Annotated in this window: 57 protein-coding genes and 1 other RNA gene (1 of these 58 running past the window's edge); 16 read left to right on the top strand and 42 right to left on the bottom strand. The window is 51.2% G+C overall.

The window, feature by feature from the left end; all coding sequences use genetic code 11:
* The 11 genes from FC49_RS00290 to FC49_RS00240 all read right to left on the bottom strand — a co-directional run.
* Window positions 1-638: the 5' portion of a lactonase family protein gene (locus tag FC49_RS00290; RefSeq protein ID WP_056983684.1), read on the bottom strand. 397 nt of this gene lie to the left of the window's left edge; the window shows 638 of its 1,035 coding nt (coding positions 1-638); it begins with the start codon at window positions 636-638; its stop codon lies beyond the left edge, outside the window.
* Window positions 639-659: 21 nt separating this feature from the next.
* Complete coding sequence (locus tag FC49_RS00285; RefSeq protein WP_056983682.1) at window positions 660-1,601, bottom strand: YczE/YyaS/YitT family protein; 942 nt, start codon at window positions 1,599-1,601, stop codon at window positions 660-662.
* A 98-nt stretch (window positions 1,602-1,699) separates the two neighbouring features.
* A complete protein-coding gene (locus FC49_RS00280) occupies window positions 1,700-2,485 on the bottom strand; it encodes a glucose-1-dehydrogenase (protein WP_164477253.1) in 786 nt (261 codons plus the stop codon).
* 332 nt (window positions 2,486-2,817) lie between these two features.
* Window positions 2,818-3,741: a cysteine synthase A gene (gene cysK / locus FC49_RS00275; RefSeq protein WP_056983678.1), complete on the bottom strand. Its 924-nt coding sequence runs from the start codon at window positions 3,739-3,741 to the stop codon at window positions 2,818-2,820.
* Between the two features lie 5 nt (window positions 3,742-3,746).
* On the bottom strand, window positions 3,747-4,574 hold the full coding sequence (locus FC49_RS00270; protein ID WP_056983677.1) for a homoserine O-acetyltransferase/O-succinyltransferase family protein: 828 nt from the start codon (window positions 4,572-4,574) through the stop codon (window positions 3,747-3,749).
* A 243-nt stretch (window positions 4,575-4,817) separates the two neighbouring features.
* On the bottom strand, window positions 4,818-5,357 hold the full coding sequence (locus FC49_RS00265; RefSeq protein ID WP_056983675.1) for a flavodoxin family protein: 540 nt from the start codon (window positions 5,355-5,357) through the stop codon (window positions 4,818-4,820).
* A gap of 387 nt (window positions 5,358-5,744) precedes the next feature.
* Window positions 5,745-6,065, bottom strand: a complete 321-nt coding sequence (locus FC49_RS00260; protein WP_003713309.1) for an ArsR/SmtB family transcription factor — start codon at window positions 6,063-6,065, stop codon at window positions 5,745-5,747.
* A gap of 72 nt (window positions 6,066-6,137) precedes the next feature.
* The gene (locus FC49_RS00255) at window positions 6,138-7,247 is read right to left on the bottom strand and encodes a low temperature requirement protein A (protein ID WP_056983673.1); all 1,110 of its coding nucleotides are present in this window, start codon (window positions 7,245-7,247) and stop codon (window positions 6,138-6,140) included.
* 17 nt (window positions 7,248-7,264) lie between these two features.
* Window positions 7,265-8,089 carry a glycosyltransferase family 8 protein gene (locus tag FC49_RS00250; protein ID WP_056983671.1) on the bottom strand — a complete coding sequence of 275 codons (825 nt, stop codon included), beginning with the start codon at window positions 8,087-8,089 and terminating at the stop codon, window positions 7,265-7,267.
* Between the two features lie 141 nt (window positions 8,090-8,230).
* The gene (locus FC49_RS00245) at window positions 8,231-8,647 is read right to left on the bottom strand and encodes a cupin domain-containing protein (protein ID WP_056983669.1); all 417 of its coding nucleotides are present in this window, start codon (window positions 8,645-8,647) and stop codon (window positions 8,231-8,233) included.
* 96 nt (window positions 8,648-8,743) lie between these two features.
* On the bottom strand, window positions 8,744-9,217 hold the full coding sequence (locus FC49_RS00240) for a flavodoxin family protein (protein ID WP_056983667.1): 474 nt from the start codon (window positions 9,215-9,217) through the stop codon (window positions 8,744-8,746).
* A gap of 56 nt (window positions 9,218-9,273) precedes the next feature.
* Between FC49_RS00240 and FC49_RS00235 the strand changes: the two genes are divergently transcribed.
* Window positions 9,274-10,176, top strand: coding sequence for a LysR family transcriptional regulator (locus FC49_RS00235; protein WP_056983665.1), 903 nt, complete (start codon window positions 9,274-9,276; stop codon window positions 10,174-10,176).
* 8 nt (window positions 10,177-10,184) lie between these two features.
* Here the strand turns inward: FC49_RS00235 and FC49_RS00230 are convergent, their stop codons facing one another.
* Window positions 10,185-10,721, bottom strand: a complete 537-nt coding sequence (locus FC49_RS00230; RefSeq protein ID WP_056983662.1) for a GNAT family N-acetyltransferase — start codon at window positions 10,719-10,721, stop codon at window positions 10,185-10,187.
* A 150-nt stretch (window positions 10,722-10,871) separates the two neighbouring features.
* Between FC49_RS00230 and FC49_RS00225 the strand changes: the two genes are divergently transcribed.
* The 3 genes from FC49_RS00225 to FC49_RS00215 all read left to right on the top strand — a co-directional run bounded on the left by FC49_RS00225 (window position 10,872) and on the right by FC49_RS00215 (window position 13,110).
* Entirely contained in the window at window positions 10,872-11,723 is an 852-nt protein-coding gene (locus FC49_RS00225) for an alpha/beta hydrolase (protein WP_056983661.1), read from the top strand.
* Between the two features lie 12 nt (window positions 11,724-11,735).
* Window positions 11,736-12,380, top strand: a complete 645-nt coding sequence (locus FC49_RS00220; RefSeq protein WP_056983659.1) for an endonuclease III domain-containing protein — start codon at window positions 11,736-11,738, stop codon at window positions 12,378-12,380.
* Between the two features lie 73 nt (window positions 12,381-12,453).
* Window positions 12,454-13,110, top strand: coding sequence for an HD domain-containing protein (locus FC49_RS00215; RefSeq protein ID WP_191976057.1), 657 nt, complete (start codon window positions 12,454-12,456; stop codon window positions 13,108-13,110).
* A 53-nt stretch (window positions 13,111-13,163) separates the two neighbouring features.
* On the opposite strand, the gene FC49_RS00210 is transcribed toward FC49_RS00215, so the two are convergent.
* From FC49_RS00210 to FC49_RS00200, 3 genes are read right to left on the bottom strand one after another with little or no spacing between them, the layout of a single operon-like run.
* Window positions 13,164-13,619 carry a DUF441 domain-containing protein gene (locus tag FC49_RS00210; protein ID WP_003714923.1) on the bottom strand — a complete coding sequence of 152 codons (456 nt, stop codon included), beginning with the start codon at window positions 13,617-13,619 and terminating at the stop codon, window positions 13,164-13,166.
* 10 nt (window positions 13,620-13,629) lie between these two features.
* Window positions 13,630-14,250 (bottom strand): hypothetical protein, encoded by a 621-nt coding sequence (locus tag FC49_RS00205; protein ID WP_056983657.1) that lies wholly within the window; start codon window positions 14,248-14,250, stop codon window positions 13,630-13,632.
* The gene (locus FC49_RS00200) at window positions 14,250-15,125 is read right to left on the bottom strand and encodes a DegV family protein (protein WP_056983655.1); all 876 of its coding nucleotides are present in this window, start codon (window positions 15,123-15,125) and stop codon (window positions 14,250-14,252) included. Before FC49_RS00200 ends, FC49_RS00205 begins: the two co-directional genes overlap by 1 nt.
* Window positions 15,126-15,328: 203 nt before the next feature.
* Between FC49_RS00200 and FC49_RS00195 the strand changes: the two genes are divergently transcribed.
* Complete coding sequence (locus FC49_RS00195) at window positions 15,329-17,008, top strand: NFACT RNA binding domain-containing protein (RefSeq protein WP_056983653.1); 1,680 nt, start codon at window positions 15,329-15,331, stop codon at window positions 17,006-17,008.
* Between the two features lie 370 nt (window positions 17,009-17,378).
* Here FC49_RS00195 and FC49_RS00190 read toward each other — a convergent pair whose 3' ends face one another.
* From FC49_RS00190 to FC49_RS00165, 6 genes are all read right to left on the bottom strand, one after another.
* Window positions 17,379-19,151, bottom strand: a complete 1,773-nt coding sequence (locus FC49_RS00190) for an oleate hydratase (protein WP_056983650.1) — start codon at window positions 19,149-19,151, stop codon at window positions 17,379-17,381.
* 250 nt (window positions 19,152-19,401) lie between these two features.
* Complete coding sequence (locus FC49_RS00185) at window positions 19,402-21,900, bottom strand: carbamoyl phosphate synthase preATP-grasp domain-containing protein (protein ID WP_056983648.1); 2,499 nt, start codon at window positions 21,898-21,900, stop codon at window positions 19,402-19,404.
* Complete coding sequence (locus tag FC49_RS00180) at window positions 21,900-22,982, bottom strand: carbamoyl phosphate synthase small subunit (protein WP_056983645.1); 1,083 nt, start codon at window positions 22,980-22,982, stop codon at window positions 21,900-21,902. The genes FC49_RS00185 and FC49_RS00180 overlap by 1 nt, the downstream gene beginning before the upstream one ends.
* Window positions 22,983-23,053: 71 nt before the next feature.
* Window positions 23,054-23,968, bottom strand: coding sequence for an RluA family pseudouridine synthase (locus FC49_RS00175; protein ID WP_056983644.1), 915 nt, complete (start codon window positions 23,966-23,968; stop codon window positions 23,054-23,056).
* On the bottom strand, window positions 23,969-24,415 hold the full coding sequence (gene lspA / locus FC49_RS00170; RefSeq protein ID WP_003713510.1) for a signal peptidase II: 447 nt from the start codon (window positions 24,413-24,415) through the stop codon (window positions 23,969-23,971).
* 2 nt (window positions 24,416-24,417) lie between these two features.
* On the bottom strand, window positions 24,418-24,813 hold the full coding sequence (locus FC49_RS00165) for an EbsA family protein (RefSeq protein WP_003713471.1): 396 nt from the start codon (window positions 24,811-24,813) through the stop codon (window positions 24,418-24,420).
* Window positions 24,814-24,851: 38 nt separating this feature from the next.
* Between FC49_RS00165 and FC49_RS00160 the strand changes: the two genes are divergently transcribed.
* Together FC49_RS00160 and FC49_RS00155 are read left to right on the top strand one after the other, a co-directional pair.
* Window positions 24,852-25,241 (top strand): ribonuclease HI family protein, encoded by a 390-nt coding sequence (locus FC49_RS00160; protein WP_003713328.1) that lies wholly within the window; start codon window positions 24,852-24,854, stop codon window positions 25,239-25,241.
* Window positions 25,242-25,335: 94 nt separating this feature from the next.
* Window positions 25,336-25,704: a LapA family protein gene (locus tag FC49_RS00155; protein WP_003713337.1), complete on the top strand. Its 369-nt coding sequence runs from the start codon at window positions 25,336-25,338 to the stop codon at window positions 25,702-25,704.
* 156 nt (window positions 25,705-25,860) lie between these two features.
* Here FC49_RS00155 and FC49_RS00150 read toward each other — a convergent pair whose 3' ends face one another.
* From FC49_RS00150 to FC49_RS00105, 11 genes are all read right to left on the bottom strand, one after another.
* On the bottom strand, window positions 25,861-26,994 hold the full coding sequence (locus tag FC49_RS00150) for a THUMP domain-containing class I SAM-dependent RNA methyltransferase (protein WP_003713536.1): 1,134 nt from the start codon (window positions 26,992-26,994) through the stop codon (window positions 25,861-25,863).
* A gap of 66 nt (window positions 26,995-27,060) precedes the next feature.
* Window positions 27,061-27,879, bottom strand: coding sequence for an aldo/keto reductase (locus FC49_RS00145; protein WP_003713410.1), 819 nt, complete (start codon window positions 27,877-27,879; stop codon window positions 27,061-27,063).
* A gap of 15 nt (window positions 27,880-27,894) precedes the next feature.
* A complete protein-coding gene (locus FC49_RS00140) occupies window positions 27,895-28,263 on the bottom strand; it encodes a hypothetical protein (protein WP_003713280.1) in 369 nt (122 codons plus the stop codon).
* A gap of 162 nt (window positions 28,264-28,425) precedes the next feature.
* On the bottom strand, window positions 28,426-31,608 hold the full coding sequence (gene carB / locus FC49_RS00135; RefSeq protein WP_056983642.1) for a carbamoyl-phosphate synthase large subunit: 3,183 nt from the start codon (window positions 31,606-31,608) through the stop codon (window positions 28,426-28,428).
* A complete protein-coding gene (gene carA / locus FC49_RS00130; protein WP_176605828.1) occupies window positions 31,601-32,689 on the bottom strand; it encodes a glutamine-hydrolyzing carbamoyl-phosphate synthase small subunit in 1,089 nt (362 codons plus the stop codon). The genes carB and carA overlap by 8 nt, the downstream gene beginning before the upstream one ends.
* Window positions 32,690-32,691: 2 nt before the next feature.
* Window positions 32,692-33,978 (bottom strand): dihydroorotase, encoded by a 1,287-nt coding sequence (locus tag FC49_RS00125; RefSeq protein ID WP_056983640.1) that lies wholly within the window; start codon window positions 33,976-33,978, stop codon window positions 32,692-32,694.
* Window positions 33,978-34,928 (bottom strand): aspartate carbamoyltransferase catalytic subunit, encoded by a 951-nt coding sequence (locus tag FC49_RS00120; RefSeq protein ID WP_056983638.1) that lies wholly within the window; start codon window positions 34,926-34,928, stop codon window positions 33,978-33,980. Before FC49_RS00120 ends, FC49_RS00125 begins: the two co-directional genes overlap by 1 nt.
* 115 nt (window positions 34,929-35,043) lie before the next feature.
* Entirely contained in the window at window positions 35,044-35,574 is a 531-nt protein-coding gene (pyrR, locus tag FC49_RS00115; protein ID WP_003713340.1) for a bifunctional pyr operon transcriptional regulator/uracil phosphoribosyltransferase PyrR, read from the bottom strand.
* A 271-nt stretch (window positions 35,575-35,845) separates the two neighbouring features.
* An RNA gene (gene rnpB / locus FC49_RS09675) (RNase P RNA component class B) lies at window positions 35,846-36,219 on the bottom strand.
* A 32-nt stretch (window positions 36,220-36,251) separates the two neighbouring features.
* Complete coding sequence (gpsB, locus tag FC49_RS00110; RefSeq protein WP_056983636.1) at window positions 36,252-36,620, bottom strand: cell division regulator GpsB; 369 nt, start codon at window positions 36,618-36,620, stop codon at window positions 36,252-36,254.
* Window positions 36,621-36,696: 76 nt separating this feature from the next.
* Window positions 36,697-37,281 (bottom strand): SLOG family protein, encoded by a 585-nt coding sequence (locus FC49_RS00105; protein ID WP_056983634.1) that lies wholly within the window; start codon window positions 37,279-37,281, stop codon window positions 36,697-36,699.
* Window positions 37,282-37,364: 83 nt separating this feature from the next.
* Here FC49_RS00105 and recU point away from each other — a divergent pair, with 83 nt between their 5' ends.
* Both recU and FC49_RS00095 read left to right on the top strand, forming a co-directional pair.
* A complete protein-coding gene (recU, locus tag FC49_RS00100) occupies window positions 37,365-38,000 on the top strand; it encodes a Holliday junction resolvase RecU (protein WP_003713537.1) in 636 nt (211 codons plus the stop codon).
* Entirely contained in the window at window positions 37,990-40,239 is a 2,250-nt protein-coding gene (locus FC49_RS00095; RefSeq protein ID WP_056983632.1) for a PBP1A family penicillin-binding protein, read from the top strand. Before recU ends, FC49_RS00095 begins: the two co-directional genes overlap by 11 nt.
* A 362-nt stretch (window positions 40,240-40,601) precedes the next feature.
* Here the strand turns inward: FC49_RS00095 and FC49_RS00085 are convergent, their stop codons facing one another.
* From FC49_RS00085 to FC49_RS00070, 4 genes are all read right to left on the bottom strand, one after another.
* Window positions 40,602-41,525 carry a DMT family transporter gene (locus FC49_RS00085; RefSeq protein ID WP_156402447.1) on the bottom strand — a complete coding sequence of 308 codons (924 nt, stop codon included), beginning with the start codon at window positions 41,523-41,525 and terminating at the stop codon, window positions 40,602-40,604.
* Window positions 41,526-41,542: 17 nt separating this feature from the next.
* Window positions 41,543-42,250, bottom strand: a complete 708-nt coding sequence (locus FC49_RS00080) for a DnaD domain-containing protein (RefSeq protein WP_056983628.1) — start codon at window positions 42,248-42,250, stop codon at window positions 41,543-41,545.
* Between the two features lie 64 nt (window positions 42,251-42,314).
* Window positions 42,315-42,833, bottom strand: a complete 519-nt coding sequence (locus tag FC49_RS00075) for a cell wall elongation regulator TseB-like domain-containing protein (RefSeq protein ID WP_056983626.1) — start codon at window positions 42,831-42,833, stop codon at window positions 42,315-42,317.
* Between the two features lie 72 nt (window positions 42,834-42,905).
* Complete coding sequence (locus FC49_RS00070) at window positions 42,906-45,755, bottom strand: helicase C-terminal domain-containing protein (protein ID WP_056983624.1); 2,850 nt, start codon at window positions 45,753-45,755, stop codon at window positions 42,906-42,908.
* Between the two features lie 181 nt (window positions 45,756-45,936).
* Between FC49_RS00070 and mvk the strand changes: the two genes are divergently transcribed.
* Genes mvk through fni form a run of 4 tightly spaced genes read left to right on the top strand, consistent with a single transcriptional unit; the run spans window position 45,937 to window position 50,093 of the window.
* A complete protein-coding gene (gene mvk / locus FC49_RS00065; protein WP_056983621.1) occupies window positions 45,937-46,887 on the top strand; it encodes a mevalonate kinase in 951 nt (316 codons plus the stop codon).
* Window positions 46,887-47,858 carry a diphosphomevalonate decarboxylase gene (gene mvaD / locus FC49_RS00060; protein WP_056983619.1) on the top strand — a complete coding sequence of 324 codons (972 nt, stop codon included), beginning with the start codon at window positions 46,887-46,889 and terminating at the stop codon, window positions 47,856-47,858. The genes mvk and mvaD overlap by 1 nt, the downstream gene beginning before the upstream one ends.
* A gap of 26 nt (window positions 47,859-47,884) precedes the next feature.
* A complete protein-coding gene (locus FC49_RS00055; protein ID WP_056983617.1) occupies window positions 47,885-48,997 on the top strand; it encodes a phosphomevalonate kinase in 1,113 nt (370 codons plus the stop codon).
* 52 nt (window positions 48,998-49,049) lie between these two features.
* Window positions 49,050-50,093 (top strand): type 2 isopentenyl-diphosphate Delta-isomerase, encoded by a 1,044-nt coding sequence (fni, locus tag FC49_RS00050; RefSeq protein ID WP_056983615.1) that lies wholly within the window; start codon window positions 49,050-49,052, stop codon window positions 50,091-50,093.
* Window positions 50,094-50,161: 68 nt separating this feature from the next.
* Here fni and FC49_RS00045 read toward each other — a convergent pair whose 3' ends face one another.
* Together FC49_RS00045 and FC49_RS00040 are read right to left on the bottom strand one after the other, a co-directional pair.
* Window positions 50,162-51,028 (bottom strand): SPFH domain-containing protein, encoded by an 867-nt coding sequence (locus FC49_RS00045; protein WP_003713374.1) that lies wholly within the window; start codon window positions 51,026-51,028, stop codon window positions 50,162-50,164.
* A 15-nt stretch (window positions 51,029-51,043) separates the two neighbouring features.
* On the bottom strand, window positions 51,044-52,420 hold the full coding sequence (locus tag FC49_RS00040; RefSeq protein ID WP_056983614.1) for an RsmB/NOP family class I SAM-dependent RNA methyltransferase: 1,377 nt from the start codon (window positions 52,418-52,420) through the stop codon (window positions 51,044-51,046).
* A 126-nt stretch (window positions 52,421-52,546) separates the two neighbouring features.
* On the opposite strand from FC49_RS00040, the gene FC49_RS00035 reads away from it, so the two are divergent.
* Entirely contained in the window at window positions 52,547-53,359 is an 813-nt protein-coding gene (locus FC49_RS00035; protein WP_056983612.1) for a Cof-type HAD-IIB family hydrolase, read from the top strand.
* Here FC49_RS00035 and FC49_RS00030 read toward each other — a convergent pair.
* The 4 genes from FC49_RS00030 to FC49_RS00015 form a co-directional block, all read right to left on the bottom strand.
* Window positions 53,356-53,595, bottom strand: a complete 240-nt coding sequence (locus tag FC49_RS00030; RefSeq protein ID WP_003713282.1) for a hypothetical protein — start codon at window positions 53,593-53,595, stop codon at window positions 53,356-53,358. The genes FC49_RS00035 and FC49_RS00030 overlap by 4 nt on opposite strands.
* Before the next feature lie 580 nt (window positions 53,596-54,175).
* Window positions 54,176-54,436: a hypothetical protein gene (locus tag FC49_RS00025; protein ID WP_003713288.1), complete on the bottom strand. Its 261-nt coding sequence runs from the start codon at window positions 54,434-54,436 to the stop codon at window positions 54,176-54,178.
* A gap of 27 nt (window positions 54,437-54,463) precedes the next feature.
* Complete coding sequence (locus tag FC49_RS00020) at window positions 54,464-54,865, bottom strand: winged helix-turn-helix transcriptional regulator (RefSeq protein WP_003714879.1); 402 nt, start codon at window positions 54,863-54,865, stop codon at window positions 54,464-54,466.
* Window positions 54,866-54,949: 84 nt separating this feature from the next.
* The gene (locus FC49_RS00015) at window positions 54,950-55,696 is read right to left on the bottom strand and encodes a hypothetical protein (protein WP_235804857.1); all 747 of its coding nucleotides are present in this window, start codon (window positions 55,694-55,696) and stop codon (window positions 54,950-54,952) included.
* Window positions 55,697-55,919: 223 nt separating this feature from the next.
* Here FC49_RS00015 and FC49_RS00010 point away from each other — a divergent pair, with 223 nt between their 5' ends.
* The gene (locus FC49_RS00010) at window positions 55,920-56,483 is read left to right on the top strand and encodes a sigma-70 family RNA polymerase sigma factor (RefSeq protein WP_003713300.1); all 564 of its coding nucleotides are present in this window, start codon (window positions 55,920-55,922) and stop codon (window positions 56,481-56,483) included.
* Window positions 56,480-56,719 carry a hypothetical protein gene (locus tag FC49_RS00005; protein ID WP_003713399.1) on the top strand — a complete coding sequence of 80 codons (240 nt, stop codon included), beginning with the start codon at window positions 56,480-56,482 and terminating at the stop codon, window positions 56,717-56,719. Before FC49_RS00010 ends, FC49_RS00005 begins: the two co-directional genes overlap by 4 nt.
* Window positions 56,720-56,849: the final 130 nt, after the last annotated feature.

The following is a 56,849-nucleotide window of genomic DNA, read 5'->3' as shown; positions in this document are numbered from 1 at the left end:
CTGCTAAGTTCTCCCAAAATATAAGCATACCGACCATTCGGATGGAAAGCTAAGTGGCGCGGACCGAATCCCGGCTCTTCATGATAGCAACTGACTTCCGCTAGTTTACCACCAGGCAAAATATCATAAATAGTCACTAGGTCTAAACCCAAGTCGCAGGTTACCAGTCGGCCATCAGGAGTTAAATCTGCATAGTGAATATGCGGAATATCTTGTTCTGGAGCAGGACCAGTTACCCCCGTATGAGTTACAACGTCAGTACGCTCTAACCGATCATTATCCGGACCTAAAGCAAACACATCAACCCGGCTGCCATGGTAATTAGCTGCAAATAATAAGTGTCTTTGTTCATCTAACCCGATGTAGGCAGGAGAAGGTGCAGCAAATAATTGCTCGTCCACCAGCTTAGCATCCTCAGGATTATCACCAGCCAGTTTGTAGATAGCGACCCCTTTTTGACCATCTTGTCCCTTTTTAATTGTATAAATTAGATGATTAGTCCCTACTTGGAGATAGGACGGTTTTTGCACCTTAACCGCTAACCGCACCTTTTCCAGTTTACCAGCGTTCAAGGTGACCCGGTAAATTCCCTGACTATCCTTATTTGTGTAAGTACCAATAATGAAATTCTCTGCCATCAGTAGTCATCCCCTAATTTACTATTTGTTATCTTGAGTCTTAACTGCCAGCGGACCACTACCCTGCTGAGCAGCTGCATTTTTCCGCCGTTGCAATTCCCCTCTTAACATATCATAACGGCGTTCAGAACTTTGATACGAGGCTTTGGCAATTTCCATGTTCCGTCGGGTAATTTTGAGCTGATCCTCGATATCCTTAGGCGAATATTGTGACAGCCGGCGCTGCATCAGGTTAGTTAACTCATATGATTGGGTTACTAAGTTATAGCTGCTTTTCCCGAAACGCGTCAATAGGTTTGCTACCCGGCGACCGGCCGACAAGTCTTCAACGCCGTCAATTGCCCGGCGCATCGGAAGACTGACGTGATTATCCCAGTAGGTAATCAGCGGCCCGGTAAAGAAGGCTACGATAACGGTCCCGACACCTACTGGTCCGCCAATCAAGAAGGCTACTAGCATGAAGAGAATATCCTGAACAATCCGAATGGTCCGATACTGCGTATGGAAATGATCCGATAAAATCGGTGCAATGGCATCGTAAGGGGCAACGCCAAGTTCAGCCCCCATGTACATTGATGCCCCGAGTGTGAAAAGAATTAAGCCGATAATCAAGTTGGAAATAATAACAATGATATTGAGGTGGTTACCAAATAGCTGTTGGTAGAGTGCAATAAACCACTGCACTTCAAAACCGACTAAGACCATGTTAAGCAAGGTCCCAATACCAATTTTATGCCGGTCTAGCACCAGAATAAAAATGAAAATAACTGCATTTACCAGCATTTGGTATACCCCAAGGCTCAAATTTAAGTACCCTGAAATCCCGGTATTAGTAGCCGTAAAGGGATCTAACCCCACTTGGCCACCCCGCAAAAAAGCAGTTCCTAGTGATAAGATGGTAATCCCAAGAAATGACATTACCGTTCGCCAGGCAATGTTAAAAACTGAATGGTTCTTTTTCATCCACAAGCACGTCCTTTCAAATCAAATTACATCTATGTATTAAAAATGCGGCACCAAAATATGTACCGCTTTTTTTACACCGTTAATTAAAAATTTTATTAACCGCGGCCACCTTCAAAGGAAGGGTACAGTGTCATCCCACCATCGACAAACATGGTAATCCCGGTCACATAGCTTGATTCATCGGATGCCAGCCAAGCAGCCGCAGCCGCAACCTCAGCTGGTTTACCAACCCGCTTCATTGGAATCATTGAAGTCGTGGTAGCCAATTGTTTTGGATCTGCGAATTTCTTAGCATTGATTGGGGTGTTGATGGCACCAGGACCGATTGCGTTGACCCGAATTCCCTTATCGGCATATTCCATCGCGATTGTTTCCGTAAAGAGCTTAACACCACCCTTGCTGGCCGCGTAGTGAGCAAATGTTGGCCACGGAATTTGCTCATGCACAGACGACATGTTAATGATGTTACCCTTCTTATTATTCTTCAAGAAGTAGTTCAACGCAGCCTTAGAGCCCAGAAAAACACCAGTTAGATTAACATTGATGACCCGCTGCCAATCTTTAAGGCTTAATTCTGTGGTTGGGTGTTGGTTTTCCATGCCAGCATTGTTAATCCAAATATCCAAGTCACCAAATGAATCAACAGCGGTATTAAGAAGTTTTTGCACGCCTTCTTCATTAGAAATATCCGCTTGAACTGCCACTGCCTTACCGCCGGCATTTTCAATTAGTTCAACTGCTTTGGCCGCACCTGCCTGATCAGAATTATAGTTAATAACTACATTCATGTGCTCTTGACCAAACCGTTCGGCAATTGCATTCCCGATTCCTTTAGAGCCACCAGTAATTACTGCTACTTTACCTGCTAAATCTTTGTATATCATCTGTTTCACTCTTCTTTCCCTTAATGATTGACAATAGTTTAATCCTTGCAGTCGACTTTAAGGCAAGTAATTTTTACAAAAAATGTGAGTGGGAAATAACCTTCTCGACAGGCCGTATGGCTAACCTAGAACGATAGTTGGCACAGCACGGGCCGGCTAGCGTTCGTCGGCAAATAGCCTTGCTTCGCGGCGTTAGCCACTAGCCCTGTGGTTACGACACGCAGTTAGCCTATTGTTTTCGCACGTTATCTTTATAATAGTTAAGAACTAGCAAGAGGCTGGTGAGAAAACCATCGTTTTCTCCCAGCCTCTTGTGCGCTGCTAATCGTTTAGTTATCGAATAATTCAGTTGATAAGTAACGGTCGCCACCATCCGCAGCAACAGTGACAACCTTCTTGCCTTTGCCCAGCTTCTTAGCGACTTCAATGGCTCCCTTGATATTAGCACCCGCAGAAATCCCCACGAGGACGCCTTCTCGGTGACCAACCTCACGAGCCATAGCAATCGCATCATCACTCTTGACTTCCAGAATTCCGTCATAAATATCAGTGTCTAACACATCCGGGATAAAGCCAGCACTGATTCCCTGAATCTTGTGCTTGCCGCCCTTGCCATCCTTTAGCAACGGTGATTCAGCGGGCTCCAAGGCGTATACCTGAACCGCCTTACCAGCACTCTTTAGCGCCCGGCCAACACCGGTCAAGGTTCCCCCAGTGCCAACTCCAGCGACAAAGGCATCTGGGGTCACATCTCCAAACGCTGCTAAAATTTCCTGCCCAGTTGTTTTTTCGTGAATTGCCGGGTTAGCAGGATTAGCAAATTGCATTGGCATGAAGTAACCCTTTTCCTTCACTAATTCTTTAGCCTTCGCAATCGACCCCTTCATTCCATCAGCTCCGGGTGTCAGGATCAGTTTGGCACCATAGCCTTGCATTAACTTCCGCCGTTCAACACTCATCGTTTCCGGCATGGTAATTACCAGGTGGTAGCCCTTTGCCGCGGCAACCATTGCCAGACCAACACCAGTATTCCCCGACGTCGGTTCAACAATGGTTCCCCCAGCCTGCAGCTTTCCCGCCTTTTCCGCATCCTCAATCATTGCTAAGGCGATCCGGTCCTTAATTGAACCCGCGGGATTAAGAAATTCAAGTTTAACGTATACGTCAGCAGCATCTTCAGGCACCACCCGGTTCAGCTTTACAAGCGGGGTGTTCCCTACCAAGTCAACGATTGAATTAACGATTTTAGTCATAGTTATTACTCCTTTACTAATTGATTAACGGTCATTTGTTCAGCAACCGATCGCAGCCAGTTGTCAAAGAAAGTGCGCTGGGTTCGTTCCCAGCTGAACTCCGGCCCCTTCATGTGAAGCGGATCCCGGAAGTAGTTTTGCGGCTTTAAGTATTGAATGTCAGGATGGGCATTGCGTTCACGCCGGTATTCCTTTAGCAGGGCATCCCGACCGTATTCCAAGTGTGAAAACAGGAAATACTGACTTTGTCCACGCGCCCGGAATGAAAATAAACGCTGCTCCTTAGTAACTGCATTGATGACCAGCCGTGGGTCTGCGGCTACCCGTGCAGCATCTAATTCCGCGTAGCGAGCATGGGGAGCCCAAAAACCGTCGGGCAGTCCTGCCAGCAACGGGTCCGGTTCGCGCCGAAAGTTGGGAAAGACACCAAAGAGTTTCTCCGGTAAAAACTGCTTTGGAATACCATAAAGGTAGTCGGCCGCCGCCATTGCTCCCCAACAGATATATAGTTGGGGAATCCCTTGCTCTACCAACCGGTCAATCAGTCGGTGAACTTCTTCTAGGTAGGTAATTTCTGCAAATGGCAGCTGCTCAACCGGGGCACCAGTGATAATAAAGGCATCATACTCCGTAACTTTCCGCAAATCCAAGGGTTGTGAAATTTGCTGAACCAGGTCCGGAACCGGGCGACCAGCGTAATGGCTCCGGGGGTAGAAGAAATCGACTTCAACTTCGTACGGGCCATTTTGCAAAACTTTGTTAAAGCGCTCTTGGGTATCGACCTTATCATGCATTAGGTTAAGGATACCGATCCGCAATGAAGGCTGCTTCATTAAACCACCTCACTTATTAATGAATACTGTTGCAAGCTAAAGGTTTCCCAATAGGAGGCTTAACAACAGCAGCTAACCGTAGGCTGATTATGAACAACCGTAATCTTCACTGTAAGCATCTCCTTACAAATATCTTTATGCTTATAAATAGTAAGTATAGTTTATACTCTACCACTGGCAACTGTCAACAAATTAGTTTCGCCATAAAGCAGTTCACATTAACCCTCAGCTGTAAAGAAAAGACTAAGCAATTGACCTGCCCAGTGCATATGCCTCCTGAACATGCCGGGAAAGTTTTGCTTCATTCCACGAATCGGCTGCCAAGACACTCCCCGCTGGCTGCCAACGCATATAATCCAACAACTGTTTAAAATACAAATTCAGGGAAGCAAAGGCATCCTCCTGCCCGTAGCCGGAAACCAAGGTGATTGCCTGTTTGTTACCGTGCAGTTCGTGATTATAACTGTAAAAACGGTCGATCACCGCCTTCAAGGCCGAATTGATCCCGTAGTAATAAAGGGAACTGACCAGCACCACCAGGTCAGCCTCTAACAGCTTGGGCATGACTTCCCGTTTGATGATGTCGTTTGGCTCGACCTCAACTTCCTGCTCCGGATGATTATCTTCTAATTGAATCAGCGAAAATTCATTGACCCGCCGGCCAGCATCAAAGCGGTAAACCTCGTTTCCCGCTTCAGTAGCACCCTTAACGAAAGCATCCGCTAACTGTTCCGAGCTTCCCGGGTGGTGTGGGCTTCCGGTTAACACAACAATTTTCTTCATAATAACGTCACTCCTTTAGACTAAATTGTAGTCAGTGTAGGCTAAAAAAGATTTAACTGAGGCTAGGAATTACCTCAACTTCTTAAATATATACTTAAAGGTAAAAACGCAACAGTGCAGTAGCTGGCTGGCAGTTCAAACGCTGATAAGCCAGCGCTTGACCACCCCATAGGTTAACGGAGATGGAACGACAAACTAGTCAAGCTAGTTCTGTCCCCACTCCCAAGTTCCCTACCGTTTCTTCCGCGGCGTGCCTCCTGTTAAGACCAGCAGCAGGACTGCCATCACGCTCAAACCGACCATTTGACTTACTAGCATCATCCAACCTCCTCAACATTTACATATCGCTATTTAACGATTTATACTCGCAAAAGAAAAGAAGAATCACTACAATTCTTCCTTGATCAACTCACCCAGCTTTTGGATTGCCGCCTCATTCCGACGGTAGAATGTCCACTTACCATGTCGCACCGCTATCAGCAGGTCCGCCTCCACTAGCATGTTGAGGTATGACGAAACTGTCGACTGTGCCAACCCCGATTGGTTGACCAGGTCGCTAACACAGACACCCCCATAATCCTTGATTTCCTCGCTAATGGGTATGCAGGTGGGCACGTGAATCTCATTTTCTGGGTCCTTGAGCCACTGTAAGATTTCTAGGCGCGTCTTATTAGCGAGCGCCTTAAAGAGTTTTTCATTTAACTTCATGTTTACATTATATCGTCGTTTCCCAATATGTCAATAGAAAACACTAACAAAGAATCAGTAGTTTGCAGCAAACTACTGATTCTGCTTGATTAGGAAGCGGACCAGCATCCCCGCATTAATGACCGTTACGAGTGCCGCAACTAACGTTAACAGAGCAAACTCATGGCTGGTTAATGATACTAAGTAGCCGGCCAGGGTGACGGCAATAAAGGCCCCCTTTACCACCGGGCTTACCCGTAAATGACGCTGGTTATAATAATTTGCAATGTCTAAACCGATATAGAAGAGCAGAATGCCTACATACAGGAAGGTCACCGCAAAGACATGGTTGGCTTCTGGTTCGTGGATAAAACGCAGCGCGACGGTCACCATGCTCAGGCCAAACAGAATGAAGTAGTGCAGATAAATCAGCAGGTTTCCCGTCTCTTTGCACCGGTGCTCATCAATCAGGTGGTCGAATTCAACGATATAGGTAAAGAAGAGCCCTACCACAACGAGAAAGATAAGAATTGACGGCCAGGAGAGCGTTTCTCGGGTAAAGTAATCCGCGATTCCGACGATAGTTTCCCCAAACATCACGATAATCAGGGCCGTCAACCGTTCCAGAATGTGGGAAAAGATAATCGGGTGGTGGCGGGTATACTTACCAGTAAACGCCGGCGCAATCCAGCTAACCACGATTCCAGCCAGGGCAATCGCAATCCCCCAGGTGTTATAGAAGAAACCACCAATCAGCAGGGTGACCGTCCGGAAGCCGAGGATTCCCGTAAACGCCACCGTAATCTTCTTATCCACCTCTTTTTTGGCCTGGAAGTAGGTAATCAAGTATTGCAGGCACAGCGTTAACGACAATAAGCCTGCCGCAATGAAAAAGGTCGCCAGCTTCCGGTCAAAGGTCGCCGTAAAGGCATTCGACATGTACAGCACAATTGCCATGTCGACAAACGAAAAGATAATGTTAGTCCACGATGATTTACCATAGCGGTTAGTAAAAACCATCTGCACCATCCAAGAATTGATAAAGACAATTACGACCAGGAAGAAAATTCCCAGCGTTGTTAGACTAACGACGCCGTGGTGCAGGTGGTGAATCAGGCCCGTGGCCTGGGAAACCATGTAGACAAAGACCAGGTCGTAGAACAATTCAATCAGTGAAACCCGTTTGCTCAAAGTATCTGCCATTAAAAGTCCCTCCCCTATTAACCTAACAAGAACTTCTTAGTCATTTGGAAGTAGTTCTTATATAACGCCGTGAACTTCCCATGGTTGACGTTCTCCAACCATGGTTTCTGTCGCCCGCAATAATGAAGGAGGACGGTATTTTTCATGACCCAATCTAGGGTATCGACTCCCATTGAAATCGTTTCGTAAATTCGCAGGTTGCGAACATCAAAATTATACAGTTCGTCCGGCACGGACTTAATATGGTGGCCGTACAGAGCATTAAGCACGTCCTGGTCCGGCAGCAGGAGGACGTGGCTACGGATGTAGTTAAAAATGTCATCCGGCTGAACATGACTACGGATCTCGTCAAGGTTCATCAGCAGAACGCCCGAATTGTAGTAACCATCCGCATCAAAGTTTTGTAGGCGGATTTTGTTAATAACCTCGGTTGCGTTGGTCAAATTGGTATGGATTGCCGAAGCATAAAGATAGCCAGTCAGGTCGGTGTTATACAGCGACTGCAAGTCATTGATACAGAGGATGTCGGCGTCCAGATAGAGGATGCGGTGCAGGTCCTTCGGTAGGTACAGGTGTGCTAAGAGCCGGTAATAAATGGTTAGCGGATAGCGATCGGTCACCGGGGCATTTTGAAAGGCAGTATCCGGAATCGGTACCTCGTAGTAGTGCATCCCCAGATGCTGACACCCGGCCGCTAATTGGGCCGAATAGTGAAACTGTCCATTAGCAATGACATAGACGTTCACTTCCTCACCAGCAAAGCTCGAATTGAGCTTAATGGAATATAGAGTTGCTAGCAGTTGCTGGTAAAAACGGTCGTCAATTGAAAATAATAAGTTCATGAGTAGCAGAGTCTCCCGTTGCTAATAATTAATTCGATTATCCCGCAAGTGGGGATTCCTTGTCCAGTTTTGAAACGGGGAATGCGTAAAAATTTTCTTTCCGTATATAAATAAAAAAGAGGCCGGAGCCCCTTTAAATTTTTACTTTTCGAGTTGATCGTAATATTCATCGTCAACTTTTTCCAGCCATTCACTAGTTCCCTTGGTAATCGCAATGTGGGAGAACCAGGAGTCCTTAGTGGCACCATGCCAGTGCTTGACACCTTCGTGAATGGCAACCACGTCACCCGGCTTGAGCAGTTGAGCTGGCTTGCCTTCTTCTTGGTACCAACCTTCACCGGCAGTTACCAAAAGGATTTGGAATCCATCGTGGTGGATGTGCCAGTCGTTCCGGCAACCGGGTTCAAAGTTAACGTTAGAAACATTCACGTCAATGTTGTCGTCAGGTGCCACCAGCCCATTTAAATAACTGTCACCGATAAAGTACTTAGCAAAGGCAACGTTCTTTTCACCAAAGCCAAACAGGTCCTTCTTTACTGCTTCTTCATTTTTTGCCATTATAATCACTCCTTGAATTTCATTACCGTTAGTCTAAACCGGAGTCACGGCAATGTGAAATGCTTATTTCAATTACCTTTACATGCAAAAAGTGAATTATAGTTTCCGCAGCCAGGACATCAGACTTGCCTGGTCATACCGCGGCCGCCCGTGGGTCAAGATGTGATAGCCGGGAAGGACCCGCAGCTTTCCGGCATGGGCAGTGAAGTCCTGCTGATAATTCCCCGTCGCGGACCAACCCGTGCTAAACGGGGCGACCTTGCCTTCGAAGCCCTGCAACCGTTCCAGTAGCGCCATAATTGGCGACGAGAGCTGCCCATCCCATACCGGACCGCCCACTAGAATCACATCGTAGTAATTAAAATCCGGCCAGTGGTTTACAAGTTTAGGCAGCTGTCCCCGTTGTCGCTGCCGTTTGTACACCCGGTCAGTGTCTTCCATATCCGCGGGAAAATCAAGTGCGGTTTGGACACGAAGAATATCAGCTCCGGTCAATTGACGAATCTGACCTGCCAGCCGGGCAGTACTGCCAAATTGAGAATAATAAAGAATCAACGCTTCTTGCGCCATGTCGGACACTCCTTAATGCTATAATAATCATATTAACTTTACTTGGAGGAAGACAGATGGATACGCGGGTCTTAAAATACTTTTTAACCGTCGCTCATACCAATAATATCACGAAAGCGGCGGAGCAATTGCACATTACCCAACCAACCTTGTCCCGGCAAATTATGGACCTGGAGCATGAACTGGATGTGCCGCTCTTTGACCGTAGCCAGCGGCGCCTTCAACTCACCAAGGCCGGAGTGCTGTTTCAGCAACGCGCTACCACCATGCTCCAGTTATTAGATCAGACCAAAGACGACCTCCACCAGCACGAAAAGGAGCTGGTGGGGACGGTTAACCTGGGCTGCGCTGTTTCCGCCGCTTCAATCGCTTTGATGAAACTCGTTGACCGGTTTCAAGCAACTCACCCGGCAGTCCGCTTTAACATCTTTGACGGGGACGGCGACATTTTACGCCGGCAAATTGATGAAGGAACTGCCGATCTGGCTTGCCTGCTAGAACCGGTTGAGGCAGCCAAGTACAACTACTTGGTAATGCCCCAAAAAGAACATTGGGGTGTGATCATGCGCGCCGATGATCCGCTTGCTAAGCGGGAGCACATCACTAAGGAAGACCTCTATAAACTGCCCCTAATCCTCCCCCGCCGGAACATCATCCGTGATGAAGTCAGCGACGTCCTTCAACTGGATCAGACCAAGCTAAATATCATGGCTAGCAACAACTTGCCCAATAATGCCCTTGAACTTATCCGGACCGGTCACTACTATGCTGTCGCCATCAAGGGTGTAACTGACATCTTAAAAGATCCTGACGTTCGGTTCATCCCCTTCTCTCCCGCCAAGGAAACCGGCCATGTAATGGTCTGGCGGAAAAACAATGTCCTCGCCCCCGCTGCCGAAAAGTTCCTCCAGTACGTAGTGGACGAAAGCAATAAAAAAGCCCCCACTGAGGAGGACTAATCAAATCTTTACTTATCTTCTTCTGAATGGGTCAGCTGTGCGTAAACGTACAACACTTCATCTGGCCGGTAGTAGCCGTACACCTCGCCGACCTTCTTAAAGCCGTGCTTGGTAATCAAGTGCTGCATAATTTTGTTGTCGATATGGGTATCAATCCGAATCGTCTCAATGTCCGTCCGGTGTTCCTTAATATAATCAAGGACCGCAACGAACAGCTTTGATGCGTATCCGTGGCCGGCGTGGCTGGAGTGAATAGCGATCCGGTGAAGAACAACGTACTTATCGGTATCGATCAGCCAGTTTCCCTTCATGGTATCGTATGAATGATCTGGACCATCAACGATTGCGATAGTACCAACAGTCATGCCATCCGCGGATTCAGCGAGATACGCCCAACCATTCTTAATGTCATTTTTAACAACATCTGGATTAGGGTAATCACCCTGCCATTGGTCAATCCCTTGTTCTGCCAGTTGGTTGCTGCCATCACGCAGGATCGTCATAATTTGGTCGTAATCTTCCATCGTGGCCTTTTTAAGTTTCATCGTTATCCTTCCCCTCTGATTTTGATTGTTAATCGTTTTTCACAGAATCAACGTAAAAAACTTTACCACACTCTTTTATTTTTGCCAACTAAAAATAAAGAGCCGGTTTGCTTAGAAATTTTTTAGCTATCAATGCTATGATAGCACTAAATGATTAAAGAAGGTTTTAATTTGTCTAAGATCAAAAATTTATTTCTCTGTCTCCTCGCCGGCAGCATTGCACTTATTCTAACCGGACAACCCGTCAAGGCCAGCCAACAGTACGTTCACTCCCCTACCCCAACGCTCTTTTTTCACGGCTATAACAGCGGGGCCCATGCCGAGCAGTACATGATCAACGGCATTAAAAAGGCCGGTGTCAGCAAGACGGTCATTACCGCTGAAGTAGCGGCCAACGGCAAGGTCACACTCCAGGGCCGAATCCCCGATGGCGCTACTAACCCGCTGGTAATGGTCAACTTTGTTAATAGCCGCAATACCGATTACCCCCTGCAGGGACAGTGGGTTAAAAACGTCATCGTCAAGCTGCAGGAGCAGTACCATTTTAAAAAGATCAATATTGAGGCCCATTCGATGGGCAACATGGCCGTAATGTACTACCTGCTGGCTAACGCTCAGAATAAAAAGCTTCCCCAGGTACAAAAACAGGTTGCGATGGCCGGAACCTTTGATGGTGCGATTGGCTGGAATGAGCCGGAAAACCTGACCGTCGACAAGAAAACTGGCAAACCCTCGGCCGAAAATGACGCCTTCAAAAAACTCCTGCCGCTCCGCCAGACCTACCCCCGCCAAGTCAAGGTCCTCAACATTTACGGTGATATTGGCGGTGGCAACGATAGCCAGGTCAGCAACCGCTCTTGTCAGACCCTCCGCTACCTGATTAACGGCCGGGCCAAATCATACCGGGAGGTTAAGGTTACCGGGAAGAATGCCTCCCACGAGCTGTTGCACCACAACCCAGCAGTTAATAAACTGCTCATCCAGTTTTTCTGGGCAAAATAAGGAGTCACTAGAATGGAACTGACCTTAGAACAACTCTACCAAAAAATGCGGCAGGAAATGGGACCGTCAGGCTGGTGGCCCGCCGACTCTAAAGCCGAAATCATTATTGGCGCCATCATGATTCAAAATACCAACTGGCAAAATGCTGCCCGGGCCGTCGCAAATTTTCGCCAGGCGAGTGAATTTCTCCCGGCAAGAATCCATCAGCTGCCACTTGAGCAAATTCAGGACTTAACGCGCCCAGCCGGTTTTTACCGCAACAAGTCCCGGGCAGTGCAAGCGGTCTTTGCTTGGCTCAGCCAGTACGGTTTCGATTACCAGCGGGTCGTGGCCGAGAACGGTGACCAGCTGCGTGATCAGCTCTTGGCATTGCATGGGATCGGTGAGGAAACCGCCGACGTCCTGCTGACCTTTGTCTTTGGTATCCCGACCTTTGTCAGCGATAAGTACGCACGAACCCTTTTTACCCACCTGGGAATTACGGGTCTGACCGACTACCGTTCGCTCGCAAAGCGTTGTCGGCTAAGCGCCTACTTCGACCTGGCCCGGGCCCAAGACTTCCACGGCTTGATTGACGAATTCGGCAAGCAGTACCTCCGCAGTCCTGGTCGTTTCCAAGACAGCTTTCTCGCTGGTGACCGGTTGGTGTTAGGGTAACCATGACTGCTTGCACCACCAGCAAAAATTAGGTACCCTTAGAATATTAGTTAAAAAGGAGCAAGAGACGGGAATGAATCACGAACAACAGATTGCTGCTGTAAAGCGCTATACGGTTGAGAAACTGGGTGAGGATAGCACGGGCCACGGGATGGACCATATCAATCGGGTCGTTAAGATGGCCAAAAAGATTGCGATTGGGGAAGGTGTGGACCCCTTCGTTCCGGTTGCCGCGGCCTATCTTCACGACACGATCGACGAGAAGCTGGTTGCCAACGTTGACGAGGCAAAGGAAGAACTCTGGACCTACCTCGAACAACACGACTTTGATGATGCCGACATTATCACTATCATGGACGTGATTGCCAACATTTCTTTTGCCCACACCCTTGATGACCAGCCGATTCACCTGACCAAGATTGGGGAAATCGTCCGTGACGCTGACTGGTTAGACGCGATTGGGGCCATTGGGATCATCCGGGCCATTTATTACGGCGGTGCCCACCACGAAAAGATCTATGATCCACTGGTTAAGCCGCGGGAGAATATGACCCACGAAGAATACCGCAACTTAGAAGACGAAACGATTATCAACCATTTCCATGAAAAAATTCTGAAACTTGCTGACATGATGCAGACGGCAACTGCCAAGCAAATTGCCCGTCACCGCCAGCAGGTTTTGGAAAACTTCCTGGATGAATTTTACAGTGAATGGGACAACGAGTGCTAGCAAAAAGGAGCATGACAGAAGTAACTTGAACACCTCTGTCATGCTCTTTTTTGTTAAAAGTGTAAATTAAGCAGGGTCACGATACAATAGGTCATTCCACTTGCGATGACCGGCCCCGCGGCCACACCCTTGAAAACTACCACACCAATGATCGTTCCGAGGACCAGAGCAACGGTCACCTGGGGAACGGCGGCCAGCTGATTGACCCCGTACTTAGATAAAATGGCTACGGCAATCCCGGCCGCAATCGCAATCCAGCCTGCCGGCGTCCGAAAGGCCTTCCACAGGTCATTAAAGGTAATTTGTCCCGTCGCAATCGGGATCAAGATGGCAACGGAAATCACCGTTACTCCCCAATTGATCCCCTTATTCTGGATAATCGGTAGCCACTTGGTCGTCATCGGCAGGAGTTTAAGCACCATCACAACGATACTGGCGATAATCAATGAGGTATTTTTGCCAAAAACCGCAATTGCCAGTACCAGCGCTAAAAACAACCAACTTTCCATTGTTACGTCCTCACTTCTGCTTATGTTTATCTTTGTTACTAAGGTCAATTTCCACCGAGCCCTGTGGCGAATTTTCGGAATCGCCTTCCTGCTCTTCCGGCGGCAGGACCTGTCGGCCAAGCCAGCGCCAGAACATTGCCAGGGGGCCCACCAAAACGGCATACAGGAGCGCCGTTAGTACACTGGGAAGCAGGGCCAGGCGGATAAAAATCAACCAGCCTGCACCCGTCAGTGCCCCAACCAGAGCCGCTTGAACCAGATTAAGGATAAATTCACTGATACCAGCGACAATCCCCAACCAAATCAGCTGTTGCTGGGTTACCCGTTGACCAAGGGGAATGCGCCAGCCAATCAGCCAACCGACAAGAAGGGCCAGCACAAGGAAATTAAGGACGAGGGGCCAATCCGCGCTCGCCAGTAAAAGCAGTCCCAGGCCACCAACCAGTGCGGTGGCAACGCCGCTGACAGTTCCCAGGCCAATTGTCATCGACACTGCTACCAGGCCAGCAAGCGGCGCAACCAGGACGGCGGTCGGCGCGCTAATCCGCCAACTGTTGACACCCAGCAATAACATTAATACAACCGCGAGAATGATAATTCCCGCGGTTTTTAGCTGTTTCTTCATCTTCATTAGAGCGGCTTCTTTGACGTGTCTTGCAGCCATGCTAACGCCAAAGCTCCTTGTCCCAGGTGGGTCCCGATAACCGGACCAAAGTAGCCCAGGCTAAAGTCAATTTCAGGGTGATCCGCCTGGAGCTTATCCAGCCACTTTTGCCCCGCCTCTTCCGCGTTGGCATGGATAACCATTCCACGAACCGGGTAGTCGACGTCAGCAATCTTGTCATTAAAAATCTCCTCACAACGGAGCTTAGCCTTCTTCATCGACCGCACCTTTTCAAAGGCTTCGATTGAGTGGTTAGGGTTGTCGAATGACAGGAGCGGCTTAATCTTTAGAATCGAGCCAACAAAGGCCGAAGCATTCGATAGCCGACCACCGCGCACCAGGTTTTGCAAGTCATCAACCACGAAGAGGTCACCAACCGTATCACTCAACGTGCGGAGCCGGCTGGTAATTTCGTCAGGATTATCGTATTCTTTAACCAGCTTTGCCGCTTCTAAGACGATGTAGTGCATCGGCTCCGAGGTGATATGACAGTCAAATGGGATTACCTTAATCGTATCGGCCATTTCTTCTGCAATCTGAGCAACGTTGTTCAAGAAACCAGAAATTGAGCCTGTCAAAAAGATGCTGATGGCGGTATCGTAGCCGTCTGCGGCTAGTTGCTGGTACAATTCCATCATTTCACCAATTGATGGTTGAGACGTGCTGGGGAATGAACTAGATGATTTCAGCATTTGGTAGAAGTCATCGGTTGAAATGTCGACCCCTTCACGGAAATTTTGCCCATCGATTGAGAATGGAATGGGCACTACGTGAATATTATTCTTCGCCGCCTCTTCAGGAGTGATGTTGGCGGTGCTGTCAGTCACAACAGCGATTTTCATCTTCTCTTCCTCCAAGTCGTTATAAACTTTGAATAATTGCAAAAATTAAATATCAATAATATAAGAAGCATACCACATGAACGCCGATAAACCAAACAATTCTTCTAGCTGATAAACCTTCTAGCTTGTGTCTTTTTTGCGAAAAACGTTATAATAATAACCGCATTTAACTTGTTCGAATAAAACAAAAAGGAGTAATCACCATGTCCTTTGACGGCTTTTTCACCCATGCCATCGTGCATGAATTAAATTCTACCTTGAAGACGGGCCGCGTCGCCCGGATCAGTCAACCCTACCCGGCCGAACTGATCATCACAATTCGCGCCCAGCGTCATAACTACGCCCTTTTGCTTTCGGCCAACCCAACCTATCCCCGGGTCCAGATTACCGAAGTGCCCTTCACCAATCCCGCTGTCCCAACCAACTTTACCATGACCATGCGGAAGTACCTTGACGGGGCAATCCTAGAAGGAATTGACCAGGTGGGCAACGACCGAATCATCCGGTTGACTTTTAACACCCGGGATGAACTCGGCGACAGCCAGCGCCTGGTTCTAGTCAGTGAAATCATGGCCCGTCACAGTAACATCTCACTGGTTAATGAAAAAACGGGCAAAATTATTGACACCATTAAGCACGTGGGTTCCGACCAAAACAGGGTCCGTCTCCTCCTCCCAGGAGCGACCTTTGTGATGCCGCCGAAGCAGGATAAGGCTAACCCTTACCTGCCGAACCAAATTTATAGCGACCTTGTTCGCCAATATCCGGATCCTCAAGAACTAGCCAAACAACTGCAAGCCCGCTACGAGGGGCTAGGCCGTGATACTGCCCGTGACCTTGCAGACCGACTGATTGCCAGTGACCACCTACCGACAACTTACCAGCAGTTCATCCATCACTTTGACCAGCCCGAGCCCGTGATTATTGACGGCCGGAAGAAGGATTTCATGGCTTTCCCACCGTTAAATGCGGCGGCAGATGAGCTCCAGTCTTTTGCTACCCTCTCTGCCTTGCTTGATAATTATTACCAGCAAAAGGCCCAACAGGACCGTTCTAAGGAACTGGCTGGACAAGTCATCAAGGTGATTAAAAACGAGTTGAAAAAGGACCGGCGGAAGGTCAAGAAGTTAAATAAAGAACTTGACGATGCTAGCAAGGCCGATCAGTACCGGATTAGGGGCGAAATTCTGACCACCTATCTGGGCAAACTAAAGCCGGGGATGGATTCAATTACCCTGCCTAACTTCTACGATGACAACAAGCCGCTAAAAATTAGTCTGTCACCTGAGCTGTCCCCGTCGCGAAACGCCCAAAAATATTTCACGAAATATGACAAGCTCAAGGCATCAGTCGCCCACGTTAATGAACAGCTCAAACTGGCTAATGCTGAAATCGACTACTTTGAAAATATTCAAAACCAAATTGAACTCGCCTCCCCGGCAGATATTCAGGAAATCCGCCTGGAATTGCAAGAAGAGGGTTACATTAAGCGAAAGCACAAGGGTAAAAAGCAACGCAAGGTTCGTGCTAGCAAGCCAGAGCAGTTCCACACCAGTGACGGCACTACCGTCCTGGTTGGAAAAAACAACCTGCAAAACGACCGCTTGAGTTTTAAGACTGCCAACAAGAACGAAATCTGGCTCCATGTCAAGGATATTCCGGGGTCCCACGTGGTCATTCGGGATACTAACCCGAGTGACGAGACGATTTTAGAAGCGGCCCAGCTCGCCGCCTACTTCTCTAAGGGACGGGATTCGGATAACGTCCCAGTCGACTACCTTCCCGTCAAGCGACTACGGAAACCCAATGGTGCTAAGCCCGGTTTCGTTACTTTCACGGGCCAGAAGACATTGCGGGTTACACCGAAGAAACTGAATAATTAGAATTCAACCAGTGAGCAATTATTTGTTTGCTGGTTTTTATTTTAGTTTTTTTGTTTTAATTTTAGTTAAAGTAAATAATATCTTCTAAGCCGACTCCATTATAAAAAGGCACCAGCCGGTGAACATTCCGGCTGGTGCCTGTCCTCATCATCAGCTGAGCTAGGAGTAAACCCGCTTAACCACTAACAATAAGGCTGTTTCTAGTACAAATGACGAAATCAACAGTAAACTTTCCATCGCAATCGCGCGCTCCTTTAACTTAATTACTATTTCAGTAACCGCTTTCAGCTTCTAGTATAGCACTTCCCCACAAAATGCGCGGACCAAACAGGCCCCTGAAACTATTTTCCGTTCCAAGGGCCTTGTTTAATTATAGTAAGTGCTGGTCTTCCATCAATTCGCCAATCCATTTTTTCTTGATTTTATTCAATAGCGGCTTTTTGATCATCTTTGGAATTGGTAAGTCAATGTCTTCAAGGGGCTTCTTATCGTTCATGTAGTACATTGCCCGCATTAGCTCACGGATATCGTAAATGGAGTTGAAGACTTCGGGTACTCCCCGGTCAACATTTAAGAGCGAGTATACGGCTTCCATTGCCGTCCGGACAGAGTATTCGGTTGTAAAGACCGTATCACGGGTCGGCGATTCGGCGAAGTTGCCGATAAAGGCAAGGTTGGCAGAACCTTCAGGAACGACCGCGGGACGGTCACCCTTAACCCGGGGCATGAAGTAGCTGGTAACAAATGGCATGTAAACCGGAACGGTATTAATTGACTCTTCCTTTGCCAGGTCATCAATTAACGCTTCCGGTACACCAAGGTGGTAGAGCCATTCCTTAGTAATTTCTTCCCCGGTGCAGTCAACAATCCGCTTTTTAATGTAGTTCCCCTCGGTATCTGAGTATAGGCCGTAAATCCAGACAATCGTTTCGTTTTCCTTTTGGCTCTTAAAGTGAGGTTGCCGGTGAATTGTCCAGCTCATCATCCAATTAGAGTCCGTTACCGTAATTATTCCACCGGTATTAACCTTTCCATCGTGGAGGTCCCGTTTGGTGAGCCGTTCAATGTAGGGTTCGACTTGAGGGTTCTTCACGGTTGCGGTGGCGGAAATAAACCAGCTGCGGTTGGGGATATTCTTGCAGAAAACATCGGGGTGACCAAATGCCGGTGACTGCTTTGCAATGTTTTCCCATAGCTTCCAGCTACCACCGAGGGCCCGCGTAGGTTGCGCAACTTGACGGTGACTGCCATAATTAGAACTTTCCGTAATTGACCCATTAGTAACAAAGACAAGGTCGTCATCAGTGAGCGCGATCGTTTTATCTGCGCCCCTTTGCTTTAGAACAATCTTCCGAGCGTGTTTCTCCCCATTTTTGGTGTCGACAAGGACATTTTGAACTTGGCTATCATATTCAAAGTTGACGTCGTGATCTTTAAGGTAAGCAAGGAGCGGCTTCGTCATTGATTCGTATTGGTTATACTTATTAAACTTGAGGGCGGTGAAATCAGGCAAGCCATCGATATGGTGGATAAAGCGCATCGCGTACCGGCGCATCTCCGCCAATGAGTGCCACTTTTCAAAGGCAAACATGGTTGACCAGTAAATCCAGAAGTTGCTTTCAAAGAATTCGTCAGAGAAGTAGTCGCCAATTGTCTGGTTCCCCAGCTGATCTTCGGGAGTAAGGATTAACTTCATGAGCTCCTTGGTAGACTTGCCAAGAAGGTACTTCCCGTCCGTTGGCACCTCATTTCCCCGCTTGTAGGTTAACCGGCAGTTGGAACTATTTGGATCATCCTTATCCAACCAGTAGTATTCGTCGAGGTAGGATGCGCCTGGCACTTCCAGTGAAGGAATTGACCGGTACATGTCCCACATACATTCAAAATGGTTTTCCATTTCACGCCCGCCGCGGGTTACAAAGCCAACGTCTGGGCGGTCTTGACCATCCAATGAACCCCCGGCAACCGGGAGCTCTTCGAAGATGTGAATGTTTTTTCCCGGCATCTGGGCATCCCGAATCAAAAAGACGGCTGCGGATAACCCGGCAAGACCGGCGCCAACGATATAGGCATGCTTGTTATCTACGCCAGCTGGTTTACGTGGTCGAGCAAAGGCTTCGTAGTTTCCGTTAGAATAATACATAAGAATGTCTCCTTCCTGTAACAAGCACCAACTCTTATACTATATATTATAGCGCTTTCATCGCGCTCTTTCCCAGAAAATAAAATCGCTGAATGCTGACTGGGTGACGTAGTCTTTTAGCCCTAGTAGTACAAAAAAGGTCCCCAGTACCTGGCAAGGCCAAGCACTGAAGACCTGATTATAGAAATAACGGCGCGGTGACGGGAAAGCCGGCAGAACTCATACTTAGTGCCTGCCTTGTACTGCGCTCTTACTTTAGGAAGTGGAGCTGGGCTCCAATAACTTTGTTTGCCGTCGGTACACCATCGGCCACGTGCAGGGCCTTAAAAGGAAAGCTCGGCTGGTACAGTGCAGTGCCCATCGTCGCTTCCCGCTTCAGAAAGGCGTTGATTTGTTCATCATTCACCTGTCCAGTCACAATCCGGGTAAAAATACCCGTTAAATCCAGCTGGAGCGCTTTGGAAAGAAAGGCCAACTCCGGAAGCGGCATCTCCTGGATTCCACGTTTAACGTAATTACCTCCTGGCTCTTGTTCAAAAAGCACCTGGTACAGTCCCGGATGGTCCTCCTCTAGCACGTTGGCAAGTCCCTGTTCGGTCAACTGCTGATTAAGTGAACCATCGACTTCCGCCGGGTATTGGACCACAGTCGGTCCCAATTCGGGATGAGCAGCGTGGATATTGCTGGTCGAGCCCAGCGGATAAGCATACTTGCCATCATAGAGAAAATTGGTGGCCAAAAGACGCTGGTCAGCACAGGTCAGCTGGGAGCGGCTGGTATCTGGAATCACGACCACCCGACCGCTGATTTCACTCTTCGCCAACGCGTTTAAGAGTTCGGTATAGCTAGCCGGGACAAAGAGGAAACGGGGCTGTTCAATGCGAACGATTTGAAGAATGTTTTCCGCGGTTGCCGGCTCCAGGTAGCGTTTATCGGCCAATGAATAGCTGAGGTTAACTGAACTGGGGTTGGAATTAACGACAATCGTGTGAAAGCCATCCGCATGTAGCTGCCGCATCATCATCGCCACGAAGTAGTCCCCGGCATTGCTCAAACCCAGCCGCAAGCCGCCGGTGCCAACAACCAGCGCACTAGGTTGCGCAGTCTTTCGAACCTCGTTTTCATCTTCAAAGGCAGCGTAAAAGCTATGCGTGTGCTGAGTAAATTCGCCCCCCGACGGCTCAATTTCTTTGTACTTAGCCATCAGCTGGTGGTCTTCCGCCATTTGGTAAACCTGCCCAGGGGTTGTCTCCCAGAGGTGGGCAATCAGCTGGTTGCTCAGGCCATAATACTTCGCCTCCGCCAGCATTGGCTCCTTCTGACGGTGTTCAATCACGTCTTCAATCAGCAGCCGCATCCGGTTAATCTGGTCAAAGTAAAAGGGATCAATCTTGGTCATTTCGGTTAGTTCCTCAACCGAATAGCCCCGGCGCATTGCCTCAATCAGGGTAAACAGCCGCCCTGCTTCAGGGTGAACTAACTTAACTACCAGCTCATCATCAGATAGCTTTTCCTGTTCATGCAGACGGGCGTCAGTCGACTTGCGGTAGGTCGCCTCAATGGCCTTAAAGACCGCCTCAATCGGACTCCGCCCTACACCAAAGGCCGTTCCTACCGACTTCTTTTCGGTCGCCAGTTGACGGTCGGCTTCGGGAAGTTCATGAAAGCCCCACAGGGGAACCCGGGCGGCAATATGGTCCATCGTTGGTTCTACGAGTGCCGCATGGTGAATGTAATCCGTCCCGAGGTCAATATCCCGTAGTAGTTTCCCAGCATACAGCTGCACGCAGACCTTCGCAATCGGGTAGCCGGTCGACTGGGCAACGAAGGAGGTCATCCGGTCAAAGTACGGACTGTTCTTAATAACGTAAAAACGGTCGTTAGCGGGATTTAGGGCAAACTGGACGTGGTTAACCCCAACGATCCGCAGTTTCCGGGTAATTGCAAAGGCGGTATCACGCATATCTTGAATTTGCCGGTCGAGCAGCGTTTGTGGCGGGTTAAAAGCAATCGAGTCCCCGGCGTGAATCCCAATCGGGTCCATGTCCTCAACCATTGCCAGCATCATCATCGTCCCAGACTGGTCGCGTTGAACCATGACCTCAATTTCCTTATACCCGGCCAGGCTTTGCTGGACCAGGACCTGCTCAGCCCGCGACTGTTTTAGACACCTTTGCACGGCCGTCACTAGTTCCCGCCGATCATGAACAATTCGCCTGGTACTGCTGCTCTTCGGCAGGACAGACCGGATGATGACTGGGTAGCCAAGGCGGTTAGCTTCCTGCAGGGCGTCCTGGTAATTATTGACGGTTGCGATTGACTTCATCGGGGCGTCCATTGAATGGAGGGTCCGGCTGAGCAAGACCGGATTATTGATTTGGTGAATCGTCGCCTCTGGAATTCCGAGCAGCCGAATCCCCTTTTCCCGCAGAACCCCCTTGTCCATCAGCTTTTGGGTCAGCTCAAACGCCCGCCGGTTACCCAGGGTTGGCAAAATTGCATGGGGCTTGTAGCGGTTGATAACCGCCATTAGGTTATCAACGGTTAGGGCTTCGACACACGAATGGTCAATGACGTCATGGCTTTCAAGGCTTACCGAAAAGGGATTATCATCGATAAAGATTGTGTGAATTCCCAGTTTCTTAAACTCGGTCGCTACCTGAAAGGTGGCCGCGTCGACCTCATCCCCATGCTGGATATCGTTAGCCCCCGCACCGATAATTAAGACTGAGTGCACATCACTTTCCATCAGCGCTGGGCCTCCTTTCGGTTCATTACGTCAATAAATTCGTCAAACAGTGCGTTGGTCTCATCAGGACCCGGTGCCCCATCTGGGAAGAACTGGACGGAAAAGGCCGGATATTCCCGGTGCCGCAAGCCCTGAATGCTATTGTCCAACATATCGATATAAGTGACGAAGAGCTTGGTCCGGTCAACGGTCGTCGGATCAACCTGGAAGCCCCCGCCCTGGGTCGCGTAAACGATGTGGTCAGTGATCACTTCCCGGAGCGGGTGGTTCATCCCATGATGCTCGACCGGCTGACGGTTAACCTGCGCACCGTTCGCCATTGCAAACAGTTCGTGCCCCAGACCAATAGCAAATAGCGGCACCCGTTCCTCAACTTCCCGAATCGTTTGCAGGATGGAACTATTAAGGCGGTTCGGGTCCCCCGGCCCGGTTGACAGGACGACCCCGTCTGGATCTAAGCGAAGAATTTCGTCGGTCGTCGCCGTGTACGGTAATACGGTAACGTTACACTTGCGACGGCTCAGTTGGCGCAGGACACCGTTCTTGAGTCCAAAGTCGACCACGACGACGCTCTTCCCCACTCCCGGATTTGGGTAGGGCTTGGGCGTTGCTACCTGGGCGACCTGCTGACTGGTGAGCACGGTCGCGTGCAGCTGGTCAAAGGCGTGATCATCTGGCACGGGGACAATGCTCCCCTTGAGCGGTTTGCCCGCCGCCCGGAGCTTATGGACGATTGCCCGGGTATCAATATTGGTGATTCCCGGGATATTCATCTGCTTCAGATACTGATCCAGGGTCAGACGGCGCACGTTATTAGTAGCCACATTGGAAAGGGAGCGGACAACGACCCCCTTAATCGTTGGCACAATTGTTTCATAAATATTCCGTTGAATCCCGGTACTGCCAATATTCGGCTGGGTAAACACCAGCAGCTGGTTATTGTAAATCTGGTTAGTAATAATTTCCTGGTAACCGGTCATGCTGGTGTTAAAAACTACCTCGCCAAACGTGACCGCTGGAGCCCCAAAGCCTTCGCCGGCAAAAACCGTGCCATCTTCAAAAATCAGGTAACGTGCTGCCATTGAATGTCCCTCCCTGTCATTGCTTGCTCATTAATTCACTCATATTATTATAAACGAATTTTCGCCGACTGTTAATTAGAATCCGTTTTTTTCAGCTTGTCTAGCATCTGCTGGAAATATTCCGGCAACGGTGCCGTAAAGACCAGATCTTTCCCGGTTCGTGGGTGTTTAAACCCGAGGAGCCGTGCGTGCAGGTACTGTCCCCGGCCAGGCAAGGTCTTCCGTGGTCCGTACAGGGGGTCACCGGCCAGCGGGTGTCCGATTGACTTCATATGAACCCGGATTTGGTGGGTTCGGCCAGTTTCAAGACGGCAGGAAACCAGGGTGTAGTGACGGAAGCGGCGAAGAACCTTGAAATGGGTGACTGCGTGTCGCCCGTCACTCACAACCGCCTGTTTCTTGCGGTCCTTTTTTGAGCGACCGATGGGGGCGTCGATTGTCCCCGCATCCTGCTTAATGACCCCGTGGACCAGGGCCACATATTCCCGCTGGTTGGTTTTAGCCTTCAGCTGAGCCGCTAGCGAGCGGTGAGCCAAGTCATTTTTGGCAACCATCAGCAGGCCCGAGGTATCCTTATCGATCCGGTGAACGATTCCGGGACGAAATTCACCATTAATAGTTGAAAGCGGGCTATGATATAGCAAGGCATTAACCAGGGTATGATCCGGGTGCCCGGGGGCCGGATGGACGACCATCCCCTGGGGCTTATTCACGACGATGACATCATCATCTTCATACACAATGTCAAGGGGTATCTTTTCCGGTGTCAGGTCAACTTTCTGGGGTGCCTCGGGTTCAATTACGACCTGGTCCCCGACCGCCAGTTTATACTTAGGCTTGACCGGTTGACCATTAACGCGGACGTTTCCGTCCACAATCCACTTTTGCAGGTGGGAACGGGAAAATTGATTAAACTGGTGAGCGAGGACCTTATCAATCCGCCTCGTCAGCGTATCATCTACTGTTAGTTTGAGTGTATCTGCCATCTAATCTTCCTCCCGCACGACGATTACCAATAACCAGAGAACCCCGACCGTCAAACAGCAGTCAGCAAGGTTAAAGACCGGGAAGTTAATAAATAGCAGCTCAAACATATCGACCACGTAGCCATTTTGCAGGCGGTCGATGAAGTTGCCGATCGTTCCGGCAATAATCAGACACAGGGGCGCCAGTAAGCGTGGCTGCCGGCGCCACCGCCAGGCAAAGAATAGTTCTGCCAATAGTGCAACCACGGTGATGACCGTAAAAAGCCACTGCTGCCCTGCCAAAATGCTCCAGGCAGCCCCATCATTATGCAGGTTGGTTAACGCAACAAGGTTACCAAGAAATGGCTGACTGGCACCCAGGGCAATGTGAGCAACCACCCAGTGCTTAACCAGCTGGTCAGCAACTATCAGGATAACCGTTAGCAGCAAAGCTCCGAGTACTGGCACGACTAATTCTCCCTTTCCTGTTGTTTGATAAGTGCCTGCAAGCGGCGCACCGCTTTATTACTGAAGGTAAAATTCAAGACCTCCCCATTAACTGTCATTGTGACGGTATGTTTAGTAAAATGGGGTTGGCGAATATCAGCCAGGGGAATTACCAGGTAGTCCCGTTGTAAGAGCCGGCTAAAAGTCAGCTTGGTCGGGGTGACCAAGACGGTGCGCCGTTTGATTTCCAAGAAGGTTAAAATTGCAAAGAGGGCAAACAGGATGGCCGTCAGCCACTGAAAGTGAGTAATTTCCAACCAGATCACCAGACCGGCGACGAAAATCAAGAAGGTCCATGACCAGCTGATAATGGCTCCGGTCAAATCAGGCTGATAGAAATAGCGGGTTTCTTCTTCCATTATGTAATCAAGTTCCTTTCAATCTGAGGTGATTTTGAATGATCAAACTATATACTGACGCGGCAACCAAAGGCAATCCGGGGCCGACGGGTCTGGGGGCCCTAGTGCTCGCCGACCACCAGCAATTTCAGCTAACGTCAACGGTTGCCAACTGTGACAACCACCAGGGAGAATTCGCGGCAGCCGAATTTGGCTTCCACTACCTCCTCCAGCACTTTCCTACCGCGCAAACAATCCTATTTTACACTGACAGCCGCCTGCTGAGTGACGCCATCGGTAAAAATTATACAAAACATTACCAAGCTGAGCTGGACCGGCTGAATGCCCTGCTCAACCGCTTTCCCACCGTGGTGACCCAGTGGATTCCGGACGCCCAAAATCAGGGTGCCCATCACTTAGCAAACCAGGCTCTGCAATCAGTAGAATGAACTCCTCCAGTATAACAAAAAGCTGTGCTGGTGTCCCTAGTAGTTCCTTGGCGATGCTCCTATAATAGATATACGTAATAAGGAGGAATTTTAAATGAAAAAACAATCTACGACGATTATCTCAATTATCCTATTAATCATTATCGCTATCCTTGCCGTTGCTAATACGGCGCCCGTTGAGGTCAACCTGCTCTTCACCCGCTTCCAGAGCCCGTTGATTCTGCTGATCCTCGGTTGCTTCCTAATAGGGGCACTGATTATCTACCTCTTCTCGTTCTCTAACCACCTGAAACAGGGGAAGGAACTCAAAACACTCCGGGCCAGCAAAGCCGATCCGCAGAAAGTTGCTAAGCTGGAAAAACAAGTTCAAGAACTGTTGAAAGAAAACGCCGCCCTCAAGTCCGCCAATGCCAACTTGAACAAGGACCAGCAAAAAAACGCTGCCGATAATTCAGCAAAGTAAGCTAAGTGCCCCCATCTGCCCTTCACAGCCGGTGCGGGTCCTTGCCGTTTCACCCTTATATCCTTCACGTCCCTGTCGACGCGCAGCTAGTCTTTAGAAAGCACAAAGAGGGCTTCAGAGTTCGGTTTTGCCGAGCACTGAAGCCCCTTTGCTATATTAACGTTTCTTTTTGCCCCAGTATTGGAAAAGATCAGTCCGCAGGGCACCATTGTATAACTTCCGCCGCTTGGTAGCCGGCGCACCATAGTACTTTTCAAACTCCAGGTCGGCGGTCAGGATGTACTTGCTCCAGGTCGGCATTGGCCGGTAGATGTCCCCCATCTGCCGGTACAGCTCGTGGACTGCCTCGTGATCGGAAAGCCGCTCCCCGTACGGCGGGTTGGCAACGATCACCCCGTTAATCTTATCGGTATGCCAGTCCTTGACCGCCAGTTGCTTGAAAGTAATGTCATGGGTCAAGCCAGCGGCCCGGCAGTTTTCCTGGGCGATGTCAATCATGTTCTGGTCAATATCGTATCCGTGGATATCCAGTTCAACGTCGTAATCAGCCTGAGCATCAGCCTCATCGCGGACCTCGTCACTAAGTCCCGCCGGCGTCAAGTTTGTCCACTGCTCACAGGCAAAGCTTCGGTTAATTCCCGGAGCAATGTTGTGGCCAATCAAGGCCGCCTCTATCGGGATCGTCCCCGAACCACAAACAGGATCGACAAACGGGTTATCGGTAAACCAGTGGGCCAAAAGCACCAGGGCTGCAGCCATGTTTTCCTTTAATGGCGCGCCCCCCTTATTCCGCCGGTAGCCCCGTTTAAACAGGCTATCCCCCGTAGTATCCAGAGTCAGCATGACCTGGTCCTTGTTAATCGCTACTTCCAGCGGGTACAGGGCACCGGTTTCCGGCAGGCGGGTCCGCCGGTGGTAAACTTCGCTTAGCCGCTGGACAATCGCCTTTTTGACGATGGCTTGAACACTCGGCACGTTATGCAGCTGAGAGTGGTGACTCCGTCCTTCCACCGGAAATTCAGCGTCTACCGGCAGGAAACTTTCCCAGGGTAACGCCTTAGTCTGTTCAAACAGCTCATCGAAGGTGCGGGCCGTAAACTCACCCACAATAATTTTGACCCGGTCAGCTGTCCGCAGCCAGAGGTTCGTAGTCAGGATATCCTTCATGTCACCCTGGTAGCGCACCCGGCCATTCTCCACCTGGGTGTCATACCCCAGTCGACGGAGCTCCTTGCCGACCAGGGCCTCAATTCCCGCTGCTGCAGTTGCCATTAATTGATATTTTTGCAAAAGTATCTGCTCCTCTTCGTCGAAACTTCTGTTACCATTCTACCCGATTTCCGGCGAAAGCCAAAGCTAATATTGGTCCTCCTGCATGGCGGCCGGCCAGCCGTCAATTGACTGCCGGCTATCAAGGCTTTCCAATACCCGGACATCTGCCGGATCAATGGCAAAGTCATCAATATTAAAGTTATCAACCATGTGCTGGGGATTCAGTGTCTTCGGGATAACAACGATTCCCTCCTGAACCAAGAAGCGCAGGGTAACCTGGGCCGGCGTCTTGTGGTAACGGTCGGCCAGCTTAACTAGGGTTGGGTTATCCAAGAAGCCCCGCTGCCCCTCACCCAGTGGCGCGTACGATTCGTGGATCATTCCCCGACTGGTCAGATAGGCGTGCATCCGTTTTTGCTGCCAGTTGAGGTGGGTCTCGATCTGGTCGAGGGCCGGCATGACCGTGGCTCCGTCAATAATTGACTGTACCTGCTCAGCATTGAAGTTGCTCAATCCCAAGGCGCGCACCTTACCATCCCGGTAGGCGTCCTCAAGGGCCCGGTAGGTCTCGGCATCGTTCCCGGTCGGCCAGTGAATGATGACCAGGTCAAAGTAGTCATGGTTGAAGCGGCGCAGGGATTCATCAAGGCCCTGCTTGGTTGCCGCGTAGCCGCTGGTCTGCACCTTCGTCGTCACAAAGACCTGGTCCCGTGGCAAGCCGCTCTCGGTCAGCGCCTCACCAACTTCGGCCTCATTGCCATAGTATTGAGCTGTGTCGATCAGCCGGTAGCCCGTGCGCAATGCTCGTAAAACATTCTTAGTCGTTACCGTCGGGGCGGTCTGGTAAGTCCCATAGCCCACCATCGGCATGAAAATGCCATTGTTTAATTCTACTGTTTCCATTTTATGACCTCCAATTTATTCCCAATACTCTTCATACTTACGGGAGGCAGCGGTGCTAGCATCAGCCGAAGCTGGCGTTGGTTGCTGCTTCGTGGTGTCTACGTTCGGGACTGGCTCAGCAGCAATTTCATACGCTAGCCGGTCGTCACCGCGATAGTCGATCGTCACCTGCTTGCCAGAGAAAAACCATTCCTCAGCAAACTCGACGTAAAAGTCCACGCCACCCTGACTAACAGTGGCCACTGCTTGATCAGGCTGTTTAGCCTGGTAATTAATCCGCACTTGATTACCCTGTTTCTCCGCCCAGACAGCCACCTGGCTGCCCCTGGCGATTCCCCTTTGTTGGAGCCAGTCACTGGCCCGTTCAGTCACCACTAATTTCATCCCGTCCACTTCCTTTCATTATAAAAATAACATAATTTAAAAAAGAGGGTACAAAAAAGGGCCTAAACTCAGCCAAAAAAGTCGAGTTTAGGCCCTTGTCATTTGACATGTAACCGAGCTAGGCTTGCTTTTTATTAAGGCTCCCATTCCCGGTCCATTTTTTTACAAGGCGGTCGTTGAGAAGGAACGGTTCTCAAGCGCCCGTAGCAGGGCATCAACCGTATCTAACGCTGTCAGCAGCGGGATGTTGTGTTCGATTGCCGTCTGCCGGATGATAAAGCCGTCCGAGTTCTTCGCATAATCATGGCCCATCGTGTTGATAACCAGGTCGACCCGGTTATCCTTGAGCTTGTTGATGATGTTAACATCCCCATCATCCTCGCCAATCTTGCCGACCGTTTCGACGTGGAGGCCGTTTTCCTTCAGGAAGTCCGCGGTCCCCTTCGTTGCGAGAAGCCGGTAACCAATCAGGGCAAAGCGCTTCGCCAGTGGCAAAATCGTCTCCTTATCGTTATCTTCAATTGTCAGCAGGACGCTCCCGTTATCCGGCAGCTGCATCTTAGCCCCAGCAAAGGCCTTGTAGAGTGCCTTTGCGAAGGTCTGGTCGCTGCCCATTACCTCCCCCGTCGACTTCATCTCGGGGCCGAGGTAGGCATCAACGTCATCCAGCTTGTTGAAACTGAAGACCGGTGCCTTGACGTGAATCGTCTTGCTCTCTGGATAGAGGCCATCATGGTAGCCCTGGTCCGCCAAACTTTCCCCAAGGATTACCCGGGTTGCTACCTGGGCCATCTCAATTCCGGTAATCTTGCTCAGGAACGGCACCGTCCGGCTTGCCCGCGGGTTGACTTCCAAGACATAGGCCTCATGGTCGTGAATGATGAACTGGATATTCATAATTCCCCGGCACTTGAGGGCAATCGCCAGCTTCTTGGTGGCATCGACAATCTGCTGCTTGATGTCATCGTCAAAACTCTGTGGTGGGTAAACCGCCATTGAGTCTCCCGAGTGAACCCCCGCGTGTTCAATGTGCTCCATAATTCCTGGCAGGAGCACGTCCTGACCGTCACAGATGGCATCGACTTCACACTCCCGTCCTTCTAGGTAGGCATCAATCAGGATCGGGTGGTCGCTCGCCACGTCGGCGTTTTCCTTGAGGTATTGGCGGAGTTCATCTTCGTTATAAACGATTTCCATCGCCTTTCCCCCGAGGACGTAGCTCGGCCGAACTAACACTGGATAGCCAATTTGTTTAGCGGCGTCGATAACCCCCTGGTGGGTCGTGGCGGTCAGACCAACCGGTTGCTTTAAGTCAAGCTGCTTGATAATCTCATCGAAAATCCGCCGGTCCTCAGCAGCGTCAAGGTCCTTGACACTGGTCCCCAGGATCCGGACACCGTTTTTCTCCAAGCTGGCCGCCAGGTTGATTGCCGTCTGACCACCGAACTGAACGATGACCCCTTCCGGCTGTTCAAGGTCGACCACATTCATAACGTCTTCAAGTGTCAGTGGTTCAAAGTAGAGCTTATCCGAAATGGAAAAGTCAGTTGAGACCGTTTCGGGATTCGAATTCATGACGATAGCTTCGTAGCCCAGTGCCTGCAAGGCCTTAACACAGTGAACGGTGGCGTAGTCAAATTCGACCCCCTGTCCAATCCGAATCGGGCCAGACCCGATGACCAGGACTGACTTCTTATCCGTCCGCTGGCTTTCGTTTTCCCGGTCGTAGGTACTGTAAAAGTATGGGGTTGCCGACTCAAACTCGGCGGCACAGGTATCAACCATCTTGTAGACCGGCACAATCCCGTTAGCCTTGCGCAAGTCCCGCACTGCCGCCGGAGTCGTTTCCCAAAGCCGGGCAATTGTTGGGTCACTAAAGCCGTACTTTTTGGCCTGTCGCAGGGTGGCGACATCGTTTGGCTGGTCCTTGATTGCCTGCTCCAGTTCAACCAGGTGGGCCACGATATCAAGAAAGTAGTCGTTAATCTTAGTCAGCTCGTGCACGTCGTCAATACTGTAACCGCGGCGGAAGGCTTCGGCAATGTAGAAGAGACGATCATCCTCCGCATGAACCAGCTTGTCCTCCAAGGCGGTATCGGTCGCCGCATGGGCCGGCGCAGAGTACAGGTCCTTTTCGTCAATTTCCAAGGAGCGAACGGCCTTTTGGAGGGCTTCCTCGGCGGTCCGACCAATTGCCATGACCTCCCCGGTCGCTTTCATTTGACTGCCCAGTCGGCGGTCGGCCCGGGTGAACTTGTCAAACGGCCAGCGGGGAATCTTGCAGACTACGTAGTCGAGGGCCGGCTCAAATTCGGCGTAGGTCGTGCCGGTAACCGGGTTCTTGATTTCATCCAGCGTCAGGCCAACCGCAATCTTTGCCGCCATCTTAGCAATTGGGTAGCCCGTAGCCTTGGAGGCTAGGGCCGATGACCGGGAGACCCGGGGGTTGACTTCGATCACGTCGTAGTGGTAGCTGTTGGGGTCAAGGGCCAGTTGAACGTTACAGCCCCCCTCAATCTTCAGGGCGCGAATCAGCTTGAGGGCACAGTCCCGCAGCATCTGGTAATCACGGTCGGAGAGGGTCTGGCTCGGTGCAAAGACAATCGAATCCCCGGTGTGGATGCCGACCGGGTCGAAGTTTTCCATGCAGCAGACTACCATCGCGTTGTCAGCGGCGTCCCGCATTACTTCAAACTCGACTTCCTTGTAACCGGCGATTGACTTTTCAATCAAACACTGGGTTGCTGGCGATAAGTCCAACCCGTTGGCCGAAATCGTCCGCAATTCCTCATCACTGTGGCACATTCCACCACCGGTGCCACCCATGGTAAAGGCAGGCCGGACAATGACCGGGTAACCGATCTGGTGAGCAAACGCCAGCGCTTCGTCAACCGTTTCAACCGTTTGGGAAGCCGGAACCGGTTCGCCAAGACGCTGCATCAGTTCCTTAAACTTTTCCCGGTCTTCGGCCTCATCGATTGAGGCCAGCTTGGTCCCCAGCAGTTGGATGCCGAGTTCATCCAACAGGCCGGTCTTTGACAAGGCTACCGCCAGGTTTAAGCCAATCTGCCCACCTAGGGTCGGCAGGATGGCATCCGGGTACTCCTTGCGAATGATCCGGGAAACGGACTCGACCGTCAGCGGTTCGATGTAAACGTGATCGGCAATTTCATTGTCGGTCATGATCGTTGCCGGGTTGGAGTTCACCAGGACGGTCTCATAACCTTCTTCCCGCAAGGCCAGGCACGCCTGAGTTCCTGAATAATCAAACTCTGCGGCCTGTCCAATGATAATCGGGCCAGAACCAATCACTAAAATTTTATGAATATCCGTGCGTTTAGGCATTCGTCCGTTCACTCCTTTGCTGGTCTACCATGCTAATGAAATCGTCAAATAGGCTATCGGCGTCGTGAGGACCGGGAGCCGCGTCCGGGTGGAACTGGACGGAGAAGGCTGGATACTGCTTGTGGCGCAGGCCCTCAACCGTCCCATCATTGACCTCCATGTGGGTAACCAGCAGCTTTTTCGCGTCCACCGAAGCTGGGTCCACGGCATAACCATGGTTTTGGGAGGTAAAGTCGATTTCGCCAGTGGCAATGTTGCGAACCGGGTGGTTGAAGCCCCGGTGGCCGAACTTCATCTTGTAAGTCTTAGCACCGTTCGCCAGTGCGAAAACCTGGTGCCCCATGCAGATGCCAAACAGCGGCAGGTGCTTTTCCACCTCAGCCACCATCTTGGCCGCCGCTTGCATTTCTTCTGGGTCACCGGGCCCGTTGCTCAGCAAAATGCCGTCCGGCTTGAGGTTGAGAATTTCTTCGGCCGTCGCGGTATATGGCAGGACGATCACGTTGCATTCCCGTTCTGCTAGTTCCCGGAGGATACTGTGCTTGATTCCGAAGTCGATGACGACGATGTTGCGCTTCGTTCCCGGGTTCGGGTACGGCGACTTGGTCGAAACTTGGCTGATGATGTTAGCCGTTGGTGCCGCTGTCTGGAGTTTTTTAACGATGTCTTCCAGATTGGCCACACTGTCAACAATGGCACCGCGCAGGGTCCCGTGATGGCGGAGCTTCCGCACTAGTTCCCGGGTGTCAATCCCCTGGATACCCGGAATGCTGCGGTGGCTGAGGAAGTGCGGTAAAGTATCCTGCATCCGCCAGTTGCTTGGCCGCCGAGCAACCTGGTGGCAGATCACACCTTTAATTTGCGGTTCCAGGGATTCATAATCATCGAGGTTAACCCCGTAGTTGCCAATCAGCGGGTTGGTAAACACCAGGATCTGGTTGGCATAGGACTGATCCGTGATCGCCTCTTGGTAACCCGTCATCCCCGTGGTGAAGACCACCTCACCGAGGGTTGACCGGTCAGCGCCAAAGGCTTCCCCGGCGTAAACACTGCCGTCTTCTAATACTAGGTAGCGTTCCATCATTAATCTTCCTTTCGTTCATAAACTACTTGACCATCGACTAGGGTCATGACCGTCGCCCCGTAAACGCGATCACCGGTAAACGGCGTGTTAATGCCCTTAGACTGGTAGTCTTCCTGCTTGATTTCACTTTCGTGTTCCAGGTCAAAGATTGCGATGTCGGCAGGCTTTCCTGGTTCCAGGTGCCCCGCCTGATTCAAGCCAAACAGGTCTGCCGGTTTCGCCGTCAGCAGGTCCAGGAGCTTTGTTAAGCTGCAAATGCCGGTTTTGACCAGCTTCGTGTACAATTCACAGAATGCAGTCTCGCTCCCGGTAATCCCGTTAGCCGCCTTGGTAAAGTCGCCCGGCTTGTCGTCAACGGTGTGGGGAGCATGGTCGGTCGCAATCATGTCAACCGTCCCGTCCAGTAGCCCCTGAAGTAACGCCTGCCGATCTTCCTCACTGCGCAACGGCGGGTTCATCTTATAGTTACTATCGCCGGCCGGAATGTCTTTGTCGGCCAGCAGCAGGTGGTGGGGAGAGGCCTCACAGGTAACGTTCACCCCCTGCTGCTTGGCAAAGCTGATCATGGCAATGCTTTCCTTCGTGGAAACGTGGCAGACGTGGTAGTGAACGCCAGTCGCCTTGGCAAGTACCAGGTCCCGGGCCACCTGGGCTGATTCAGACACGCTCGGTGCACCCGGCACGCCCAATTCACGGGATCGTTTGCCCTCGTTCATCACTCCACCGAAAAGGAGGGAGTTGTCTTCGACGTGGGCTGCTAGTGGCAATCCCGCGGCGGCTGCGCCCTGCATTGCCTTGTACATTGTTCCGGCGGTTTGCACCCCGCTGCCGTCATTAGACACAGCAAAGGCGCCGGCTTCCTTAATGCCGGCAAAGTCAACGAGCTGGTCGCCGCTCCGCCCGGTCGTAATCGTAGCGTACTGGTCAATGTGAACCAGTCCTTCTTCCTGGTTGCGTTTGACCATTTCCGCAACTCGTTCCGGCGTATCCGGTGCCGGTTCAACGTTTGGCATCGCACCAACTGTCGTAAAGCCACCGTGCGCCGCCGCGGCAGAACCGGTCTTAATCGTTTCCTTCTGGGTCTGACCGGGGTCGCGGTAGTGAACGTGGACATCGACCAGGCCCGGTGCAACCAGTTTGCCGCTAGCATTAATTACCCGGCCAACCTCATCACCGAGGTCGCCAAGGTCGCCGAGCGTCTGAATCTGACCATCATCGATCAATACATCGGTTTTCACTAATTGACCGTTAGTATATACAGTCCCGTTTTGAATTAAGGTTTTCATTATTGCAGACCTCCTAGGTGCCGTCCCCGTACTACTGCTTCTAACATCGCCATCCGCATGAAGACACCATTTTGCATCTGCTTGAAGAAGGCTGACTTTGGTGCTTCCACCAGGTCCCCCGCCAGCTCAACGTCGTGGTTAATCGGACCCGGGTGCATAATTAAACAGTCATCCTTCAGACGGTCGTAACGATCGTGGTTGATACCGTACTGTTGATGGTACTTAGCGGCGTCGAAACTTGTTTCGTTAGCATCCCCGGCGTGCCGTTCGTGCTGAACCCGGAGGAGCATCATTACATCAACCTGGTCAACTAACTCGTCTACCGACAGGTACTTGCCATACTTGTCGAAGCGGTGGTCATACCAGTAATCTGGACCGGAGAAGTACACCTCCGCACCGAGACGAGTGAGGATTTCCATGTTCGACCGGGCCACCCGGGAATTGGTGATGTCCCCGACAATAGCAACCTTCAAACCGTTAAAGTGACCGAAGTGCTCATGGATGGTCATCATATCCAAAAGACTTTGCGAAGGGTGCTGACCACTGCCGTCACCGGCATTGACAATTCCTAAGTTCAAATGCTGACCCGCAGCCGGGTTAATCAGCGGTTCGTAGTAGGCATTTTCGCTGGCCCGGATGACGGACAGGTCCACGCCCAGGGCATTCATGACCAGGCAGGTATCGTAGAGGGTCTCCCCCTTGCTCATTGACGAATGGGCCGCGTCAAACGGAATTTCCGTCAGTCCCAGCTTTTTCTCGGCCATCGCAAAACTGGTGTGGGTCCGGGTTGAATTCTCAAAGAACATGTTGGTGACATAGACCGGCTGGGCCAGTGTCGGCGTTGCGCCCCCCTGCTTAAAATATTCGGCCCGGTTAATCAGGGCGTTGATCTGGTCAACGGTTAATTTTTCAACACTTACGAAATGTGGTAATTGAACAAGTTCTGTCATTATGATTCTCCTTATACTAAAAAAGCCTGGGGCAATTGCTCCGGGCGTACTGGTCGCTAGTTTTCTCGCTAGCGTAGATACCATGACGCCCTCTCTGGAGCAGAATTAATGGTTGCTATTTAATTAGTTCGACCTTATCCTGGTCATCAATTTCGGTCATGTTAACCCTGACCGCCTCACTATTCGCCGTCGGGACATTTTTACCAACGAAGTCCGGCCGAATCGGCATCTCCCGGTGCCCCCGGTCAATCAGGACTGCAATCTGGACTGTTTGTGGCCGACCCTGGTCCATGATGGCATCCATGGCTGCCCGCATTGTCCGGCCGGTGTAAAAAACATCATCTACAAGGATCACCCGCTGGTCGTCAATCGAAACTGGCAAGGCTCCTTCTACATGGCTCTGACTTTGCGCTGCCTGACTAGGCTGGTCATCACGGTAGCCGGTAATGTCCAGGGCAATTACTGGAACCGTTGCCCCTTCGAGCTTCTTCATCTGCTCAGCGATTCGCTGGGCGATAAACTCGCCGCGGGTCTTGATGCCAATCAGGACTAGCTGGTTAGTACCCTTGTTCTTTTCGATAATCTCGTAGGTGATCCGGGTCAACGCCCGCTTCATCGCCATTGCATTGATAATCTGCTTATTCATAAACACACCTCTTTCTGCAATGCCCCAAAAGAAAAGCCCCTAGACTCATCCGTGTAGTCTAGGGGCTCCAATACCAAACAACTGGTATTCTCGTATTTTTAGCCGCACCTTACTAGCCTCACGGGACTAACTTAAAGGACATCGATTGTCTATAAAGATACCAGCTTTTAAGAAAATGTCAAGACGATCTGGAATTTTATTCTGAATGCTACATAAGATAACGTGCTTTCCACAAAAAAAGCCCGGCAGAACCGGGCACCTGTTTGCAAGAATCTGTAGGCCATGTTTTGTCGTAGGGCCACCACCAGGCAATGGCCACCCCGAGGCAATCATCTATCTCAGAGCAAAAGCTCTCCCCTGGAATCGCTTCAATTTGCTATCCAAAGCTCCCCTACCGTAGTTTGGGTTTACCGCTTGAGGGGTTTACCGCGTTCCACCAGCTGGGTTTCCCCAACTGTATCGTCACTGTGGCACTTTTCAGGAATACTCGGGCATAGTAAAACCGTAGCCGTTTTTTCCGCCGTCACCGGACCAGCCGGTGCCCCACCTTATTTTTTCAGCGAGCACAAACACTACAGGCATCGCAGCCTGTGCGAGCATGGACCTTCCTAACACAACAATAGCTGTGCTCAATCACCCAAGACTTGCAAGTAAATATTATAAACTTTTACCGCGCACTAAAGCAAGTGTGAATCTTCGTTATTGTTATTTTCCCCACCGAGTTGGGAGCCAAAGACCCGCCGTTCCAGGTTGGATAAGCGTTTGAGGATATCCATATTGGTAGCGGATGATACCGGCTGCCGGCTAGCAGACCGACTCGGCATCGAAGAGCCCACCTCGACCTGGCGGCTTAATTCGTCAACCTTCGCTTTGAGCCGTTCGTTCTCGTCGTTCAAGCGGTCAACTTCCTTGTTGTAGGCGTCGTAGTCCTTAATCACATTGTCGAGGAACTCGTCCACATCAGCCATGTCATAGCCCTTACCAATGCTCTTTTCTTTAAACTGCTTGTGCAGGATGTCCTGCGGCGTGTAATTAATACTATCCAACCTTAAACACCTCAATCTTTAGTTTGCGTAATACACTAATAATGGTAACAAATTTAGCTTCGATTGCAAGGGCCAATTAGTAATCCTGTTCAGCCAGCTTCCGCTCCCGTTGCTCTTCGCCCCACTCGATTGCTGCTTCCTGCAGTTCATCAAAGTCCACGAGGTCGACCGGGTAGTCTCGCTGGTCACCGTACTTTTGGGCCAGTTCGTAATCGTACTTTGGCTTGCCCGGATGATCCGGGTCGTACACCATCAGCATGCTGTCCGTGTGGTCCAACATAAAGCGCTGGTACAAGCGGAGCTGCTCCGGTGACTCATAAGGTTTAGTCGTCACCTCGCGGGCAAAGTCAACCCGATCACGCAGGTTTAACAGCCGGTCGCGGTTAGTGGCGTTCCACTGCTGACCAAAATCTGCAAACGGCAGCATCATCGCAACCTTTAACTGGCGAAAGCTCTTTTTAAGTTCTAGGGCCACCGCCGCTCCCCACTGCTCGACCCCGAGCTGGGGCCCGGTAATCACCCAGAATTCATCGTTATCCTCTTCTAACAGACTCGTCAGCCGTTGCGTAAGGACCCGCTTGACCACGGCTACTTTGGGGTCATCATCCTGAAAAGCATTTAATTCATAACTGCGGTAGCCTGTTAACCATAAACGACGCATAATTTCACCCCCGTAACTGTTCTGTATCAATCATTTTACATTTTTTCTGGTATAATATAATGCTAGTTAGGAGAGTGAGCAAATTGACTATTCACTATCCCAATGGTCAGCACCCTCACCAATCATATCACGCTAACCGGGATTTACCGACCCCCCACCAGTCGATTTACGCGAAGCGGGGGATGTCGTTGGAAGACGAAATCAACCATAGCAACCAATACTACCTTAGTCGGCACATCGCAGTTATTCATAAAAAACCGACGCCAATTCAGCTAGTCAAAGTTGACTACCCGAAACGCAGCGCCGCAGTCATTAAGGAGGCCTATTTCCGGCGTCCTTCTACCACCGACTACAATGGTATCTATAAGGGCTACTACATTGATTTTGACGCGAAGGAAACCCGTAACAAACGTTCCTTCCCACTCAAAAACTTCCATGAACACCAAATCCGGCATATGCAAGAGTGTGTGCGGCAGGGGGGCATTTGTTTTGCCTTCATCAAATTCACCGAATTGGACCTGGTATACCTTCTACCAGCCAGTACCCTGATCCGGTACTGGGATGCCCAAGCAAATGGTGGCCGCAAATCAATTCTGCTGACCGATATTCAGCAAGCGGGATTTCCTATTGACTACCAATTGAATCCGCGCTTACCATATCTTCAAGCAGTCGATCAGATTATCGCTGCAAAGAACAAAGGAGCCTATCATGTCGAATAACGAACAACCGACTCGCAGTTCCCGTCGGCAAACCGACGAAGAACGCGACGAGGAACAACGAAGCGGCGGTTTAGTTAAGAAGATTATCCTCTCAATTGTTGGGGTCGTCGTCTTGCTATTCGTCGCTGGTGCTGCCCTCTTCTTTTACTACGCGTCGAGCGCGCCTAAGATTAGTCAAAGCGAATTAGCTAGTCAGAATGGAACAACTATCTATGACAGCCAAAATCGGGTCATCTCCCGGCTGGGCCTGCAAAAGCGTGAATACGCCAAGGATAGCCAAGTTCCCACGACCTTAAAGCACGCGGTCGTTTCCATCGAGGATCGGCGCTTCTACAAGCACCACGGGGTTGACCCGATCCGAATCGTGGGCGCCGCGACCGCGAATATCTTTGGCCGTTCCGACGGGATGCAGGGTGGTAGTACCCTTACCCAGCAGCTGGTCAAATTATCCGTCTTCTCCACGGCGGCTTCAGACCGGACCTTTAAGCGCAAGGCCCAGGAAGCCTGGCTGGCAATCAACGTTGAACGGCACTTCAGCAAAAACCAGATCCTCGATTTCTACATTAATAAGGTTTACATGGGGAACGGGGTCTATGGGATGCAGACCGCGGCCCAGTATTACTACGGCAAGAACCTTAACCAGCTCAGCCTCTCTCAGCTGGCTCTGCTAGCGGGGATGCCCCAGTCACCGACCTACTACAACCCACTGTCTACTAACACCCAGGCCGCAACGCGCCGGCGGAACGAGGTCCTAAACGCGATGGTCCGGAGCAAGTACATCACTCAGGCCCAAGCGGACAAGGCCGCCCAAGAAAGCATTACCGCTGATCTGGATTCTAGTCACGGCAATACTTCTAATGGGGACGTTAATGTTGATGAAAAGGTCATTGACCCGTACATTAAGGAAGTGTTGGCCGACCTGCAATCTAAGGGCTACAACCCTTACAACGACGGTCTGCAAGTCCACACTAACATTGACCTGACTGCCCAAAAGCACCTCTACACCGCCGCTAACGATACCGTACCGTTCCAAAGTAACCAGATGCAGGCTGGTGTAGCGGTCACCGACCCGCATAACGGTCAAGTGGTCGCCATGCTTGGCGGTCGGCACACCGGAAACGTAGTTTATGGTCTGAACCGGGCCGTACAAACCAACCGGAGCTCTGGTTCGACTGCCAAGCCGTTAATGGATTATGGTCCGGCAATCGAGTACCTCCAGTGGCCGACCTTCAAGGCGGTTCAGGACACGAAGTTCTATTACCCAGGCACCAGCATTGCCCTTCACGACTTTGATAACAAGTACAAGGGAACGATGACGATGCGGGCGGCCCTCGTCCAATCACGGAACGTTCCCGCAATCCGGACACTGCAGGATGTGGGGATCAAACGGGCGACAACCTTCTTAAATGGTCTTGGTATTTCGCAAAAGAAGCCGTACACCCTGCAAAACGGGATTGGCCTCTACATCTCCCCATTACAAGTATCTGCAGCGTACGCGGCCTTTGCTAACGGTGGGACTTACTACGAACCATACTATATTTCTTCGATTACTACCCAGGACGGTAACGTCAAGCGCTTCAGCTCCAAGGGACACCAAGCAATGAACAAGGCCACTGCTTACATGATGACCGATATGCTCAAGGGCGTCTTCACTGATTCCCAGGGGTCTGGACGGGAAGCAAACATCAGTGGCGTTAACCAGGCCGGAAAGACCGGAACGACCAACTACCCTGGCGGCAACCAGTCTGGGGTCATGGATTCCTGGATGGCTGGTTACACCAAGAACTACTCGATTGCTGTCTGGACCGGTTATGACCGGCCACAGTCAGCCAGCCCGATTTCCGACACTTACACCAACTCCGCCCAGTGGTTATACAAGGACGAAATGCAGTACCTTGATAGCCGGAACCACGCCTCCAACTGGAAGATGCCAGACACGGTCGAAGCTGTCCGGGTCAATGGTAAACGTCAGTTGGTTATTAAGGATTCCAAGTGGGCCTTAGAGTACGCGGCAATTGATGATGACGGTGACGACAGCAGCAGTAGCAGCAGTGAAAGTCGTTCCTCATCACTTAGCAGTTCGATTGTTTCTTCGTCTTCAGTCTTTAGTAACAATCAGGAGCAAAACAGCTCCAGTCAGACGACCCAGTCGAGCAATGCTAACACAACTACGCCGGGTAACGGGAATGGTAATCAACAGCCAAATACACAACCCAGCAACGGGAATAATAATCAATAAGTACAATTACAATTAAGACTAATACAACGGCCCATGCCAGAACTACTTTTCTCTGGTATGGGCCGTTACTGTATCTAAGAGAGTGAGACGACGCGGAGCTTGCCTGTCGGAAGGATAGCTACGCCGCACTATTTGAACTGCCAGCCAGCTACTGCGCTATTGCATTTTTGTCTTTAAAACAGTAAAGGGAGCGAGACAGAAGTCGTTTACGACTTCGTTTTCGAGCCCCCGCGAGCACAAATAGGGCTTCGGAGTTCGGTTTTGCCGAACCCTGAAGCCCATTTGTGTACCGCGCTGTTCGCTTTTTATTAAAGTAATAGGACTTATGTCACAGCCCCTTTTAAGTTTCTTAAATGGAACAATCATACCTGAATCTTCCGACGGCCATCCTGCAAGAGGTAAATCGCGATCAGGACCAGGATAATCCCGATAATTTCCACCCAGTTCATGAAGAGGTGGAAGAAGATCACGCTCAACACCGAGGTAACGATTGGCTGCAGGGCATCCATAATGCTGACCACGTCCGATGGCGCAAAGTTCGTCGCGTGTAGCAGCAAGCCAAATGGCAGAATCGTTCCGAACAGGATTACCGTCCCCACTGATAACACGAGGGTCGTCGAGATGTGAGGCGGGTTGACCCACATTGGACGGTAAAGGTTAAACAGGACCCCGGCAATCATTGTCCCCCAGCCGAGGACAACCAATGGCGGGTTTTTGGCAACGGCCCGCTTCGGCAGAACAACATAGAAGGCGGCCGTGATTCCAGAACCCAGGCCCCACAACAGGGAAACCACTGGCAGCGACAGTGAATGCAGGTTACCCCGGGTAACGCACATTACAATCCCAATCATTGCCAAGGCAAAGGCAATGATGTCACTCCGGAGTGGCCGTTCCCGTAGGATAAAAATATCCCCGAGGACAATAAACAGCGGTGACAGGTACTGCAAAATCGTCGCCGCAGAGGCGTTCCCCGTCTGGACCGCATAGTAGAAAGTCAGCAGGTTCAGCATTAGGCCAAAGATTGCGTAGGCCACAACCGAAATAGCAGTTTCCTTTGTCTTAAAGACGTCAAAAGTTCGTTTTCCATAAATACAGAAGCTGATTGCCAGAAGAATCACCCCGGTAATCAGGGTCCGGGTCGAGAGCATCCAGGTTGCCGGAATGGCTAAGTTTTGCGAGATCAGCTGGAGCACCGTCCCGGAAATCCCCCACATAACGGAGGCGAGGGCCGCCCAGCCAATTCCTTTCATTACCTGCCGTGACAAATTACCATTATCCATTTTCATCCATCCCTTCTCTACTTCTACTCACCTAGTTTGTAAATTGGAATCTTGGGGCCACGTGGTTGTTTGCCTTTACCACTAGCAGCTGCTGACTGCCCCCGCTGTTCCTCAAACTGGCGTTCATGTTCCTCAATATCGTGCTGACTGCGCAAGCCCTGGTGAGCCCAGCTTTCCAGAACACGCTCCATATACTTCAGGTTGAGCGCGCTGTTCAGAACCGCCTGGCGTAAGGCCAGCTTGATCATTACCGGGCTATAACTATCCTTGTCCAGCCAGTCATTGACAATCTGCATTTCCATTGACGACAGGGGCCGGTTGAATTCGGCTTCCAACTGGTTAAAGGTCTTCATTCGTTCATTAGCTCCCGTATCATCTTTTTGCTGGTCAGCCTGCTGCTCATCATAAAGAACCAAGCGGTTGATCAGCGGCGTAAAGTCATACACCGCCTCTTCCTTGCCGTCCGCCTGACGTTGCATCTTCTGCTCCGCAAGACCGTTGATCATCATCTGGTGAAGCTGGTCAAACACCTGCACTTCGGACGTCCCCAGGTTTTTCGCTACTTGGCGGATATCGGGATTAGCCACCCCCTGGTCTTGGTACGACTTCAATTGTAAGTAGAGCACCAACTGCGAGGTCGTCAGCCCTAACTCCTTGTAATGGTGGAGCAGCAGGTTGCTGATTAGGGTTTCCCCTGCTGCCAGGTACCGCTGCAAGATATTTTCTGCCATTTAACACCCCTCCTAGATAAGAGGTTGGGAGAAAATATGGCTTTCTCCCAACCTCTTTGTGGTCTTATAGGTTATTAATCTCTTGAACATACTTCCCGGTCTTAAAATTGATCAGGTCATAGCACAGGCGGCCCTTCCCGTTACGGTAAGTGACTTCCCAGACAGCCTTATCGTTAAACAAGCCTGGCGCCACCTTGAGGATTTCGGCGGGATGCCGGCGTTGCCTGGTCATTGTCCGAACCTGTTGGGCAGATAAACCGTCCGCCTGCTTGAGCACCCGGATGTTGCCGCCTTTTTGCGGAACAATCACTAGGATCGACTGTCCCTGCTGGTTTTTGCCGGCTACCGTGTAGAAGGTACTCTCCCGGTTATAGATGTAAAACTTTTGCGGATCCTGGAGATGACCGTATTTTTCGGCCAGCTGGATGGCCTGCCGGCGAGCGGCCGCTCGTGGTTGGTTGCTGACTGCGTAAGTTACCCAGCCTACCAGCAAGATTACCAGAATTACCAGCAAAACATTGCGGACCCGTTTCCGAAACGAACCGCGGCTTTGCGCTTGTTGAACTTCACGTCGACTTTGCATTCTTGCTATCCCTTCCTCAGCTTCTGATGTCAATCTTTTAGATTATATCAAAAAATTAGCAACTAGCGCTAACTAATGATGCTTTTTAAGAAAATTATTAGCAGTCCGCACCAGCTGGTCGGTCGGCAGAATGGTAAGCGGGTAGTCCCGCTCCAAGTTTTTCATGATCGTCTGACCGTACCGACGGGTCAGGAGCCGCGGATCCAAGATTACCGCGACCCCGGTGTCCGTCTCGGTCCGGATGAGGCGGCCAATCCCCTGCCGGAGCCGCATCGTCGCTTTCGGCAGCTCAGACTGGTAGAAAGGATTCTTTCCCTGTCGTTTAAGCAGGCTATTGTAAGCCCGGTTCATAATTTCGTCGGGAGAATCAAACGGCAACCGGGTAATGATCAGGAGTTCCAGGGCCGTATCCGGCAAGTCAACACCCTCCCAGAAACTAGCGGCCCCAAGCAGCAGCGCGTTTTCTCCAGTTGAAAACTGCTTCAAGATTTTTTCTCGGCTGCCGGTGATTCCCTGGGCCAAAATATCACGCTGGTTAAACAGGTCGGTCTCGCGCAACTGTGAATAGACCTGGTCAACCATCAACAGGGAGTTGAAGAGGACCATCGTCTGACAGTTGCTGTCTTTGGTTAGGTCATAAATCGTCTGGGCCAGGTAGTGAACATAGTCCGCATTCTTCTGGTTGCCGGGCAGCGGAGCGTCCTTAGCAATCAGAACCTTAGAATGATGCTCGTAGTCGAATGGTGATGCAAAACGCTTGGTCGACGTTTCTCGCCGGTCTAGGTCTAACTGCTGGTATAAATACTGCGACCGGCTCGAACTAAAGAGGGTCGCGCCGACGAACAGCGGCTGGGCAAAGTACGGGTAGACCTGCTCAGTCAAGAAGTGGTTGACTGACAGGAGGCCCCCACGGAGAACCATCGTGCTGTGCTCGGCCGACTGACGGATCGTTAACCAAAACGCCGCCTCCTCACCTCGGTGGCGGAGGGTTTCGTTAAAACTGTTCAGGGTCGTGTCAGCATCCACGAGCGTCGTCAGCTGGCTCTGAAACTGGCTCATCAGGTAACGGTCACTCGGCAGCCACCGCCCCGCCTGCTGGCTAAAAATGTGGCGCAAGGCGGAGAAATGCAATTGCACGCTCCCCAGCGCTTGTTCCAGCTCCATCATTACCGGTCCGCCGATGTCGAGCAGTTGCTCCAACTGTTTGTTTACCAACGGCTGCTCGATCAGCTCGTTGTCCGTACTCGTAGTCGACTGCTGCATAAACTGACGGTAAAGTGCCTGTTGAAACTGGTTAACGGCCTCGCTGACGTGATGCAGGTCCTCCCGGAGCAATTCAACATTGTAGCTCCCCAGGGGGTGGTCGGCGAAAATGTTGACCAGATTGCGCTCACTACCATTACTTACTAGGCCATCCAAAATATGAACGGCCGCCCTGATCTGCTGAAAGTTAAATTGCCGCCGTGATTGGCACAGGATGTTGCGACTGAGGTGCTGGGCCTCATCAACTACCAGGTACGGCCGTCGGGTGCCATCCCCCAGTAACTCAGCATGAGCTACCAAGTAGGAGTGGTTAGTAATAATCACGTCGGCTTGGTCGAGCCGCTGGTTCCGCCGAACCAGAAAGTCATCCCTGTAAAACTCACTCTTCGGGTTGAGTGTCCGCACACCCCGGTGGCGAATCTCAGTAAAGTATGGCGACCTCGTAGTTGTCAGGTTCAGTTCATCAAGGTCCCCTGTCGTCGTTTGCAACAGCCAGACGAGGATTTTTGCCTTAATCAGCTGGACCAGCTTGGAATCTTCAATAATACTCAGAGAGTGCACGAACTTGGCAAGGTCAATGTAATGCTGGTTGCCCTTAACCACCACGCTATTGACGGTAAATGGCAACAGCTGGTTAAGCTGCCGAACAGCCTGACTATCGACCTGTTCCTGGAGCAGGTTCGTGGCGGTGCTGACGACAATCCGTTTGTCAGGGAAGGCAGCGTAGGCCAACGGCAGCAAGTAGCCGAGGGTCTTCCCACTCCCCGTCCCGGCTTCCACAACCATGTTTTTGGGTTCATCATGCGTGTAGTTATTGTAGATACTATTCATCATCTTGGCCTGGACCGGACGAAAAGCGAGCTGATCTTTAAAGAGCTTTTCCTTTGCGCGCCGGGTGGCCGGGTAACGAACCTTGGCGGTGGCTTTTTCTACCGCTACTGGCCGTTGCTTATGCAAGACCAGGCCATGACTGACGAACAGGTCCTCGCTGAGCGGCTGCGGGTGGGTACGACGCCGGTCGAGCTCAGCCGTGAACACTTCGGCTGTCTGCTGAGGCAGGTCCAACTTCATCTGAACCAGCTGGTCAAGGGTCACCGTCGGCAGGTCATGAACCCGCTTCAAGAGGTCGACCAGCAAACTGGCGGTCGCCTCGGCGTCAGAGACCGCACTATGCGGATGGTCATGCTCGATTTGCAAGCTGCTCGTCAGGTCCCGCAGGCGGAAGCTCTTCGCCGTGGGCAGCAAGATTTGACTGAGCGTCACCGTGTCAATGGCCTTGATTGGCAGCGGTGGGTAGCCCGCCCGTTCAAGTTCCGCGTTTAAAAACGGAAAATCAAAGTTAACGTTATGAGCGACGAACGTTGTACCCGTCAAGAGGCTGTAGATTGTCCCCGCCACATCTTCAAAAAGCGGGGCCTTGCGAACGTCCCGGTCCTGGATGCCGGTCAGCTGTACGACCGCCCGGGGAATCTTCTCCCGCGGGTTAACCTTTGTCTCAAAGTGGTTGATGACCTGGCCGTCCTGGACAAGAACGCAGCCAATTTGGATAATGCGGTCACCGTGATTAACACTGGTACCAGTCGTTTCCAGATCAACGACCGAATAGATCGGCGCGGTCCGGTCACGCTTGGGTGTCCGCCGTTTATTCTTCTTTTGCAAAATATCACCGGATTTCTCCTATTTTATTCCTAATAGTATGATACACCATTCTTCCCCGGCCGCGGGGGATTAAGTCGCCGATTTCTTTAGATTTGGTTACAAGTCAAGTCCGCCCCTTTGACTTTGGACCATTTTAAGTTATGATGGAAAATGGAATTTTTATCTGAGAAAGTAGGTTACGATGGTGAAACAACAGGGGATTGGAACGAGCCATGCCAAAATTATTTTAATGGGGGAGCACAGCGTTGTCTACGGACAGCCCGCAATCGCGCTTCCGCTTCCCAACGTTAAACTCACGGCGACCATCGAGCACATGCCGACTAGCGAGCAGCTCATTGCCAGTCGTTACTATAACGGTCCACTCAGTCAACTGCCTCCGGCGATGCGCGGCATTCAAAAGTTGATTGGGGCCCTCACCCAGCGCTTTGCTGGTGAAAAGGATGGCTGGCGCCTGACAATCGCTAGTGAACTGCCCGCAGAACGCGGAATGGGATCATCAGCCGCAACCGCAATCGCGATTGTGCGCACTTTTTTTGATTACTACGAAAAGTCCTTAGACCGTCCGACCCTGCTCCGGCTCGCCGATATCGAAGAGGAAGTCACCCACCGGAGCCCCTCTGGCCTGGACGCGGCCACTAGCTCGTCTGCTAACCCGCTCTACTATGTCAAGGGTCAGGCCGGACAACCGCTTGAAATGAAGCTCACGGCTACGATGGTGATTGCCGACACTGGAATCAAGGGGGCCACTAAGGAGGCCATTACCGACGTGCAAGCCCTCATCCGAAAGGATCCGGCAAGCGCTAACCAGCATATTGACCACCTGGGCGCACTAGTAAAGGATGTCCGTGGTTTCCTAGAACACAATGAAGTCGGTAAACTGGGGATGGCACTCGATGCCGCCCAGGCTGATCTAACAGCTCTCGGCGTCAGCAATGACCAGCTGGATCACCTGATCGCCGTTGCCCGGGCAAACGGCGCCCGGGGGGCCAAACTAACGGGGGGTGGCCGTGGCGGCTGTATGTTTGCCATCATGGAAACCGCCCTCGGCGCCCGCAAGCTCGCCAGCATCCTCAAGGAGAATGGCGCGGCGCAGACTTGGATTCAACCACTCGACCAAGGAGGGACGATTTAATGGCGACAGCGAAAGCCCACACCAACATCGCCCTAGTCAAGTATTGGGGCAAAAAGGACCAGGAGCTGATTATTCCGCAAACGGACAGCCTGTCCTTAACGCTTGATGAATTCTACACCACCACCAGGGTCAACTTTGACCAGAAACTAACCGCCGACCAAGTAATGATCAACGGCCAGCAGCTTGCCGGACCAGCGGCCGCGAAAGTGACCCACCTGTTGGACATTGTGCGACAACGCAGCGGCCTAAGTGCCCGGGCACGGGTAGATTCGCAAAACCACGTGCCCACGGCGGCAGGATTGGCCTCTTCTGCCTCCGCATTTGCGGCTCTGGCGGGTGCTGCGAGCCGGGCGGCTGGTTTACAGCTGAGCCGGCGCGAACTTTCCCGACTGGCACGCCGGGGGTCCGGTTCGGCAACCCGGTCAATTTATGGCGGCTTAGTCGAATGGCAGGCCGGCCACGATGACCGAACTTCCTACGCGCTTCCGATTATGGAGCAAGTCGATTTTGGCATCGAAATGATTGCTATCCTTGTCGACACCCATAAGAAGAAGGTTTCGAGCCGGTTCGGTATGCAGCAGAGTGTCTCGACCTCTCCCTACTACCGGGTCTGGGCAGAAGTGGTCGCCCGGGACATGGCGGCAGTTAAAAAGGCCATTGCGGCCCAAGATATTGACCAAATTGGGGCCATCGCCGAGGAAAACGCCCTGCGAATGCACGCTCTGACACTCTCCGCCGACCCCGGCTTCACCTACTTTGACAGTGATACCATAACGGCGATGACCATTGTCAGGGAGTTGCGGGAAAATGGCGTCAACTGTTACTTTACGATGGACGCCGGGCCGAACGTGAAGGTCATTTATGACCAAGCCAACCGGAAAGCAGTCTACTCGACCCTGGCAGCCCAGTTTGGTACTGACCGGCTGGTGGTTGCTAAACCGGGACCGGGAGTTGAGATTTGGAATGATTAATTTGGATGAGAAGGGAACTTACGCAATTGATTACTGAAAAAGCACCAGGAAAATTATACATTGCTGGCGAATACGCCGTGGTTGAAAATGGTTATCCCGCCGTGCTGGTCGCCCTTGACCAGTTTGTCACCTGCACGATCAAGGAGTCGGCGCGGGAAATGGGCCAGATTTTTAGCCGGCAGTACCACAACAACCAACTGCTTTGGCGGCGGATGGGTGACCAGATGGTAGTGGATAAGAGGGATAACCCTTTTTCCTACATTCTCTCTGCCATTAGGGTAACTGAGGAATACGCCCGGCAGTTCGAGCGGGAACTGCGGATCTATGACTTGCAGATTGACAGCCAGCTCGATAGCCAGAACGGCCGCAAGTACGGCTTAGGTTCTTCCGCAGCGGTCACCGTTGCCACTGTGAAGGCCCTCTGCCGTTTCTATAACCTCCCCGTAACAAAGGACGAAATCTTCAAGCTGGCGGCTATCGCCCACTTCGAGGTTCAGGGCAACGGCTCCCTGGGGGATGTGGCAGCGTCCGTGTACGGGGGCTGGATTTCCTACCACTCCTTTGACCGGCAGTGGCTCGCTCAGCAACGTCAATACCTGGACATCAAGTCCCTGGTCGAACTTCCCTGGCCGGACTTGCAGATAGAATCCCTGCACGCCCCGGAGAACCTCCAGCTCCTAATCGGCTGGACCGGCAAACCGGCGTCTACCTCTCAGCTGGTCGACAAGATTTCCCTCTTCAAGGCCCGGCGGCAGGACGATTACCACCGCTTCCTTGAGGAAAGCAAGTCCTGCATCCAGCGGATGGTCGATGGCTTCCACCAGCAGGATCTTGAACGAATCAAGCGGGAAATCCGCTATAACCGCGACCTCCTCAAGCAGCTTGGGGCTAACTCCGGTGTTGACATTGAAACTCCCGTCTTAAACCGCCTGTGTCAGATTGCGGAACAGTTTGGCGGGGCAGCCAAGACCTCGGGGGCTGGGGGTGGCGACTGCGGAATCGTCGCTATCGACCAGAACGCCGACTTCAATGCCGTCCTAAAGTCCTGGGCGCAGAACCACATTGAACAGCTCCCCCTTAATGTCCACTTTATCTCTGACATCAAGCGGCGGGTACAGCAGCACCTGCCGTTGCATTAACCCACCGGGACTAATAATGCACTAATGCCCCATTATTTTAAGGAGTAAGTTTATGGAATCGCGTCAAGCACAACGGAAAAATGAACACCTTTCCCTCGCCCGGAAGTATTACGACCAGGCACACGCCAGCCACCCCTTCGATCAGGTTCGGCTGATTCACACGGCCCTGCCCGAAACAGCGGTGGCGGACGTTGATATTACAAGCCCACTGACCAAGCAAATCCGGCTTAACGCTCCCTTCTACTTTGAGGCAATGACGGGTGGCAGCCAGGCCGCATTGACTATCAACCGCCAGCTCGCGCGAATTGCTGCTAAGTACCATCTAGCAATGGCAACTGGGTCAGTCAGCATTGCCTTGAAGGATCCCGCTGCACGGGAATCATTTACCGTGATTAGGGATGAAAATCCGGACGGAATCGTCATTGCAAACCTCAGCAGCGGAGCCAGCCTAACGGATGCCCGGGCGGCCATTGACTTATTGGGGGCCGACGCACTGGAGCTGCACCTCAACGCCGCCCAGGAGTTGGTAATGCCGGAGGGTGATCGCCGGTTCTTCTGGCTCGACAACATTCGTGAGTTGGCAACCGCTCTTGACGTCCCGGTGATTGTCAAGGAGGTTGGCTTTGGGATGAACAAAGTCGACGTTGCTAAGCTGGCGCAGACCGGCATTGAGGCCATTAATGTCAGCGGACGGGGCGGCACCAACTTCGCCCTGATTGAAAACCGCCGCAACCACAAGCAGGACTTCGCCGCACTTGCCCAGTGGGGACAAACAACGCCTGAATCCCTCTTAGAAGCCCGGGCAGCTAAGACTGGCCTGCCGATTATCGCCTCTGGGGGAATCAGCTCACCCGTAGACCTTATCAAGGCCGCCGCACTGGGGGCCAGTTCCTGTGGAGTGGCCGGCTACTTCCTGAACATTCTCCAGGCAGCCGGGCCAGCAGCACTCGACCAGGAAGTCGTGAATTGGCTGACCGTGATTCCCCGCTTAGTCGCCCTGCAAGGGGTCGAACACATCACCGACCTCCCGGTAATGGCAGACACTGTCCTGGCGCCGGAATTAACTAACTATGCTCAACAGCGCCAACTGTTATAATTTAGAATTAAAAGTAAAAAACCGCCGAATCACCAGTAATGATTCGGCGGTTTTTACGACTGCAATAATTAATTATTTGTTCCAGTGTTAATTACCGGCTGGGTGCCCCGCTCGCTGACAATCGCAACCATGATGTTGTTAATAATCTGGAGGCGCTGAGCGTCGGTCAAATCCAACTCGGTTTCCCGGGCAAGGCGGTCAATGGCGTCCTCCGTAATGGAGACCGCCCCCTCAACAATAATTTTACGAGCAGATAGAATGGCGGCCGACTGCTGTTTCTGCAACATTGCACTGGCGATTTCGGTTGCGTAGGCCAGGTGAGTTAGCCGGGTTTCAATAATTTCGACCCCGGCAACATTGAGCCGTTCTTGGAGCTCCGCGGTCAACCGGTCTGACACCTCTGTTGGGTTGCTCCGCAAGGTCAGGGCATCCTCATCCTCAAAGGTATCATATGGGTACTCACTTGCCACGTGGCGGACAGCCGACTCACTCTGAATCTGGACAAACTGCTCGTAGTCATCGACAGCAAAGAGTGCTTTGGCGGTGTCAACTACCCGGTAAACGATTACGGCAGCAATCTCTACTGGATTCCCTTGCGAGTCATTGACCTTGAGAATCTGACTATTGAAGTTGCCAACCCGTAGCGATACCCGTTCCTTCTCGGTAAAGGGCACCGTCAAAAAGAGGCCGGCATCCCGGATTGTCCCGATATAATTGCCGAAGAAAGTCAGTGCCTTGGCTTCGTTTGGCTGGATAATGGTCAACGAAGTAGCAGCTACTGCTACCAGCACTAGCAAAATGGCACCGATCACCGCGAGACCCACCTGGTCAGCGGTCAACCCCCGGTAAACCAGCCAGGCAGCAACCAACGCGACTATAATCGTGAGGAGGAAGGCTAAGTAGCCGTTGATATGAAACGCATTCTTTTCTTTCATTATTGGTTGTCCTTTCTAAAAGCGTAATCCTTTGGGGTAAAAGTTTTTCACCGTTCCGTTAACTAGCTTACCAAAGCCGACGTTAAAGCCCTGGCAGGTTAACAGGTACCAGCCGTTGGAAAGCTCAGCCGGCCCGGACAGGACATCCCCGTGAACGTAGGAACGCCACTGCTCGGTGCTAAGGTCAATCCGGCGGGTCGTTACCGCGGGGTCAATCGCCAAGGCCAATGCTAAGGCCGGTTCAAAGCGCCGTTTTTTAAACGTCCCCAGGTGGAGACCTGGTCGTAAGGCAGTTAACCCCTCGACGGACGATATTTCAGCTGGCATATCATAAAGCTGGTCGCCATAAGTCAACAGTTGATGTGGCTGGTAATCCGGCATGAACCACTGGCAAAAATCACTAAAGAGTTGCCGCTGCTCCTTAGTCACCCCATCCTGCTGGTGACCCTTGCGGTGTTTCTTTTTCTTCTTCGCTTGTCCACTAATTACTGACCCTGAACCAGTAGCCGCCAGTTGGAACTTGGCAATAAAGTGCCCCTCCCCTGCAATGTGGTGGGGGAAGAGCCGCACCGCCTTGGCTAAGTCAGGATTGCCATCAGCCCACTCCGGCCGACCATCATCCATTCCCGGGTATTTTTTGATTGGAACCATCGTTAACCCCGGGTAGGTAGCCAACAGCCAGGCAGCATTCTGCTCGTCCTCTTCCGGGGCAAAGGTACAGGTCGAATAAACCAGCGTCCCCTCTGGCTTTAACATTTTCAGTGCCGAAGCGAGAATCTTCCGTTGCCGGTTAGCACATTCGGCCGGGTAGTCCGGCGTCCAGTATTCCATTCCCGCCGGCTCTTTCCGAAACATCCCTTCACCAGAACAAGGGGCATCCACCAGAATCCGGTCGAAAAACTGGGGGAACTGCTTTTCCAAATCAGCTGGGCTCTCGTTAGTAACTACCGTCTGGGCGGTCCCCCACCGTTCCAAGTTTTCCGCCAGGACCAGGGCCCGTTTGCGAAAAATTTCGTTGGCAACCAGCAAGCCCTGATCCTTCATCTTAGCGACCAGGTGGGTCGTCTTGCCACCAGGGGCCGCACAAAGGTCAAGAACTCGCTCGCCTGGTTGGGGAGCAACCACCTCGCCGACGTACATGGCAGACGGTTCCTGGCTGTATATTGCCCCGGCAACATGGTCGAGCGACTTGCCATCCACCGCTCCCCGGTAGCCGGTCGGGACATACTCCACCTTTCCCGTCGCTCTATCAAGCGTCGCGGTCGGGGCCGCCTTGGCCGAGTTGACCCGAAAACCGCCGGTCGCTGGCTGGTCAAAGGATGTCAAGAAAGCCGGTGCCTCGTCGCCGAGCAGGTGCTGGTATTTGTTAATAAACGCATCTGGTAGTTTCATCAATTATCCCTCATTTCTCTTCCCCACCATTATACAGTAATTTCTGGCTGCCACGAAACAGTTCACATTTAGCAGCGATTCCCGTATAATTACTTGATAAGTATTTTTTATAAAGGAGTGACGAACGTGGATCAGCACTTAATCGCCCTCGATCTCGACGAGACCACGTTAAATAACCAGTCCGCCCTCACCCAGGAAACTATCCGCACCCTGCGGACCCTGGCGGATGAAGGCCATATCGTCAGTATCATTACCGGCCGGCCCTACCGGATTGCCCGGCATATCTATGACCAAATTGGAATCAAGACACCGATGGTCAATTTCAATGGTGCCCTGACGCACATCCCCCACGAGGCTTGGGATGGTGAATACGAGGTGGCACTGACCCGGGAACTGGCGCTGGATCTGCTTGCCAACCGCGAACAGCTCGGCATCAAAACAATCACCGTTGAAGACAAGTACCGGGTCTGGGCAAACCACCCCACTAAGGACCTGCCCGAATTCTTACCGGACCACCTCCGGGATGACCAGCTGCTGACGGCCGAGAACCTTACTGGCCGACCAATCTCACTGATTATCGAGTACCAACCGGGCCAGGCTGAAAAAGTCATTAAGGCGGTCAACGAGAAGTATGGCACCTTCGTAGAAGCACGGGTCTGGGGCGGTCCTTACAATATTCTGGAACTAATCCACCGCGGCACGCACAAGGAATCAGGAATGTACTACGTTGCCAAGCAGTACCAGATTAACCGGTCCCACATCATTGCCTTTGGCGATGAACATAACGACCTGGAAATGCTGGATGCTGCCGGCCGCGGGGTCGCAATGCAAAACGCGATTCCAGACATCAAGGCGATTGCCGACGACGTTACTCCGGTCGATAACGACCACGACGGGTTGGCAAAGTACCTTCAAGAATACTTTAAACTTAGTATTTAAAGCACCTTAATAACGTAACCGATAATGAGGAGGATAAAAAGGCCGGTAACCACAGTGATGAAGCTGCGGTGCTGGCTGACAAAGCGGTCGGTGGCCAGCAAGACCAGGCAACCACCACAGGCAATGATCAAGCCCAGGACAACCATCATCATCCGTTGCGGGGTGTTGGTCACAAATGCCGCCCCAACAATCAGCAGGCCGACAAGGGCGAGGAGCAGAGAGAGTTTTGTTCGCATCCTATTACCTTCTTTTTTATAATTAAAGTGCAGTAATTTAATAATTATTAGCACTTTTGATACTTTATTTAAAAATTTTGTTATAATGAAGGCGAAGGCGATTTTGCAATCACCTTCGCCAACATACTTCTACTAGGGGAACTGTGACCAGGGTGTCACGGCTCCCTTATGTATTTTAGCATGCTTTTTCTGCCAGTAAAAGCCGAAGCATAACAAGAGCTGAAAACAAAATTTAACTAAATCGGCTGATAAATAAAGAACAGGCATTTAGACGTTCGTCTTTGCCCGCAAAAAGTCTCAGAACATTTCCTCACGCTTCACTGGCCACCCGCGGCAGAGAAAAGAGGCTGGGAGAAAACTCCATTTTCTCACCAGCCTCTTGCTAGTTCTTAACTATTATAAAGATAACGTGGAAAACCAATAGGCTAACTGCGTGTCGTAACCACAAGGCTAGTGTCTAGCGCCGCGAAGCAAGGCTATTTGCCTACGAACGATAGCCGACCCGTGCCGTGTCAACTATCGTCCTAGGCTAGTCATACGCCTTGTCAAGGAGGTTATTTCCCACTCCCAACCTCCTTCGCTAAAAGGCAATTGTGAGAACCCTGGCTTGAGCAGCTTCCAATTCGGCCGCAGACATGTTAATAAAACGATTGACAAGCCGCGGAGTCACTCCAATGTCATTAGTTAAGAAGTCGTGAATCGTGCTGATCGGCACCCCAGCGTGACGGAGGTGCTGAATCGTCATGGTCACCGCTAGTTCCTCCACATGAGCAGCGGACAGGGCAGCTGGTGCGACTTCAACGACACCTTGATAGTAGCCATTCATAAATGTCCGGTTCATCCAGCACACCCCCTTTCGTGTCCCGGCTTACTTAATGTACTTTGAGAGGATTTGGTTATACTTGACCAAGTCCTTTAGTTTTGCCGTACTTTCCGGTTCAACTACCAGTACCGACTGACGGTCGGCATTATCATCCTGCTGCTGGGCTCCCCAGACGCTGAGTGACATCATCAGGCGCCGCAGCTGTTCTCCATCCTCAGTCAGCGAATACTTATTTTCCGTATCCCGGATTGGGTTAGCAACACGAAGGTTTTGTAATTGACACAACTTTGCTGATAACTCTTCTTCTGACAAGGCTGGAATCAATTCCAGTAATTCCTGCTTCGTAAAGGTCCGGAAGCCTAGCCAAAAAAGCAGAACTGGTGCCCACTCGTCTTGTAAAATTTCATTGGCATAAGCTAAACCACTTTCTTTAGTTTCCTTTGTCATAGTTATCAATTCCTCCTATTCACAAGTTTGATAGCTAAACCCTTGGCACCTTCTATTATAACTTGTCCGCTAATCAGTTGAACATTATTTGACAAATTTTTCATATCTTTTAAGGGGCAGGCCAGCATAACCAATGACGCTATTAAGCCGCCGCTGAAAATCAGCATCTGGCAGCTCGCCAAAAGTTGCCAAGAACGCCTCGTTAGTAACTGCCATCACGTAATTTGCGAGGATCTGCTGGTGAATAGCTAGTCCCTGCTGGTGGCTCAAGTACGTACCGGAAGCAGGCCGCAAACCACTGCTGTCCTGGTAGACCCCCATCCGCCACATGGCCCCTTCGATATTCGCTAATTGGAGGTTGGCTACCTGGTCAGCCGCGGCCAGGATCCGCCCAAAACTGCTAAAACTTGCGTCAACCCGAAGCTGGTACAAACCGCCCTGTCCCTTGAGGATGATTAGCAGGCGGTTGAGCCTCTGTGAATAGCTATAAGTATCTAGGTGATGGGCCATGTAATAGACGACTTGACGGTTGCTGGCGCCATGAGTAGGAACCAGGCGGTAATGCCCCGAAATAATTGCCTGGGTCTGACAGCGGGCCAAGGAATAATAAGCGGCTAGTTCATGCCGACAGATGCCATTCTCCTTGCGAAAACGGCTGAGACACTCCTGCAGCCGGCAATTCAGGATCACCGCCTGCCCCTCCCGAGTTAGGATCAAGGTTTGCTGCCGGTAGGCGGTCAGGGCTAGTGTATTATCAAAGCGCGGCTGAAAGCCTTCCATTTCCGCGTTAATCTCAATGGTCGACAGGTCGCTAAAGTCAAACGTCTTCATAAAAGTCACAAAGACTCCTCCTCAAATTTTAAAAATTAGCATTTCTCCCCCAAAGTAAGAAAGCGTTTTCACAAATAATAAGATACCAAGCACGTTTACCCAGCGTCAACACTTTTTTACCCTGCTAATACCCTTTTTTATCGTTCGCTTAGCTGCTAGTAGATGCCTATAATCAACGGTACTCAGGAGCTCTTGAGAATTTATCACAAGGATGATTCTCAGTATGAAAAACGAAAAAATCACGAACGGTCTGTATTTCCTAATGGACGATAAGCGAACCGGAATTATCTATGGGGTCCTTAAACGGCTCCATATTACTCCCTGGCAGGATCAGTTCGCCGACCTCTTCCAAGACGGCTGTCTAGCCTATGCGACCGCCTTTGCCGACTTCCCTGGCGATCCACGGACCAATAGCCGGTTCCCCGCCTACGCTTATCAGAAAGTCTACTGGCGGCTGTTAGACGAACTGCGGCACCAGCAACGGGGCCTAGCCTTGACCGAATACTCCCTTGACGACCAGGATAACGAGCCAACGGAACCGCTCCCCAGTACCGGGGCCGGATTAACGACGTGCTTAGACAGGGTTTGTCTCCAGCATTTGCTGACCAAGTGCACCCCTAACCAGCAACGCTACTTAATCGGTAAATTGCATTTCCACCTCACCGACCGGGAAATCGCAACCCGTTTTGCCGTTAGTCCCAGTGCCGTCGCCCAGTGGAAACGAGGCCTGATTGCCAAGGCACGACAACTTGGCTACAATAAGGATGAATTTGAGGTGAGAAAATGACAAAACACCAGATTAGATTTGACCAGGACTGGTTCAACTCCCGTTATGCCGGTGAGGATGCTGATGACGGCTGTCCGAATGAATTGAGCCTGTATCGGCAAGCTAATAGTGACCAGCTTACCCTCCTGCTATCTAACATCGACTTTGTGGGAAGCAGCCATGACAACACTTACTTGCTAGACAAGTATGACGCCCAGGCGCTGGTTCGCTTTTTAAAGCAGTGGCTGGATGAGTAATGAAAGAATGGGCTAAACATTACCCGCAACGGTTAAATGACCACCCTAGGGCGAACTTACATTGATACTATATTTTCAACAAAAGGCCGGACGGCAACTCGATGAAGTGCCTCATAATTGTTAGACAAAA

This window comes from Limosilactobacillus oris DSM 4864, assembly GCF_001434465.1.
Taxonomy (GTDB): Bacteria; Bacillota; Bacilli; order Lactobacillales; family Lactobacillaceae; genus Limosilactobacillus; species Limosilactobacillus oris.
This window is presented reverse-complemented; position numbering and strand designations above follow the sequence as displayed.

Excerpts from the sequence above, each read along its gene's own strand:
- FC49_RS00285 (WP_056983682.1), bottom strand. The coding sequence starts at position 1,601 with ATGAAAAAGAACCATTCAGTTTTTAACATTGCCTGGCGAACGGTAATG.
- cysK (WP_056983678.1), bottom strand. The coding sequence starts at position 3,741 with ATGACTAAAATCGTTAATTCAATCGTTGACTTGGTAGGGAACACCCCG.
- FC49_RS00270 (WP_056983677.1), bottom strand. The coding sequence starts at position 4,574 with ATGAAGCAGCCTTCATTGCGGATCGGTATCCTTAACCTAATGCATGAT.
- FC49_RS00265 (WP_056983675.1), bottom strand. The coding sequence starts at position 5,357 with ATGAAGAAAATTGTTGTGTTAACCGGAAGCCCACACCACCCGGGAAGC.
- FC49_RS00260 (WP_003713309.1), bottom strand. The coding sequence starts at position 6,065 with ATGAAGTTAAATGAAAAACTCTTTAAGGCGCTCGCTAATAAGACGCGC.
- FC49_RS00255 (WP_056983673.1), bottom strand. The coding sequence starts at position 7,247 with ATGGCAGATACTTTGAGCAAACGGGTTTCACTGATTGAATTGTTCTAC.
- FC49_RS00250 (WP_056983671.1), bottom strand. The coding sequence starts at position 8,089 with ATGAACTTATTATTTTCAATTGACGACCGTTTTTACCAGCAACTGCTA.
- FC49_RS00245 (WP_056983669.1), bottom strand. The coding sequence starts at position 8,647 with ATGGCAAAAAATGAAGAAGCAGTAAAGAAGGACCTGTTTGGCTTTGGT.
- FC49_RS00240 (WP_056983667.1), bottom strand. The coding sequence starts at position 9,217 with ATGGCGCAAGAAGCGTTGATTCTTTATTATTCTCAATTTGGCAGTACT.
- FC49_RS00235 (WP_056983665.1), top strand. The coding sequence starts at position 9,274 with ATGGATACGCGGGTCTTAAAATACTTTTTAACCGTCGCTCATACCAAT.
- FC49_RS00230 (WP_056983662.1), bottom strand. The coding sequence starts at position 10,721 with ATGAAACTTAAAAAGGCCACGATGGAAGATTACGACCAAATTATGACG.
- FC49_RS00225 (WP_056983661.1), top strand. The coding sequence starts at position 10,872 with ATGATTAAAGAAGGTTTTAATTTGTCTAAGATCAAAAATTTATTTCTC.
- FC49_RS00220 (WP_056983659.1), top strand. The coding sequence starts at position 11,736 with ATGGAACTGACCTTAGAACAACTCTACCAAAAAATGCGGCAGGAAATG.
- FC49_RS00215 (WP_191976057.1), top strand. The coding sequence starts at position 12,454 with ATGAATCACGAACAACAGATTGCTGCTGTAAAGCGCTATACGGTTGAG.
- FC49_RS00210 (WP_003714923.1), bottom strand. The coding sequence starts at position 13,619 with ATGGAAAGTTGGTTGTTTTTAGCGCTGGTACTGGCAATTGCGGTTTTT.
- FC49_RS00205 (WP_056983657.1), bottom strand. The coding sequence starts at position 14,250 with ATGAAGATGAAGAAACAGCTAAAAACCGCGGGAATTATCATTCTCGCG.
- FC49_RS00200 (WP_056983655.1), bottom strand. The coding sequence starts at position 15,125 with ATGAAAATCGCTGTTGTGACTGACAGCACCGCCAACATCACTCCTGAA.
- FC49_RS00195 (WP_056983653.1), top strand. The coding sequence starts at position 15,329 with ATGTCCTTTGACGGCTTTTTCACCCATGCCATCGTGCATGAATTAAAT.
- FC49_RS00190 (WP_056983650.1), bottom strand. The coding sequence starts at position 19,151 with ATGTATTATTCTAACGGAAACTACGAAGCCTTTGCTCGACCACGTAAA.
- FC49_RS00185 (WP_056983648.1), bottom strand. The coding sequence starts at position 21,900 with ATGGAAAGTGATGTGCACTCAGTCTTAATTATCGGTGCGGGGGCTAAC.
- FC49_RS00180 (WP_056983645.1), bottom strand. The coding sequence starts at position 22,982 with ATGGCAGCACGTTACCTGATTTTTGAAGATGGCACGGTTTTTGCCGGC.
- FC49_RS00175 (WP_056983644.1), bottom strand. The coding sequence starts at position 23,968 with ATGGCAGATACACTCAAACTAACAGTAGATGATACGCTGACGAGGCGG.
- FC49_RS00165 (WP_003713471.1), bottom strand. The coding sequence starts at position 24,813 with ATGGAAGAAGAAACCCGCTATTTCTATCAGCCTGATTTGACCGGAGCC.
- FC49_RS00160 (WP_003713328.1), top strand. The coding sequence starts at position 24,852 with ATGATCAAACTATATACTGACGCGGCAACCAAAGGCAATCCGGGGCCG.
- FC49_RS00155 (WP_003713337.1), top strand. The coding sequence starts at position 25,336 with ATGAAAAAACAATCTACGACGATTATCTCAATTATCCTATTAATCATT.
- FC49_RS00145 (WP_003713410.1), bottom strand. The coding sequence starts at position 27,879 with ATGGAAACAGTAGAATTAAACAATGGCATTTTCATGCCGATGGTGGGC.
- FC49_RS00140 (WP_003713280.1), bottom strand. The coding sequence starts at position 28,263 with ATGAAATTAGTGGTGACTGAACGGGCCAGTGACTGGCTCCAACAAAGG.
- carB (WP_056983642.1), bottom strand. The coding sequence starts at position 31,608 with ATGCCTAAACGCACGGATATTCATAAAATTTTAGTGATTGGTTCTGGC.
- carA (WP_176605828.1), bottom strand. The coding sequence starts at position 32,689 with ATGGAACGCTACCTAGTATTAGAAGACGGCAGTGTTTACGCCGGGGAA.
- FC49_RS00125 (WP_056983640.1), bottom strand. The coding sequence starts at position 33,978 with ATGAAAACCTTAATTCAAAACGGGACTGTATATACTAACGGTCAATTA.
- FC49_RS00120 (WP_056983638.1), bottom strand. The coding sequence starts at position 34,928 with ATGACAGAACTTGTTCAATTACCACATTTCGTAAGTGTTGAAAAATTA.
- pyrR (WP_003713340.1), bottom strand. The coding sequence starts at position 35,574 with ATGAATAAGCAGATTATCAATGCAATGGCGATGAAGCGGGCGTTGACC.
- FC49_RS00105 (WP_056983634.1), bottom strand. The coding sequence starts at position 37,281 with ATGCGTCGTTTATGGTTAACAGGCTACCGCAGTTATGAATTAAATGCT.
- FC49_RS00095 (WP_056983632.1), top strand. The coding sequence starts at position 37,990 with ATGTCGAATAACGAACAACCGACTCGCAGTTCCCGTCGGCAAACCGAC.
- FC49_RS00085 (WP_156402447.1), bottom strand. The coding sequence starts at position 41,525 with ATGAAAATGGATAATGGTAATTTGTCACGGCAGGTAATGAAAGGAATT.
- FC49_RS00080 (WP_056983628.1), bottom strand. The coding sequence starts at position 42,250 with ATGGCAGAAAATATCTTGCAGCGGTACCTGGCAGCAGGGGAAACCCTA.
- FC49_RS00075 (WP_056983626.1), bottom strand. The coding sequence starts at position 42,833 with ATGCAAAGTCGACGTGAAGTTCAACAAGCGCAAAGCCGCGGTTCGTTT.
- mvk (WP_056983621.1), top strand. The coding sequence starts at position 45,937 with ATGGTGAAACAACAGGGGATTGGAACGAGCCATGCCAAAATTATTTTA.
- mvaD (WP_056983619.1), top strand. The coding sequence starts at position 46,887 with ATGGCGACAGCGAAAGCCCACACCAACATCGCCCTAGTCAAGTATTGG.
- fni (WP_056983615.1), top strand. The coding sequence starts at position 49,050 with ATGGAATCGCGTCAAGCACAACGGAAAAATGAACACCTTTCCCTCGCC.
- FC49_RS00045 (WP_003713374.1), bottom strand. The coding sequence starts at position 51,028 with ATGAAAGAAAAGAATGCGTTTCATATCAACGGCTACTTAGCCTTCCTC.
- FC49_RS00040 (WP_056983614.1), bottom strand. The coding sequence starts at position 52,420 with ATGAAACTACCAGATGCGTTTATTAACAAATACCAGCACCTGCTCGGC.
- FC49_RS00030 (WP_003713282.1), bottom strand. The coding sequence starts at position 53,595 with ATGCGAACAAAACTCTCTCTGCTCCTCGCCCTTGTCGGCCTGCTGATT.
- FC49_RS00025 (WP_003713288.1), bottom strand. The coding sequence starts at position 54,436 with ATGAACCGGACATTTATGAATGGCTACTATCAAGGTGTCGTTGAAGTC.
- FC49_RS00020 (WP_003714879.1), bottom strand. The coding sequence starts at position 54,865 with ATGACAAAGGAAACTAAAGAAAGTGGTTTAGCTTATGCCAATGAAATT.
- FC49_RS00015 (WP_235804857.1), bottom strand. The coding sequence starts at position 55,696 with ATGAAGACGTTTGACTTTAGCGACCTGTCGACCATTGAGATTAACGCG.
- FC49_RS00010 (WP_003713300.1), top strand. The coding sequence starts at position 55,920 with ATGAAAAACGAAAAAATCACGAACGGTCTGTATTTCCTAATGGACGAT.
- FC49_RS00005 (WP_003713399.1), top strand. The coding sequence starts at position 56,480 with ATGACAAAACACCAGATTAGATTTGACCAGGACTGGTTCAACTCCCGT.